Here is a 57,671-nt window from a genome sequence, read left to right on the forward strand (position 1 = left end):
CGTTTACCATGTGTGCCTGCGCACAGCAATACCTGCGCCATAGACGCTGCCATGCCTGTACAAATGGTTGCTACATCGGGCGAGATGAATTGCATGGTATCGTAAATGCCCAACCCGGCATATACCGACCCCCCCGGCGAATTGATATAGATCTGAATATCGCGTTTAGCATCGGTTGATTGCAGAAAGAGCAGTTGCGCCTGGATAATGTTGGCCACGTGATCGTCCACAGCGGTACCCAGGAATATGATGCGGTCCATCATCAGGCGCGAAAAAACATCCATTTGGGTAATGTTCATCTGTCGCTCTTCCATAATGGCGGGTGTTTGACTGGTGATGCGGCTGTTATTTACCTGTGTTATAAACCTATCCACATGTAAACTTTGGACATGGCGATGCCTCACCGCGTATTTGCGGAACTCGTTAGTGTTCATTCTATTAAAATTTAAAAGTTAGCGTTTAAAAAAGCGCAGTATGTTTTGCCTGAAGCTTCGGTGCTCGGGCAGGGTGAAAAGCTTATTGTGTACAACCTCAATATCGGCACGTAACTGTTCGCGGCCATATTGCTGCACCAGGTTAAGGGTCTGTTTATGCCACATCACATTCAATTGCAATTCGGGGTTAATGATCATCTTCGCCTCGAAGAGCAGGTTATCCTGCGGCGCAGAAAGGCCAAGCAAATGGTCGTCCACCTCTTTTATGTTATTCAATGAAGTCCGCATAGGTCAATGATTGTTCTTTAACGGTTTCTCTTACTTTCTCCAGGCATTTATATTTTTGCACGGTTACCGAACGTTCGCCTGCGTAACCAAACAAGCCTGCAATATCTTTCATGGGTAGCTTGTGATAATAGAAAGCGCTCAACAGCTCCATGCATCGTTTACCGGCGGTCTCCAGGTATTGTAGTACTTTGTTGGACGATACCTGTTCACCTGCTTCATCGGCAATGTTTAATAGGTGATCCTGTAAAGGCAGTGTGTTATTATCCTCTCTGAATTTTTTGAACCAAAGATGTTTGGCAATGCCCAGTAGATAAGCTTTGTTATCCTTCGCAACTAAGTTACCGGCAACTGCTTTTTCATAATAGATCACCAGCGCATCCTGAAAAACATCCTTAGCATCATCAAACGAGCCGCCCAGCCTGGCCACATATTTAGCCACCGGCGGGAAGGCGCTTTTGTAAAGCTCCATCAGTAATTGTTCCCTGTTTGCCATTTTTATCATGATACCTGCGTTTTATTATAAGTGCACAGATTGGGTGATATATCACCATGAAATTAGGAAAAAAATTCCATTTGTCATCCTGAGCGATAGCGAAGGATCTATTCGCGAACTTTGCATGTCGGCGGTAGATGCTTCACTACGTTCAGCATGACAGGTTGGTTATATTTGCTTAGGCCACAAAAAAGGCCTGCCGAAGCAAGCCTTTTTTAATCTATAAATCCGTTAAATCGGGTAAATCCCGGTTTATTTCAACAATTCTGCTTTAACGATATCCAGTATGCGGATAGATTCGGCAGTGGTTGGTGCTTCGGCGTAAACACGTAGCACAGGCTCGGTGCCTGAAGGGCGGATCATTACCCAGGTTTCATCTTCAAAGAAGAATTTGAAACCATCCAGGTCTTCGGTTCTGTCAACTTTTAGGTTGCCAAACGTGCTGTAACCGCTTTTGCAGTTGCTGATGATCTGTTGTTTCTTCTCTTCGGTAACATGCAGATCGTAACGCTCTACCGCGAATTTACCTACCACATCATAAATTTCCTGTACAAGGTCTTTTAAGCTGCGGCCGCTTTTTGCCATAAATTCCCATATCATTAACCCAATCCAAACACCATCTCGTTCGGGGATGTGGCCGTTAACCGCAATACCGCCAGATTCTTCGCCGCCCACCATAAATGGTTTGCCGCTGTTAACTATCAGGTCGCAGATGTATTTAAAACCAATTTTGGTAACGGTGTTATTTAGACCATAAGCATCACAAAGTTTTTGAATTTTGCTGGTACACGAGAAGGTAGAGTACACCTCGCCGCTTTCGCCTTTTACTTTGTGCATGTAGTGGATAAGCAACAATAATATGTGGTGCGAATCAACAAAGTTACCTTCGCCATCATACAAACCAATACGGTCGGCATCGCCATCGGTAACTAAACCAGATGCAATTTCGCCTTCAGATAGTTTAATTAATTGCTCAAACTCTTGCAGGTTACGTTGGATAGGCTCAGGAGCCTGGCCATCAAAGCTTGGGTTATAATCGCTGTGTAGAAAAGTAATATCGGGGAACAGGCGGCGCATTACATTTTGCCCTGCACCATACATGGCATCGTAAGCCCACTGTAAACCGCTATCGCGAATGGCAGGGATATCGAAATTGGCTTCGGCATGCTCTACGTACATATCCTCCAGGTCAATATACTCTACCAAGCCTTCGGTTACATAATCGGTAACCGTTTTTAGCTCCAGGTTAATAGTCTCCGGGATCTGCGATTCTACCTTTTCAATATCATCAGGTGTAGCGGGGCCACCATAAAATGCTTTTATCTTATATCCGTTGTATGCAGGCGGGTTATGGCTCGCTGTAATTATTATACCTGCCGATGCTTGTTTGCGCACGGTACCCAATGATATCATTGGGGTAGATATAAACATATTTTCGGCGCGGAAAACCTTAATGCCCTGCGATGCAAGTACCGTTGTGGTAACATCGGCAAACATTGGCCCTGCAAAACGCGGGTCGCAGCCTACGACGGCGCTGGGGTTTTCAAAGTTTTGTTTTAGCCACAATGCAGTTGCATAGGCCACGCGTTTTACGTTTTCAACAGTAAAGTCATCAGCAATGATCGCTCTCCAACCATCTGTTCCAAATTTTATTTTGCTCATCTTAGATATAAGTGGTTTAAAATCCTATTTTTAGCGCCTCAATATTCATACAAGAATATTAATGTTTTATGGTAAACGGAAACAAATAATGAAAGTTTTAAAATTTGGCGGAACATCGGTCGGAAGTGCCGCCCGTATGCAGAAGCTACTGGATATAATAAACCCCCAGGAAAGGCAAATTGTAGTGTTATCAGCCATGTCTGGCACTACCAATAATTTAGTAGAAATTGGCCAGGCCTACCTTACCAATGATAAGGCAAAGGCAACAACTTTAATTGCCACATTAAAGGATAGGTACGAGGCTGTTATAAAGGAACTTTTAAAGAAGCCCGAAACATTAGAACAGGGTAAAGAAGTTATTGATTACCACTTTAGGTTATTAAGCAGTTTTGCTAACGACCTTTTTACCCCCATAGAGGATAAAATTATACTGGCACAGGGCGAATTGCTGTCAACCACGTTATATCATATTTATCTGAAAGAAATTGGCATACCATCGGTATTGCTGCCGGCATTGGAGTTTATGAAAACCGATGAAGACAGTGAGCCTATTGTTGATCATATCACTACCGAGCTTACACCATTACTGGATAAACACCCGGATGTGAACCTTTTTATCACCCAGGGATTTATTTGCCGTAATGCTTTTGGCGAAATTGACAACCTGCGCCGCGGTGGCAGCGATTATACCGCATCATTAATAGGAGCGGGCATCCGCAGCGAAGAAGTACAGATCTGGACTGATATTGACGGGATGCATAATAACGACCCGCGTATTGTGAGTAATACCAAGCCAATTGCCCAGCTTTCATTTGATGAAGCTGCCGAGCTTGCTTACTTTGGTGCCAAGATCCTGCACCCGCAGAGTGTTTTCCCGGCGCAAAAATATAAGATCCCGGTGCGTTTGTTAAACACAATGGACCCGCAGGCTGCCGGTACGCTAATAACTAACACCAGCGAGAAGGATAAAATTAAATCGATAGCCGCTAAGGATGGCATTACCGCTATTAAGATACAAAGCAGCCGTATGCTGCTGGCGCATGGCTTTTTACGCCGTGTGTTTGAAGTATTTGAGCGTTACCGTACATCGATAGATATGATAACCACATCTGAAGTGGCGGTATCTTTAACTATTGATGACACTACTTACTTAGGTGAAATAACTGCCGAACTGGGCGCTTTTGGCTCGGTTGAAATTGATGTGAACCATACCATTATTTGCGTGGTAGGTGATTTTGGCGCCGAAAAGCATGGCTATGCAGCCCGCGTTTTAGAGGCGGTTAAACATATCCCGGTTAGGATGATATCTTACGGTGGCAGCGACCATAATATGTCGTTACTGGTTAAAACAGAAGAAAAAACAGAGGTGCTGAGGAGCTTGCATAGCAGATTATTTTAATTACGATTTTAGAATTGCGATTTTAGATTTCGCTCACACAAATTAATAAAGCGTCATTGCGAGGGATGAAGCAATCTCCCGATAGAAATTCGGATATGCATAGTTCTGAGTCCTGCAATAACGTGATGTAAAGAGTTTAAAAATGTTCAATAACAATACAATACAGCGCTTTAACGATACAGAAACCCCTTTCTATTATTATGATATGGGTGTTTTACGCAATACGCTTGATGCGTGCAGGGATGCATCATCAAAATATGGTTTTCATGTGCATTACGCCATGAAGGCTAACTTTAACCCTAAAGTGGTTGATATGATCCAATCATTTGGTTTTGGTGCCGATTGCGTAAGCGGTAACGAAGTAAAATCGGCTATGGAGCATGGCTTTGATAAGGGCAAGGTGGTATTCGCGGGGGTTGGTAAATCTGATAAAGAAATTAACTTAGCACTTGATGCTGATATTTTCTGCTTCAATGTAGAATCGGTACAGGAACTGGAGATCATTAACGATCTGGCGAAAGCCAAAAATAAGGTTGCCGGTATCGCCATCCGTATTAACCCTAATGTTGATGCGCACACTCACCACTATATCACTACCGGGCTGGACGAGAATAAATTTGGTATAAACACCTGGCAGCTAAATGATGTGGCCGAGACGCTGCGTAAATGCGCTAACCTGAAATTTTTAGGCATTCACTTTCACATTGGTTCGCAAATTACCGATATGGAGGTTTATCGCAGCCTGTGTATCCGTATCAACGAAATGCAGGACTGGTTTGAAAACCATGGTTTTGCCATTAAAATATTAAATACTGGTGGAGGCCTTGGGGTAGATTATTACAACCCGGATACTAACACCATCCCCGATTTTGAAAGTTATTTTAAAGTGTTTAGCAAGTTTTTGAATGTTAAACCGGGGCAAGAGGTGCATTTTGAATTGGGGCGTGCCCTGGTTGCACAATCAGCTTCACTTATTTCAAGGGTACTGTATGTAAAGAACGGACAGAAAAAGAACTTCCTGATACTGGATGCCGGTATGACGGAGCTGATGAGGCCGATGCTTTACCAGGCGTATCATACTATTGAGAACTTGAGTAGGGAGCGTGAAGCGAAGAGTGAAGGAGCGGACGCACCAGACACACCGCACACTGCACCTCAAATTAAATACGATGTTGTAGGCCCTATTTGCGAGAGTACGGATTGTTTTAGAAAAGATGTTGACCTGCCGCAATCATACCGTGGCGACCTGATAGCCATCCGCACAGCGGGTGCTTATGGCGAGGTAATGGCATCTAACTATAACCTGCGCGATCATGTACAATCTGTTTACTCAGAAACCGCAGATTAATAGACTATTGTAATGGCATAAGTATGCATTAAAGGTGTTTTTGCACTAATGTGAATAATAATGCCTACCTTGCGCACTTTAATAAATAAAATAATGCAAAAAGAAGGAACAGTAAAATTTTTCAATGAAACAAAAGGTTTTGGTTTTATTACCCCAGATGGTGGTGGTGCCGACGTATTTGTTCATTCAACAGGTCTGATTGACGAAATTCGTGAAAACGATAAAGTTGAGTTCGAAGTAGAAAACGGAAGAAAAGGCTTAAACGCAGTAAACGTAAAAGTTGTTTAATTATATATTAATCCACTAAATGTTACAGAAAGCATCCGCCCATTAAGGCGGATGTTTTTTTTTGCTCCAATAGCATGATGAGTTTGTCCAATAACTATTACTCATTCCCGCTCATCCAGAACATTACGGACGCCACAGCCATGATAATGAATATCAATGTCACCAAAGTATCTAATATACGCCTTGTAATACGTTGTACTAAATTCTCTTTCCGGTTAATTTGAGGTAATAGTTTATATTTAAGTACAAGGAGTATAGCTGCCAGTACAATGGTTACCAGGTAAAACATTTTCCTGAAGTGTATCGATCGCAGCAGATCTTGTAATGTTTCCAAATTCATAATAGCCAGAACATCAATACCACTTTTTTTGTGTGGCTTGTAAGTTTACATCAATATAGATGGTTTGGCTTAACTATTTGTAAATTATTTAAACAGAGCGGTATGGTATTTGTTACTTAGGTACAAATCATCTACTAAAAAGTAAATAATATGAAAGATCAAGCAAAAATTATAGCAGCACTTTTAGTGGGTGCTGCGGCAGGCGCCGCTTTAGGACTATTATTGGCCCCAGAAAAAGGTGAAGAATTAAGAAGCGATATTGCTGATTATGTAAATGACCTTGTTGACAAAGCAAAGAACAAAGCGCAATCTACTGCAGATAATATTAAAGAATATGGCAGTAATGCGGTTGATTCGGTAAAATCAAAGTTTTCTGGCGCGGCAGGTAATGCTGAAGACGCCATTAATACCGCAAAATCAAGAGCTACGGATTATGCCGAAGGCGGTGTTGACAGTGCAAAATCAAAAGTAAAGGGTACGGCTAACGACTGGAATAATTCTATCCAGAACGCGTAAGGTATTTAGATATATTAAGTAAAGCCCGGCTATTAGCCGGGCTTTACTTGGTTTAACACTTGTCATCCTGATAGCGAAGGGTCTATAACCACCATGCTATATAACCCCTGTCATTTCGAACGAGCATGGGGAGGGCTTGAGCGCAGGAGCGAGGAGAAATCTTTTACAACAGACGGGTGAACTTGCATGACCGGATGCATTGAGTAAAAGATTTCTCCTCGTACCTCGTTCGAAATGACAGGGTGGTGAATGGTAAGGATTAAAACAAAATAACGCCCAACCTTTCGGCGGGCGTTTCAATATTAAAGCAGACTTGCCTTATTTAGCTTTAGGTGCCCAGGTGTTATCGCTGGTATTGGCATCCATGTAAATGCCGTTATCTAAAGTAACCGATTTAAGGCTTTTGCCTCTTTCGGATTTAAAAGTAACCAGTGATTGTTTTTGGTTGGCTTCCCATACCGCAGGCGTTTTATGGATAGTTTTAGTTGTGCCATCGGTATAAGTGATCACCACATCAAACGGGATAGCGAAACCACCAATATTGGCAACGGTTAAAGTATAACCATCTTTACCGGTAACGCCGCTCTTTACAGCCAGGTCGTTATAATAGTTTGTGAAAAACCAGTTATTAAAGAACCAGGTAAGGTTACGGCCCGATACATTGCTCATCGAGTTAAAGTAATCCCATGGGATAGGGTGTTTTCCATGCCATCTGTCCATATAACCGTGCAGTGCTTTTTTGAATAGTTCATCGCCCAGCATATCTTTTAATGCCAAGTAACTTAACGATGGCTTGCCGTAAGCATTATTGCCGTAGCCGGTTGTAAGCTCGCTTGTTTGGGTAATAACAGGAATATCCTGGTTGCTTGAGCGGTTGTTGATCCAACCGTTAATGCGGAACTGTTTATAGAACGCGTCGGCCTTTTCTTTACCTTTTTCAGCAGTGCCTATCAGGTATTCTAAGGTAGTAGCCCAGCCTTCGTCCATAAAGGCATAGCGGGTTTCATTGATACCCATGTAAAAAGGGAACCAGGTATGTGCTATCTCATGATCCTGCACAAGCTGTGCAAAGCTTGGATCGCCCATTTGGCTATCGTTTACCATCATGGGATATTCCATATCCGCAAAGCCCTGAAAAGCCGTCATTTTAGGGAATGGGTACGGTACACCCGGCCAGTTATGGCTAAACCAACCCAATGCGTTACGGCCATATTGTACAGATTGTTTAAAATCGGTACCCTTAACAGAGTAAGCCGCCTGCATGCTCGAACGCCTGCCGGTTTTGCTGTCAACAATAACACTGCCTGCATCCCAAATGTAATGGTTGCTTAGGCCTACCGCTACGTCGCTGATGTTGGTAGCGGTCCATGTCCAGGTGTTCATGGCGTTTTGGGTAGTAACCTTGTTGCCGGTAATCTCTTCAATAGTAGCCACGTGTATGGTGCTATCGCTGGTCATTGATTTTTGCAGGCGATCAGCAAATTCTTTTTGCAGCACCTGTGTTGGGTTTTGTAAAGTACCGGTAGCCCAAACTACAAAGTTTTTAGGTACGGTTACATTAAGGGTGTAATCGTTAAAATCGTTGTAAAACTCTTGGGCATCAACAAATGCTACCCTGTCCCAGCCATTGTAATCGTCGTAAACAGATACACGCGGATAGAAATAAGCCAGATAGTAGCTTGTGGAATCTATCTGCCCTTCACGGCCGCTTTCTTTTGACGCATCAAAATGCCAGGCAATGGTCATCTTAACCGAATCGTGCGGCATTAAAGGTTTTTGCATGGTAACCTGCTGATTAGTTGTAGCTGCCTGCGCGTTATTCCACGCCTTTTTTTGGCCGCTAACTATAAAGCTATCTATCTGAATACCCGATGTTAAATAATCCGGACTGGCATCACCCATCCTGGCAGATCCCGGGCGGTGAATGTTTAGGATCAGTTTCATGTTCAGCCTTTTCAGGGTATCGGGGCTGTTGTTAAAGTAAGTAATGGTTTCGATACCTTTTACAGTGCTAAGCGGAGGTGCGGCAGTTATAGAGATATTGTAACGGGCGTGGTTTTGCCAGTATTTAGCCCCGGGTTTGCCATCGGCGCTGCGGGTGCCGTTATCGTATGCCTTTTTAATATCGCGCGGCATGTAAAGGCTTTGCGCATGTAATTGTAACAGCGCAATGCTACACGCTGCAGTTAACAGAATTTTTTTGAACATAATAAATGATAAGTTTTTGTAAGATCAACGGAACAAATGTAGAATATATATCAGTAAACGTTAGACGGTTTAGGTAAACGAATTGTTACAAGGAATGCTTGCTTGGAGGGCTTAAATTATTTTCCTTTGTATAAGTTATTTTAGTAGGGGTATTAAATAACTATACGAAGCCGGGCTTATGGTCCGGTTTCGTATTTTATAATCCTTTTTAATCCTTCGTAATATATTCCTTAGCTATCAGCGTAAATAGCTTGTCGTTATCGGCAGATTCATCAAAGTTCTCGGTTAGCAGTTGCGTTACCTCAATATACTTTAACAATTTTGCTATCATAATCAGCATTCGGTACGATGTAATGTTAATATGCTCCAATATCTGCAGATAAAGCATAATGTCAAGGTCGTTCAATAAAGGGATATCCTGGCCATCATCTAAACAAAATTCATCTTTAATAATGGTTTTAATAGGGTTACAAACCTCAGGGGATGGTGTTTCACCTATCAGCTTGTAAATAGTTTCCATCCGTTCGATCTGGTTTTTAACATCGCCGCCAAATTCGCCAATTGCTAATTCAAGCGCTTTAAAAGATGCCAGATCAAAAAGGCTGCTTGTACGTTCCTGTAAAAAACGTTTGCCATTATATATGCGGGTTAAATGGTGCAGGAATATTTTCTTTAAATAGGCTTCGTTGGGAGCAGGAGGAGTAATAGGTGCCATAGCATAAAAATTAATGGTGCAAGCAAACACGAAGATCATTCCCCTTACTAATACAAGAGATTGATGATGTAAATGTAAGTTTAATTATTAGTTATGGTATATTAATAAATGCTCCTTATTATTGTAAAATGAGATATAAGTTAGGCGATTTTGTGCGGTTTGTTGATGAAAAGCTGGAAGGTTATGTAACCCGCATTATTGATGAGCAAATGATAGGTGTTACTGTTGAGGATGATTTTGAGATACCCGTATTGGCCAGTAAGGTAACTTATGTACACGGCCATGGTGCCGAAAGCCACGATGAAGAGTATGTTGCCGATGTTAAAGTGCCTGCCGGCGAATTTAAAAGCAAAGGCGTGCATATTGCTGTAGTGGCCGATGCAAAGGCAAACGCGCTGGTGCATTTATATATCGTAAACGAAACATCGTACCAGTTACTTGCAGCTGTTACTACCGAACAGCAAAAGCAGTTTAAAGGCGAATTTGCAGGTGTTGTTGAACCTAACGGAGTTGCAAAAATTTATTCTGCAAAACTATCCGACCTGCAGCTGTGGCCAAAATTTATATTCCAGGTATTGTTTTTTACCAAGCAAAACCAACCATCGGTAAATCCAATAAATATTAGTGAGCAATTTAAAGCTAAAGATTTTTCGGGCGCTAAAAAGCTGGTGCCTTATATAAAACAACAAGGCTGGATGATACAGCTTGATGAACCGGAACTTGTTATTGATGCCGAGAAATTAAAAGAGAGCTTTTTTAAACCAGCCGAAGAAAAAGTACAAACCGTTGCCAAACCCGTAGGCGAGCTTGATTTGCATATAGAAAAATTGCGCGATGACCACCAGTTTTTAAGCAGCAGCGAGATCCTGAACATTCAAACAGATCACTTTAAAAAAGCGTTGGATGCCGCCATTGTACACCAGATGCCTGATATTACTTTTATACACGGTACAGGCAACGGGATCTTAAAACACGAGCTGCATAAGCTGTTAAGTAAACACCCCAAAGTGCAAACCTTTATGGATGCAAGAAAAGAGAAGTTTGGCTATGGCGCTACAAAGGTTATTTTGAAGTAGGTTGTTGTTATGGAAGAGGATACAAAAGCTCATTGGGAGCACGTTTACCGGGAGAAATCGCCCGAGCAAATGAGTTGGACGCAAGAAACACCTCAACTATCTATTAATTTAATTAAAAGCCTAAATCTGCCAAAAACAGCTAATATTATTGACCTAGGTGGGGGCGACAGTAAGTTAGTGGATCATTTATTACAAGAAGGATATACAAACATTACTGTAGTAGATATATCTATTGTTGCACTTGAAAAGGCACAGTTAAGGCTTGGTGAAAAAAGTAAAATAATAAAATGGGTGGTATCTGATATCATCAACTTTGTTCCGCAGGAAAAATATGAACTGTGGCATGATAGGGCGGCTTTCCATTTCTTAACAACTATTGATCAGATTAATAGGTATTTAAGTATAACCGCAAACGCGGTAACCGGGTATATGGTGCTTGGCGTATTCTCTGAAACCGGGCCCGAAAAATGTAGCGGATTGCCGGTTAAGCGATACTCTGAACAATTATTGGAAGAGGTTTTTGCAGGTAATTTTTCAAAAATAGCCTGTGTAAAAGAGCAACACATCACTCCATTCCAAACCAGTCAGGATTTTGTGTTTTGTACCTTCAGAAGACATTGTTAAATATTTGTGCCTAAATAAAAAATAAAAAACTAGGCATTTCAAATATTAATCGTAATATTGCGATAGATAATATGGGCATTACCAAAACAGATATATTTAACGATGAGCAGAACAAGCTGGCCTTGCAATTAAAAGCGATTGCACATCCGGCGCGTATTGCTATTCTGCAACATATTATTAAAGCCAATGCCTGTATTTGCGGCGACCTGGTAGATGAACTGGGGTTGGCACAAGCCACTATTTCTCAGCATTTAAAAGAGCTGAAAAACGCCGGCCTTATACAAGGCACAATAGAAGGGGTGAGCGTTTGTTATTGTATTGAACCTAAAGCCTGGAACAATTTACAAAAGGAGATTAATACCATGTTCGCGTCGTACAAGGATGTGAATAAGTGCTGCTAAAATTTTTTAACCAAATCAATCGTAATATTGCGATAAATATTCAAATTGTATAATTATGGAAAACTTAAAATGGTCATCATTTAAACAACAGCTGCAGGCAAATACAGAGCGTATCCTGCAATTTAAATATGCCGAAAACCAATGGGTGGACGCGGCCTATCATATCACCGAAATTAAACAAGCCCCTATAACATCTGTTGATTGTGGTGGTGTTATGAACGCCTGGACAGAGATAATTGTTCAGCTATGGGAACCACAAGGCCAGCAACAGGATAGGGCTATGCAGGTAAGCAAAGCACTATCAATTGTTGAGCTGGTAGAAAAGGCACTGCCCTTAAACCCTAATGGTATTGTTAAAATTGAGTTTGGCAATTCGCGGTTTGATACCCGCCAAATGCTCCCTAAAGATGTTATTATTGATGGCGATAACCTGATCGTTGACCTGCGGCCTGATGCTGTGCAATGTAAGGCTATTGAACGTGGGGGCAGCTGTGGTACTAATGATAAAGGTGAAGAATGCTGCACTCCTGCTGCGGATGTTAAACCTAAAATACAATTACAAAATCTTGCCGCTACAGCTGCATGCTGTGAACCAGGTTCTGGTTGCTGCTAAAAAAATCACGATGAAAGATATATTAGTATTGTGCACCGGCAACAGTTGCCGCAGCCAATTAGCAGAAGGTTACCTGCGATACTTTGCCGGCGATAAGGCGAACATTTACAGCGCGGGAATAGAAACGCATGGCGTTAACCCTAAAGCCATACAGGTAATGGCTGATGATGGGATAGATATATCGGCACATACATCAAACCATGTAGATGAGTATTTGGCTATTCCGTTTGATTATGTGATAACGGTATGCGATAATGCCAATGAGGCTTGTCCGTATTTCCCGGGGAATGTGCAGCGCTTTCATTATAACTTCCCCGACCCGGCAAAGGCTACCGGCACAACCGAAGAAGTAATGAACGAGTTTAAGCGCGTGCGTGATATGATAAAGACCTATGCCGCCGATTTTGTAAAAGAACATGTTAAATAATATGGCCACCAACAATTGTGCCCCAGTGGTTAACAGAAAAAAACTGAGTTTTTTAGACCGATACCTTACTTTATGGATCTTTCTGGCAATGGGTATTGGGGTTGCCTTAGGCTACCTTGTACCATCGGCCCCGGCATTTATTAACTCTTACTCCAGCGGTACCACTAATATCCCTTTAGCTATCGGGTTGATATTAATGATGTATCCACCATTGGCAAAAGTGAAATATGAAAGCTTAAGTGAGGTGTTCCGTAATACCAAAGTGTTGAGCCTCTCTCTTTTTTTGAATTGGATAGTTGGCCCCATACTGATGTTTATTTTGGCAGTTGTTTTCCTGCACGATAAGCCGGATTATATGGTGGGGTTAATACTGATTGGCCTTGCCCGCTGCATAGCCATGGTTATTGTATGGAACGAACTGGCAGAAGGTAACCGTGAATATGCGGCTGGTTTGGTAGCGCTTAACAGCATTTTCCAGATCTTGCTTTATAGTGTTTATGCTTACGTATTTATAACAGTATTGCTGCCTTTGTTTGGGATGAAAAGCGAGGTAGTTAATATCACTATTGACGAAATAGCAAAATCGGTTGGGATCTATCTGGGGATACCATTCGCGGCAGGCCTTATAAGCAGGTACACGCTTATTAAATTAAAAGGAGAGGAGTGGTTCGGTCAAAAGTTTTTGCCGGTTATATCGCCCATAACACTTATTGCATTGTTGTTTACCATAGTAGTAATGTTTAGCCTAAAAGGGCAGTTAATTGTGCAGATCCCTTTTGATGTAATAAGAATTGCCATACCCCTGGTCATATATTTCGCTATCATGTTTTTGGTGAGTTTTTTCGCGGGTAAATTTATGGGAGCCGATTATTCAAAGAACGCGTCCATAGCTTTTACTGCTGCAGGGAACAACTTTGAACTGGCTATCGCGGTAGCAATCGGGGTTTTCGGCATTAACTCAGGCGAGGCATTTGCCGGAGTTATTGGTCCGCTGGTAGAGGTGCCTGCATTAATAATACTGGTGAAAGTGGCAATGTGGCTGCGCGATAAGTATTATTAATAACATGAACGGCTATCGAAGAAGGTTTTACCTATAATAAGCTATAATTTAGGAAGTTAATATAAGCCCGTACCATCAGGTCCGGGCTTTCTTTTTATGCTAATCGAAACTATTTGCCGATAAAAATGTTATTCAATAGTTAATAAATATAAACCATTAAATAATAAAATATTATGAAAAGGATAAGTTTGATAATGGCGGCGGTAATTACTGCATGCGCCTTTAACTATGCCACGGCAAAAAATAACACCAGCCATAATACAGATAAAGCTTTATTGCTAACAGGTAACTTAACTGTTAACCAGGATACTGTGCCTAAAAAGTCTAAAACAAAAAAGACTACACCAACTACTACTACGCCAACTACACCAACCACGCCTACCACACCTACTACCCCAACAGTACCGAGTTACCCTACAACGCCAACAAACCCAACAGAGCCAACCAGTCCTACTAACCCTACGGTGCCTACAAGCCCAACCAGCCCAACAGTACCAAATCCAACTACACCGACTGTGCCAAGCCCTAACCCAAGTGTACCGCCAACCGGTACACCAACTACGCCGACTGCACCAACAACGCCGCCGACCACACCTACAACACCAACAGGCACTCCTCCGGCTACGCCAAAAACAGTGCCTACAACACCAACTACAACTCCGCCTGCAGCACCAACAGTGCCACGTACAACAGGCAGGTAATAAAGCATAATGTATAATTGCGAGACCAGTGTAAAGTGTGATCTTTCACTGGTCTTTTTTTGTTTAAATTAACAGCAAAGCCCGGCATAACCGGGCTTTGCTGTTAATTCTCTTTTTCTACAAATTCTTTAAGACTAATGCCCAATATATGGTTCCAGCCTTTTGTAAAGCTTGATGTGGCAAAGTCTGGTCCGTGGCCTGCAAAACTCTCCAGCCCGGTATGGGTTATGCGTACAAGTGTTTTATCATCTTCGGGAAAAAGTTCAAAACTAACTTCTGATGCGCCCTCAAAGCCCTCATATACCCAGGTATAACTTAGCTTTTTTTCGGGTTCAACAGCGGTTATGCGGCAATTGTGCTTATAACTTTCACCCTTGCTTCCCTGGCCCGAAAAGCTAAACTCAAAGCCAACGCGTGGCTCAAAGCTTTCCAGCTGAAAATACCATTGTTTCATTTTATCGTTATCAGTAAGGGCTTGCCATACACGGCTAACAGGTGCGTTAAGCGTGCGCTCAACTATCAGTGGTTGTGCTTCCATCGTTATTTATTTTTTGGTTTTTGTTTCTATTGGTTCTTCATTCAGGAAATTTTCAAGGGCATCCAGCTTACTGGTCCAAAATGTGCGGTATTGCTCTGTCCATTTAGCTACTTGCTCCAGTTTTTTAAGGTCGGCACGGCAGTAACGTTCGCGTCCTTGTTGTTTAATAATAACAAGCCCACACTCGGTTAGTATTTTAATATGCTTGGATACAGCAGGCCTGCTTATGTCGAAATTATCGGCCACGGCATTCAAATTCAGTTGCTGCCCTGCAAGTAAATTGATGATCTCGCGACGGGTAGGGTCGGCAATGGCCTGGAATACATCTCTTCTCATATTTATTTGTAACCTATTGGTTACGCAAATATATATGATACCATTTGGTTACGCAAATAAAAAAGAAAAAAAATCCGGACCTGACAGATCCGGATCGATGTGCTTCTGTAAGCAGGTTTTTATTGCTCTATCGGGATCTCAAATTTAAACGTTGAACCTTTGCCCGTTTCGCTATCTACAGAAAGTTTGCCCTGGTGGCGGGTTATAATTTCGTTACTAATATATAAGCCAATGCCCAGGCCAGATATATGTGCAGCTAAATCATCCACTCTGTAAAAGCGCGAAAAAATGCGGTCATGCTGTTCTTTGTTAATGCCTATGCCAAAATCCTGTACTGCTACAATGGCTTTACTGTCTTGTTGGGATACAGATATATTGATGTGATCGGCCTGTGGCGAATACTTTATAGCGTTTGAAATGAGATTGATAACTACCTGTTCAATACGTTGTCTGTCAGCATTAACAAGCAGGTCATCAATATCCGAACAAACAATTATACGGTGCGATTTTGTAGAATATTGCATCAGGTCAACCACCTCATCAATAAGCTGTGGCAGGTTAAATACAGCATAAGTAAATGGTAGTTTGCCTGCCTCTATTTTTGAAACGTCAAGCAGATCTGATATCAAGCCTGATAGTTTATTTATCTGCGCTAAGGCCTTTTGTATAAACAGTTTGTTTTTATCATCATCAGGCAGGCTGCGGTCTATAATTTGCAGGTAGCCGTTAAGGCTGGTCATAGGGGTTTTTAGTTCATGGCTCGCAAGGCCTATAAACTCATCCTTTTTAGAGTTAAGTATCTGTATCTCTTCATACAGCTTTGCATTATCAAGTGCTACGCTTGCCTGCGATATTACACCCGATATTAATATTTCGTGCTCTTTTGTGAATCGCCCGGGTTCGGGGTGCCCCAAAAATAAACCGCCTATAACCTCGCCCGATTTAGAAATAACGGGTACTGCCAGGTAACTCACTACCGGCAAATGCCCTTTCGGCATGCCATAATGTGGATGGTTATGGCCATAACGCGGGTCTTTTGTTATATCATCAACCCGTACTATACCTAAGCCATTAAAAGTATGTGAAAATACATCTGTATTACGTGGCATTCCAAATTTCTCAAACGCTTCCCGCGGTGCGCCGGATAGGGTATAAAGCATATATGATTCACCCTCCTCATCCAACTTGTTATAAAAGAACGCGCCGAATGCCGCGCCCGACAGCATAGTAGTAGCATCGGTAACATTTTGTAATATTTCCTGTACGTCCAGCTTTTCTGATATTACTTTACCTACAGTGTTCAGTATTTCCAGGTTTTCGGCATATTGCTGAAGGGTTTGTTCGGCCAACTGTTGTTTAGAAACGTTGCGGGCAATTTTTGAGGCCCCAATAATATTCCCCTTACTATCCATCATGGGTGATATAGCCAAAGAAACGGGAATCTCCACGCCATTTTTAGTCATCCGTAATGTTTTGTAGTGTTCTACCTTTTCACCTTTTCTTATTTTACTAAGAATCTCTTCTTCCTCCATCAGCCTGTCTTTGGGTATCAGCATGGTAATTGATTTACCTATAGCTTCACTTTCCGTATATCCAAATAGCTGTTCGGCGCCATAGTTCCAACTGGTAACTATCCCTTCAAGGGTTTTGCTGACTATAGCATCGTCTGAGGTTGTTATTATTGAAGCCAGCATGGCCTGTTTTCGCTCGCCGCTTCTTTGCTCGGTAACATCAATAAGTGTATTTACTGCACCCGTAATATTGCCATTAGTATCAAATACCGGCACAGGGTAGGGTAATACATTAACCAGTGCGCCATCGGGCCGTTGTATAATTATTTCTTCACCTTCAATAGCAATGCCCTCTTTTAAAGTACGTGCCATAGGGCATGTATCCAGTGGTAATGGCTGCCCGTTCGTTTTAAATATTTTCCAGGAACCGCACCATAGTTCTTTATTTGTTTCGGGGGTTCTTCCCCATAGTTTTACTGCTGCTTTGTTAAATGAAGTTATATAGCCATCCTTATCGCAGGTATAAATAGCAATGGGTAAGTGATCAAATAGTTCGTAAGGTAGTTTCGTGTTAGCTATCAAATGTGTCATTTCTGCTGCATTGGTAGTTCCGGCATCCATTAATTTATATCGGGAAAAGTGAAAATTCTTAAACAGTAATACTTTACCTTATTAGGGAACTTAAAAACTACAGCACACAAAGGTCCGCAGAAGTAAATGCATGGTTAATAAAGATAAAGTTATGTAAGCTTATAAACTATTACAAAGCCAAAATGTTATGGAAATGTAACAATAATATTTATGGCAGATATAGCAAAACGTTTCCCACAGAACCCACTACTATCCCCAAAAGATTTAAAACCTACCAGCGAAGGCTTACATATTGCCTGTTTATTAAACCCAGGCGTTTTCAGGTTTGATGGCAAAATATGGCTGCTGGTACGCGTTGCCGAGCGGCCGCAACAAAGCCAGGTACATGTGTCGTTTCCTATACTTACTGCTACAGGCGAAACCCAAATAATGGAAATTGCCCTTGATGATGCCGACCTTATTGCTACCGATGCCCGGGTGGTAAGGTATAAAGGTGTTGATTATTTAACCACCTTATCGCACCTGCGTTTAGTTTGCAGCGATGATGGTATACATTTTCATGAACCGGAGGGTTACAACAAACTGTTTGGTATCGGCCCTTTACAAACATTTGGGATTGAAGATTGCCGGGTTACCTGCCTGGAAGGGCAGTACTATCTTACTTTTACCGCCGTAAGCGATAGTGGCGTAGGCGTTGGTATGCGCACCACTACCGATTGGAAAAGCTTTCAATCGCACGGTATGATACTGCCGCCGCATAACAAGGATGTTGCCATTTTTGAGGAAAAAATAAACGGGTTGTATTATGCCCTGCACCGCCCAAGCAGTGTAGATATTGGCGGTAACTATATTTGGATAGCCCAATCGCCGGATGGCGAGCATTGGGGTAACCACAAATGCATTGTTAAAACCCGGGAAGGTATGTGGGATGGCGCCCGGGTAGGCGCTGGCGCAGCACCTATTAAAACTGAAAAGGGCTGGCTGGAAATATATCATGGGGCTACCAAAAATCACCGTTATTGTTTAGGCGCGGTTTTGTTAGATCTTAATGATCCGTCAATTGTGCTGGCCAGGACCATCGACCCGATAATGGAGCCCAGCGAGCCTTATGAAGTAAGCGGCTTTTTTGGCCACGTGGTGTTTACCAACGGGCATATAGTTGAGCCCGATGGCGATACAATAACCATGTATTATGGCGCTGCCGATGAGTTTGTTTGTGGGGCACATTTATCCATTAAAGAGATCTTTAAAGCTTTAGGTGTTTAATTGTAGCTTTCTAATTTTAATTAATAGGATATTTAAAAACAATTATAAATGATGACTGGTTGTTAAGGCAAACAACCTTTAACATCACTTCTATGAACGGAATATCACCCTGGGCAGCAGCGGCCAGTTCTGTTTTTACAGATAACGCGCTACCATGCATCTACACAAAAAACCATAACGATTTTGCATTTAGCATTCATAACACAACCGATTCGCTTTGGGTATTGGCAACATGGCCCAAAGGGGGCAGAATAGCTTTTCGTGTGGCTTATTCGCCTGACGGTGGCTTAGAAGTTAAAAGCAAAAGAGAGAATGATAATGGCATAAAGTTGTTGCTCAACGCTGTTATTGGCGATATAACGGTCAATATCCAATTTCCTGGAGATGGGCAAACTACTTTACGATACACCACAACTTTAAAACCCCATACCGAACTGCTAATACCATTTTGGCCGCGCGATATAATCATTCCAGGCAGGGATGGTGAGCCTGATAACACCGCCGGTAAAATATGGGCAAAACAAATAGGCACACGCTCGGGTATGGTCTATTTTAGTGTAACAAGGCCTAAATCGGGTTCAGTATTTTATTTGCAAAATCTTTCTGCCTTAAATGATTATTGCCAGCAAACCCAAACATCTGCCGGTGAAACAGTTGGCGGCGAATGGCCCGAGTTGGGTTTTGCTTTACCACCCGCTTTAGATAAACCGTTGCAGGCTGATAAAGAGACGATCATATCTGATGCAATTATTGTGTTTGATGACCAGGTGCCTACAAAAGAAGCGGATATGGTTGAGCAATACTTAAATATGCTTGCACAGGCCTATTTGCAACTGCCCAAACCTGATACCAAGTACCAGGATTGGCTCGAAACATTGAAAAAGGGGCTGCATGATCTGATAGAAAGCCCGGGGTGCTGGAGCCAGGTAGCGGGGCATTCTTATTTTAATGCCTACGTAAGTGATTATGTTACCCCGCCAGAAATTATGGTGCAGCTGGCTGTATTGCTCCCCCTGCAGGATTATGTGGACTGGGGCGGTGAAAAAATGGAGGCAATAAAGGTCATTAAAGAAGCCTTGCCAACCTTTTATGATGAAAAGTTAAAAACAATTATGCGCTGGCTACCTGCCGCAGCTGATAAGCTGGAAGGAGAGGAGGAACAGAAAGAGCCAATGACCATGGATTCGTGGTACCTGCATCACCCTTTGCTTAACCTATCGCGATTAGCGTTAAAAGGCGAGAAGATAGCCGAACAGCTCTTTTTAGATTCGCTGGAATTCGCTATAAAAGTAGCCCATCATTTTAAGTATGACTGGCCGGTATTTTACAAAATGGATACGCTGGAAGTTATTAAGGCCGAAACCGCGCCCGGTAAAGGCGGCGAGCACGATGTGCCCGGCCTTTACGCGCATGTTATGCTGCAGGCTTATGAACTAACCGGTAAAAAGCGCTACCTGAACGAAGCCGAAACAGCAGCTAAAAGGTTACAGGGATTAGGCTTCGATCTATTTTATCAGGCAAACAATACTGCTTTTTCTGCAGGCGCATTACTGAGGTTATCAAAAATTACCGGAAACAAAGTATATAAAGAATTAAGTTATTTATGCCTGGCCAATGTGCTTAAAAACGTGAGACTTTGGGATTGCGATTATGGTTATGGAAAAAACTTCCCGTCGTTTTTTTGCCTGTTCCCGCTAAGTGATGCGCCTTATACCGCGGTTTATGAAGAACAGGAAGTTTTTTGTGCCCTGCATGATTATTTAAGGCATGCTGAAGGTGAGGACATCCTGCCATCTGTCTCGATGTTATTGGCCGAGTATATTAAATATTTGTTAAACCGTGCCATATACTATTACCCAACCATGCTGCCAAAAGATATGCTGTCAGACAAGGTAAAAATAGGAGAGGTTGACCCTAAGCTTTGGATAGCGCTGGAAGATATGCATGACGGTTGGGAGAAAAGCGGTGAAGTTGGTCAGGAAGTTTATGGCGCCGGTAATGCCTTTGGGATACTGCCCCGCCACTACCTGCGGGTACCCAACGAAAACTTTATGGTATATGTAGATTATCCCACCTCATCATTTATCGGCCAAAAAAGGAAACCAATTACCTTTAATATTTTAGGGGATAACAGATTGGAATGTCGCCTGGTAATTGTGCGTACCGATGATAAAAAGCTACCAACATTTAAAGTGATGGCTAACGGCCAAAAGCAAGAGGTAAAAGGAAAAACAACCAGGAGTGGTAATATAGAATATGTATTAAACGGAGGGCAATCGGTAAAAATAAGCTGGAGCTAAAACGTTTGCGCAGATTGTGGTTAAAATCTATCGAAACTTTAATACATTGCCTTTTTATTAACCAATTATGAAAAGCTTTTTAGATGAGGATTTTTTGCTGCATTCTGATACTGCCAAAAAACTGTATCATGACCACGCCAAAGCGCTCCCCATTATAGATTACCACTGTCATTTACCGCCTGACCAGATTGCAGGCGATATCAACTTTAACAACATTACCCATGCCTGGCTCAATGGCGACCATTATAAATGGCGTGCCATGCGTGCAAACGGTATCGACGAATCTTATATTACGGGCAGCAAACCCGATAAGGAGAAGTTTGCACAATGGGCAGCCACCGTGCCGTATACCTTGCGTAACCCGCTGTACCATTGGACACATCTGGAGTTGCAGCGTTATTTCAGTATAGATTCACGACTGATGCCAGGCACTGCCGACTTTATTTATGATGATTGCTCGGCCAAACTGCAAAGCCCGGAATTTTCGGTGCAACAGCTCATCAAAAAAATGAACGTGGAAGTGATCTGCACCACAGATGATCCTTTAGATGATTTGAGTCATCATCAACAGATAAAAAAGGATGGGGCAGAGGTGAAGGTTTTTCCCGCATTCAGGCCTGATAAAGCTATGTATATAGAGGATGTAGCTGCACTAAACGCTTACATAAATAAATTAGAGGCGGTATCAAACACCAGCATAACTACTTTTGAAGATTACCTGTATGCCTTAAAAAATCGCCATCACTACTTCGCGGCAAATGGCTGTACTGTATCTGATCACGGCCTTGAGCACATTTACGCGGAGGAATATACCGAGGAAGAACTGCGCGCCATATTTGAAAAAGTACGTACCGAAAAGAGCGTTACCAACTCAGAGAAGGTGAAATTCAAATCGGCTATGCTATATAATTTCGCTATATGGAACCAGGAGAAAGACTGGGTTCAGCAATTCCACCTGGGTGCTTTGCGCAATAATAATAGTCGCCTGCTTAGTCAGCTTGGGCCTGATACAGGCTTTGATTCTATAGGTGATTTTAGCCAGGCCAGGCCGTTATCCAGGTTTTTAAACCGACTGGATAAGGACGACCGCCTTGCAAAAACTATTATCTACAACCTAAACCCTGCCGATAACGAAATGATGGCTGCCATGATAGGCAACTTCAACGATGGCTCTATAGCCGGTAAGGTGCAGTATGGTTCGGCCTGGTGGTTCCAGGATCAAAAGGATGGCATGACCCGGCAAATTAACGCTTTGTCGAACCTGGGTTTGCTGAGTCGTTTTATAGGTATGCTTACCGATTCGCGTAGCTTCCTGTCGTTCCCGCGGCATGAGTATTTCAGGCGTTTGCTTTGTAACCTGTTTGCCGAGGATATTGAGAATGGCGAATTACCAAACGATATAGAATGGACAGGCAAGATCGTTCAGGATATTTGTTATTACAACGCTAAAAACTACTTTAATTTTAAGCAGTAAGATGTAGGTTCTATTGCGCGTAAAGCTAACAGCGAGGCAGACTGTTTGGTAACATCATTAATACAATTGGTTTATATTGAATAATACTTTTTGAAATTATTTAAAAAGTATTCTATATTTAAATAATCTATAAACCATTTGCCGGTGGCCAGTACCGGTTTGTTTTTAATCCTTATTATCATAAACATGACCGCAAAAAATGCTGCCGGCACTGCCGATGATGTTAATACATCCCCCTTTACCTATGAACGCCTTTATTCGTTAGATGCCCTGCGGGGATTTGACATGTTCTGGATCTTAGGGGGCGAAGAGATATTCCATACGCTGGCTAAGGCAACCGGATCGCCATTTTGGGGCAGCATTGCCAATCAGTTCACTCATCCGGACTGGAACGGTTTTCATTTATATGACCTGATATTTCCGTTGTTCTTGTTCCTGGCGGGTGTGGCCACACCATACTCGGTAGGCCGCGAGCTGGAAAAAGGCGCTATCCGCCCACAGTTAGTATTAAGGGTAATAAAACGTGCGGCCATATTGGTGTTGCTTGGCCTGCTGGTAAACAACGGCTTAAAAACCTTAAAATCTATTGATGAGATCCGCTTTGCATCGGTACTTGGTCGTATTGGTATCGCTTACATGTTTGCCAATATTATTTATCTGTATGCTAACCGCAAATGGCAAATTGCCTGGTTTTGGGCATTCATTATAGGTTATTGGCTATTATTAAAGTTCACATCAGCGCCTGGCCACCCTGCAGGTGATTTGACCATGGCGGGCAACTTTGCATCGTATATGGATACGCAAATACTGCCGGGCAAACTTTACTTAGGCATTCATGATCCCGAAGGGTTGTTCTCTACCATCCCGGCAATAAGCACCGGTTTGCTGGGGATACTGGCGGGTACGCTATTAAAAAGCGGCCATCAGCATAAAGCGCGTAAAGCTGGGTTGCTTGCCATTGTTGGCATTGTGTTTTTGGTATTAGCGCAAGTCTGGAACCTTGATTTCCCTATAAATAAAAACCTGTGGACAAGTTCGTTCGTGCTGCATGTTGGCGGTTTAAGCCTGTTGCTGCTCTCGCTGTTTTACTACGTGATAGATGTGCTTGGATATAAGAGTTGGGCATTCTTTTTTAAAGTGATAGGTATGAACTCCATCCTCATCTATATATCAAGCAAATTCATTAACTGGAACTATGCTACCGCAGGTTTTTTTGGCTGGCTGGGGCAATTGGTTGGCGAGCCTTACAATATTGTTGTAATGGCCATTTGCTTTATAATGGTTAAGTGGATGTTCCTGTATTTCCTGTATCGTAAAAAAGCATTTTTAAAAGTGTAATCCATCCGCATGAAAAATATAAAATACCTGCTAAGCGTAATATTAAGCGTTGTTTTACTGCAACCGGCTACAGCGCAAATGTCGATACAAATATTGCCTAAGCTGATGCTAAGGCTGGATGACATCGGCATGAACCACTCCGTAAATATGGCCATGAAAAAAATGACTGATACCAAAATGCCGTTCTCTGCCTCGGTGCAGTTTGCCTGTCCCTGGTACCAGGAAGCGGTGGAGATATTAAAGAAGAACCCGCAGGTAAGTGTAGGCGTACATTTAACGCTTACCTCCGAATGGAAAAACTATAGGTGGGGGCCGGTAACAGGCCGCGAAGCTGTACCGAGTTTAGTTGATAAAGATGGATACTTCCATCAAAGTACCCGCGCCTTTGCCAAAAGCGGTTACAAAATAGAGGAGATAGAGAAAGAACTATCGGCACAAATTGAAAGAGCTTTGGCATCGGGCTTAAAAATATCGTACATAGACCCGCATATGGGCATAGCCCTTTCAACCCCGGCACTTCGTGCCTTAACTGAAAAACTTGCCCGTAAATACAAACTGGGCATATCCACGTTAAGCGAGCAAGTTTACTTTGGCGAAACCTACAAAGAAATGTGGGGTGAACCGGTGGCTACTAAAAAGAAAGCGTTTTTAGCTTATGTAACTAACAAGCTAAGCAAGAACAGGCCAAACCTGGTAGTGATACATGTTGCCCTGCAAGATCCGGAAATGAACGCCCTGTTTGATATGAACAGCAGTATGATGAACACCAAAGCAGGCAAACCATTGACCGCGCTGCACCGCCAAACCGAACTGAATATGCTGCTATCGCCCGAGTTTAAAGCTTTGGTAGGCCGCAAGTTTGAGCTGACCAATTATACCGAACTGATTAAAGAGCGTGGCCTGGATGCCATGAAATTGGAAACCGTAAAAAACTGATATGGAAAGAAGGTCGTTTGTAAAACTGTCTGCATTTACCGCATTGGCGCTTACACTGCCCTTTGCCGAAAGCTGTAGTACCGGTTCAAAGGAAATGGCAGTTGCTCAGCCCTTGCTGTTTTCGCATTTGGTTGATGCAAAAGCCATCAGGGAAGCCGGTTTGGCCTATCGGAAAACACATGCGATAGAAGACAATCAGCAAAAGCTTTCGCAATTATTATTGAGTGAAAAAGAAACGGCATCGCTTAGTAAAAACGAGATCGAATCTATGCTGGATAAGCAGGTTACCAACGATTTTAAAGCCGGCAATACAGTAATGGTAAAAGGCTGGGTAATGTCTGTTACCGAAGCCAGGCAATGTGCGCTATTTTCTATCCTTAAATCATAACCGCTATGCATATCGACGCCAGGAATATTGATAACAACAGCCTGATAGAGGGGGATATTTGTATTGTAGGATCGGGTGCGGCAGGTATCAGCATGGCAATAGAATTGCTGAATACACCCTACAAAGTTATTTTGCTGGAAGGCGGCGGTTTTGAGTATGATTCCCAAATGCAGGACCTTTATAAAGGTAAAACTACCGGCCAGCGATATTTCCCGTTGGAATCGGCAAGGCTGCATTATTTTGGTGGTACAACCGGGCACTGGGCAGGCTTTTGCTCCACCTTCGACCCTATAGATTTTAAAGAACGCGATTGGGTACCCCACAGCGGCTGGCCTATAAAACGCGAGGACCTCGACCCATACTATTCCCGCGCCCAAAAAAATCTGGATCTTGGCCCGTACGAGTACAGTGCCAAATACTGGCAGGATAAAGATCCCGAACTAAAAGGCCTGTCACTTGATGAGAACGTAGTTTTTAATAAAATGTGGCAGTTTAGTACGCCAACACGTTTTGGGACAAAGTATCGGGATGCTATTGTTAAAGCGCCAAATATCCACCTGTACACTTACGCCAACGTAACGGATATTACCGCTAACCAAAATGTATCGGCAATAAAGGAAGTTACAGTGAAAAATTTTGCGGGCAAACAGCACACTGTTAGGGCAAAACAGTTTATAATTGCCTGCTGCTCTATTCAAAACGCACGTTTGCTGTTGGCATCAAATAAACAAGCACCAAAAGGACTGGGTAACCAAAACGATAATGTTGGCCGTTATTTTATGGAGCACCTGGAGATAAAATCGGCAGAAATGTGGCTTACCAAACCCGATGTGCTAAAACTTTACCAGTGGGATTGGGGCGTAAAACACCGCGCAGAATTGGCCATTAGCGAGGATATACAGCGCAAACACCGAATACTAAATGGTACCGCATCATTAATGCCTTTAGAGGTGGCCAAAAACCAAACACCAATGATTGACCTTTGGAGTGCCGATACCGCCAAAACCAATGCGTTTATGAAGGAGGGCGAAAGAAGGGGTAAAACACAAAAAGAGTTAAAAAGCCATAAAGCCTTTGAACTGTTTACCCGGGTAGAGCAGGCGCCTAATCCAAACAGTCGTGTTACTTTAGATGCCCAAAAAGATGCGCTTGGTGTACAAAGGGCTAACCTGCACTGGGAGCTAACCCCACTCGAAAAGCATAGTCTGCGCAAGATCTACCAGATAATTGGCGAACAAATTGGCATAAGTGCTGCGGGAAGAGTGCGTTTAATGGAATATCTGCAGGACGAGAATGATAATACCTGGCCCGAGTTTACCGGCGGTGGCTGGCACCATATGGGTACCACCCGCATGGCCGATGATCCTAAAAAAGGTGTGGTTGATGCCAATTGCAAGGTGCACGGGATAGCAAATCTTTATATGGCAGGTGCATCGTGTTATGCAACAGCCGCCGCACCAAATCCAACCTTAACGTTAGTAGCGCTTACCATTAGGTTAGCCGACCATATTAAGCAAAAGGTTAAAACAACTGTTTAAAGTCCACACTTATGCAATTCGACCCGGAAAACCATATCAATAAATTATGTGCCGAAGGGATGCTTTTGGAAGGCGAAGGTAAACCACAGGAAGCTTTGGTGCTATTTGAACAGGCATGGCACAACGCCACAAACGATTTAGAAAAGCTTACCGCGGCACATTACGTTGCCCGCGGGCAAAAAATTATAGCAGATAAACTTATCTGGGATGAAACTGCTTTAAACTTAGCCCTGAAAATTAATACCGACGATATTAAAGCGATATATCCATCCCTGTATTTAAATGTTGCCAAATGTTATGAAGACCTGCAGGATTTTGCAAAAGCAAATGACAATTACCAAATGGCACTTAGCTTCGTTACCTATTTGCCCAATGATGGTTACGGCGATATGATAAGGGCTGGCATCAACAGCGGTATAAGCCGGGTTAAAAAAGTTTAAGCCAATGCTTTATTACGGGCAGCGTAACGCTGGCTAACCATAACTATGCTGATAGCAATCACACCCCAAAGCAGCATTTGCCAGGTGCTTAAGTCCCAACCGCCCAATTTCCATGATAACAGGCCAAAGTAAGTGCCGATAGAACCGCCTATGAAATAGGTAGTCATATATACAGTATTTAACCGGCTGTGCGAATGTTCGTCAAGGCTGTAAATGCGGGCAAAGTTGGTTATTTGTGTAGCTTGTACGCCGATATCTAAAAAGAATATGCTGATAATTAAAGCGGCTATAGAAAATGGTAAAAGTTTGATCAGGATGATACTGCCAATGATCATTCCAACAGATACCAGCAGCGACCGATAGCTATTGCCCTTGTCTGCCAGCTTGCCAAACCATGGGGCAACCAAAGCACCACCAATTGCTATCAGCCCGAATAAGCCAATAACACTTGCTGAATAATTCAATGGCGCCGCGCTTAAGTGGAAGGTTAGGGTTGTCCAAAAAGAGCAAAAAACACCAAAGGTAAACGCACCTAATAAAGCTGATTGCCTTAAAACGCTGTGCTCTTTAACCAGCGCCAGGGTAGACTTTAACAGGTTTATATAATTCCCCTTAAATTTAGGATGCACATTTGGCAGGTAAAGTTTAAGCAAGATAGCTACAATGAATACCATACCTGCCGATATACCGTAAACATATCGCCACCCCAGCGAACCGGCAATTAATCCACTTAAAACACGTGCGCCTAATATTCCCACTAATATCCCGGCAAATACCTTGCCTACGGTTTTTCCCCTGTTTACGTTATCGAGGGTGGCGGCCATCGGCATAAGAATTTGGGCCGGAGTGCTAAACAAGCCTATAAATAGGCTTAGCGCGTAAACTTCATATAGGTTGGTGGCAAAGGCCAGGGCGGTTAATGTTATTATCAATAAACCTGATAATAACAGAATTAAATTTTTACGATGCACCTTATCACCCAGAGGGATCAAAAAAAACATGCCCAGGCCATAACCCAATTGCGAGAACATGGCAACCTTGCCAATTTCGGCATCGGTAGCATGAATGGAATGACTAATATCTTTCAGAATGGGCTGGTTATAATAGATATTGGCAACCGTTATCCCGGCGGCAACGGCCATTAAGGGAATTATTGCAGGATGCAGTTTGGTATTTGTGGTAGCTGTCATTTGGCGCAAACGTAAGCAAATGAGGTTTGCTATCAAATGTAAACAGGCTTTATATGCGTTACAATGTATATTTGTGAAAGTATATTGACAAACAAGGTAAATTGCTGTCAAATATTTTCATATTTGAAAAACGCTTAAAATGATCAGGATCTGTGTTATAGAAGATGAAGAAAAGGTTTCATCATTTATAAAAAAAGGCCTTAACGAACACGATTATGAAGTAGATATTGCCGATAACGGTGAAACTGCTTTAGAAATGGTGGATAGCCAGGATTATAACCTGGTGATACTGGATGTAATGCTGCCGGATATGAGCGGTATCGAGATCTGTCGCCAGTTGCGTAAACATCAGCCTCAATTACCCGTGTTAATGCTGAGCGCTTTAGGTACTATTGACGATAAAGTGAACGGCCTGCATTCGGGCGCAGATGATTACCTGGTTAAGCCCTTCCATTTTAATGAGCTGCTTGCCCGGATAGAGGCATTGCTTCGGCGCAAAAAACTGGCTGATGGTGATAGCCACATACTAACCTTTGGCGGCTTAAAACTAAACACATGGGACAAGACAGCCGAGCGCGAGGGTAAACAAATAAACCTCACCGCTAAAGAATATAGCCTGCTGGAGCTTTTTATAAAAAATCCGGGTAAGCTGCTATCGCGCGAGTATATTATGGAAAGGGTATGGGGCATAAACTTTGATACCGGCACCAATATGGTTGATGTCTACGTGAATTACCTACGTAATAAAATTCAGAAAGATTTTGATAAAAAGCTGATTCATACGGTTATTGGAATGGGCTATATCCTTAAAGATTAATTAAATGGAATTAGAAGATTTACATTTTAAACTTAAAGGATTAGGTATACCCGAAACGGATTATTACTTGCATGGCCTGTATGGTTCGACAGATGATAATGACAAGGTGTCTTTAACAATACGGCGGGGAAAGAATGGTTTAGAATACGAAGTGTATTTTAAAGAAAGAGGTTCAGTGCATTCCCAGAAGAGGTTTTTTGATAAAGATGAGGCTTTTTTGTACATCTATCAGGAGTTTGTTAAATCGATAGAAATAAAAGATAAATACTCTTTAAATTGAAAATAAAAACCCGGTTATCGTTATACTTTACACTCATTAGCTCGGGGGCCTTGCTGCTGGTATTGGTGGCTGTGTATGTAGCCGTATTTTCATTTTTTACTGCCGATTTTTATAATCGCTTAACCGATCGCACCAACCTGGCGTCGCAGCTTTATTTAAAGGCCGATGAACTGGCGGCCGATACTATAATACAGTTACAGCAAAAGTATTTAGATAAACTGCCCGAAGAGGTGATACGCATATATGACCGTAATAATCTTTCGGCCTTTAAAATGAACCATAATATTTATTGGACTAAGGCTATCATAGAACAGGTACGTAGGGAAGGCTACTTAGAGTACGAAGAAGGCAACCGTAAGGTGGTTGGTAAATCTTATAAAGATAACCAGGGCGAATTTGTGATATTGGCCTCGGCGGTGGATGAAAACTCGCAAAGACGTATGCTGATGCTGAGTAAGATCACCGTTGTGCTGTTCGTTATATTTGGTACTGGGTTGTTTTTCGCGGGGCGGATGTTTGCCCAAAAAGCATTATCGCCGGTTGATAAGATCATAACGCAGATAAGGAGTATCCGATCCAGCAACCTGCATTTGCGGGTAAGCCAGGTAAAAAGTAAAGACGAAATAGCCGAACTGATAGATAATTTTAACCGCCTGCTGGCGCATTTGCAAAACGCCTTCGAGCTGCAGCAAACCTTTGTGGCCAATGCATCGCACGAGTTGCGCACCCCGCTTACCAGTATTATGGGCGAAGTTGAAGTGGCCTTAGAAAAGAATCGTGACTCTGCCGAGTATAAACGTATTTTATCATCCATAGCTAATGATGGCGCCCGCCTGCAGGAAACCATTACCAGTTTAATGGAACTGGCGCAGGTAGATCTGAACTACACCCAGGCAAAACTCACATCGGTGAGGGTAGATGAACTAATTTGGGAACTTGAAGAGCAGTGGTCGAGCAGGAAAGGGCCGGGGATGCTCAAAATACAACTGGCCAGTTTGCCCGAGGATGAAGAACTGCTTACCATCCCGGCTAACAAGCAAATGCTTTATATCGCCCTTAACAATATTATAGATAACGCTTTTAAGTATTCGGAACCCTACCCGGTTACCTTGAGTTTTGAAGCGACAGCGGCTCACATTAAAATTTCTGTTAGTGACAAAGGTCCGGGTATTAGTAAAGAAAATGCCGGGAAGATCTTTCAGCCATTCTTCAGGGCAAATAAGGATAGGTCGATTGCGGGCAGCGGTATTGGGTTATATATTACCAGTAAGATAATTGAACTCTTCAAAGGAACGATCAGCGTAGAATCTGAGGGTAAGGGCAGTGCCTTTGTAGTCGAGTTTATAAAAACAATAACTCTTCCTAAATTCTAATGCAAATCTAATTTCGTTCTAATGTGTCTCTAATACACGTGCAATAGTTTTGGTACCATCAAACAATTGCACTCATGTTACGCAGATATTATAGTTTTTTAGTCCTGGTTGCCCCATTCCTTTTATTGGGGCGCAATGCACATGCACAAACAGACACCCTTAAGGTAACTTTTAAGGATGCCGAAAAAAGCTTCCTGACCAATAACTTAAGTCTTCTTGCTCAAAAGTACAATGTAGATGCCGCACAGGCATTGGTTAAGCAAGCCAAGCTTTGGGATAATCCCGTTTTAAGTACCGACCAAAACATTACCGATGCCAATAAAAAGTTTTTCGACCATAGCAATGGCAACGGACAAATACTTGTTCAGTTAAGCCAGGTTTTTAAAACAGCAGGTAAACGTGGCAAACAAGTACAGGTAGCAAGCGATGATGTAAAAATACAGCAAGCGCAGTTCAATGACCTGTTGCGCAACTTACATTACAACCTGTTACTTGATTTTTCGCAGGTGGCTAATCTGATAGACCAACGTAAGGTTTACCAAACCGAAATTGCAGCGGCAACTAATATGGTTAACGCTATTGATAAATCTTACCAGGCCGGTAACAATTCGCTGAAAGACCTTATCCGTTTAAAGGCCTTGTTATTTGGCTTGCAGAATGATATGGTAGAGATTGACCGCCAGATAAACGATCTACAAAGCGAGCTGAAAACTTTGTTGGTTGCTAACGCGAATCAATTTATAGCACCACAAATAACTTTTAACAACAACGATACAACACTTAATGCAGCTACGCTATCCGAACTGGCAAAAGCAAACCGGGGCGATTATTTGGCTAACCAATATTTGTTAGATCAGAATAACCACAACCTGTCCCTGCAAAAAGCCATGGCTGTGCCCGATATTACCATTGGGAGCACTTACGACCAGAACAGCAGTTACGCCCGCAATTTTGTAGGGTTAGAGATAAGCCTGCCGCTACCTATTTTTAACCGCAACCAGGGCAATATTAAAAATGCTAAACTGGCCGCCCAAAGCCAGGAGTATACTCTTAAAAACAGCGAACTGCAATTGCAGAACGATGTGTATTCGGCTATACAGCAGTATAGCTTAAGTCAGCAATTATTAGGCACCCGCGAAAACGACTTTTATAATAAGTATGATCAGTTGTTTAAGGGGATGTCTAAAGCATACCAGCAAAAGCAAATAAACCTGCAGGAGTTTGTAGACTTTTTTGACTCGTACCGCGAAACCAAACTGAAAATATTACAGCAGCAGTTGAACCTTCAAAAAGCCATTGCCGATTTAAATTACGCGGTAGGCACCACAGTTGTAAACCCATCATAATAAGCACTACATCAGCATAAAAGAACGATGAAAAAACACATAATATACGTTGGCCTGGCTTTAATAAGCCTTACCGCTTGCCAGGAGAAAAAAACCGGCACTATGGAAACCAAACAGGTTTGTATAAGCGATTCGCTGCAAAAAATGGTTAAGATAGATACCGCCAAAAGCACGCCAATGCAGGATGAGCTTACCCTATCAGGCGAGGTATCTTTTGATGAGAATAAGGTAGTAAAGGTATTTCCTTTTACCAGTGGGCAGGTAATAGAGGTGAAAGTTTCCCTGGGTGATAAGGTAACCAAAGGCCAAACCCTTGCCGTAATACGCAGTGCCGACGTTGCAGGTAGCTATACCGATCTGAGCGCTACCAAATCTGACCTGTCTATAAGCAAACGACAGTTAGAACAAGCTGAATACCTATATAAGAACGGTATATCAAGCGAACGCGATTATACCGAGGCTAAAGAAAATTACAACAAGGCAGTAGCTGCAAATAGCAAAGTCCGCGACCAAATTGCTATTAATGGCGGCGGTAATACCAACGCCAGCGGCTCACTTGTTATTAAAGCACCGGGCAGCGGTTACATTGTAGAAAAGAATATCTCTGCTGGTAACTTCATTCGCCCCGATAATAGCAGCAGTTTGTTCACTATATCAGATATGAAGGATGTATGGATCTGGGCGAATGTGTTTGAAACAGATATAGCTAAAGTTAAAAAAGGCTATGATGCAAAGATAACAACACTGGCCTATCCGGATAAAACCTTTAATGGTAAAATAGACGAGATAAGCTCGGTACTTGACCCCGATAATAAGGTAATGAAAGTACGTGTGGCTTTAGATAATAAAGATATGCTGCTGAAACCCGAGATGTTTACCAATGTGCTTATCTCAAATAAAGAGGGTTCAAGTTCGGTAGCCATCCCTGCGTCGGCGGTGATATTTGATAGCAGCAAAAACTTTGTAGTGGTTTACAACAGCAAGTGCGACTTGCAGGTGCGTGCGGTAAACGTAATTAAAACGGTTGACGATATCACTTACATATCATCGGGCTTAAAGCCGGGCGATAAGGTGATCTCGAAAAGCCAGCTGCTGCTTTATAATGCTTTAACGGAAGACTAAACCGGACATTATTTATCTATTACACATTCCTCTAAGCATTTCTATTTTCTTTCAAACAAATGAACAAGCTAATTAAAAATATAATATACTTTTCGCTCAGGCACCGGGCGATGGTATTCTTTTTGACTGCGGTGCTAGCTGTATTGGGCGTCTGGAGCTATCTTAACACCCCGATTGAGACGTTCCCAGACGTTACCAATACGCAAATCATCGTTATTGCCCAATGGCCGGGCCGTAGTGCCGAAGAGGTGGAGAAAATGATCACCATCCCAATGGAAACCGTGCTTAACTCGGTACAGAAAAAGGTTAACCTGCGTACTACATCTTCGTTCGGCCTTTCGTACCTGCGTATCATATTTGATGATGATGTAGATGATGCCTTTGCCCGCCAGCAGGTGCTTAGCCGCCTGCAAAACGCAGACCTGCCCGATGGTGTAAAACCGGAAGTAGAACCGCCATACGGCCCAACAGGCGAGATCTATCGTTACACGCTGAAAAGTAAGACAGAATCTATCCACGACTTAACCGCCATACAAGATTGGGTACTGGACCGTCAGTTTAAATCCATACAGGGCGTTGCCGACGTAAACAGCTTTGGCGGTGAAGAGAAAACTTACGAGGTGAGTGTAAATCCATCGTTGTTGCAAAAATATGGCTTAACATCACTTGATGTATACAACGCCATAAATCGCAGTAATATTAACGTGGGTGGCGATGTAATTGAGAAGAACGACCAGGCATTTGTGGTGCGTGGTATAGGTTTGATCAATAACATCAGCGAAATACAGAACATCATTATTAAAAATGTAAATAACGTACCCATACTGGCCCGCAATGTTGCCGATATAAAGGAAAGCGGATTGCCGCGCCTGGGGCAGGTAAGTCGCGACAGGCAGAAGGATGTTATTGAAGGTATCATAGTAATGCGCAAAGGGGAGAATCCGGCGCTGGTGCTGGATAAGATCCGTGAGAAGGTACAAGACCTGAATGAAAATATCCTGCCGAAAGATGTAAAGATAGATACCTTCTATGACCGTACCAACCTGATGGATTTTTGTACCGAAACGGTTATTCATAACCTGTTGGAAGGTATAGTGCTGGTGACGGTTATCGTATTCCTGTTCATGGCCGATTGGAGGACAACCTTAACGGTGGCCATCATCATCCCGCTGGCGCTGCTCTTCGCCTTTATATGTATGCGGATTAAGGGGATGACTGCTAACCTGCTATCGATGGGGGCGGTAGATTTTGGGATCATCATAGATGGTGCCGTGGTAATGGTGGAGGGGATCTTCGTAGCGCTCGACCACCGTGCCAAAGAGTTAGGCATGGAGAAATTTAATAAGATCGCCAAGCTTGGCTTGTTTAAAAATGTGGGCGCCGAGATGGGTAAAGCTATCTTCTTTTCCAAGCTGATTATTATCACATGCTTAATCCCAATCTTCGCCTTCCAAAAGGTAGAGGGTAAAATGTTTTCGCCATTGGCTTATACATTAGGTTTTGCCTTATTGGGCGCATTAATATTTACACTTACGCTGGTACCTGCTTTATCAAGTATCCTGCTCAGAAAAAATGTTAGGGAAAAACATAACCCGGTAGTACTGTTCTTCGAGAACGGCATCCGTAAGATGTTTGGCTTTACTTACAAAAATCAAAAGCTAAGCCTCATCATCGCGTTTAGCTTTATGGCGATAACTTTTTTCTCGGCCAAATTTTTGGGGACAGAGTTCTTGCCTGACCTGAATGAGGGGGCCCTGTGGGTAGAAGCTGAACTGCCAATGAGTGTATCATTGAACCAGGCCGAAAATATCAACCAAAAGATGATGCAGATACTGGAGAAATTCCCCGAGGTGAAGCAAACGCTTGCACAGGTAGGCCGCACCAATGATGGTACCGACCCTAAGGGTTTCTTTAACGTACAGATCCAGGTCGACCTGAAAAATAAAAAACAATGGCCAAGTGGCGTAAGCGAGGAAGAATTGATTGACCAGATGGATCAGCAGTTGCGTAAGCTGCCGGGCATCGTGTTCAACTACTCGCAACCTATCCGAGATAATGTGGATGAGGCAGTAGCCGGTGTAAATGCCAGCATGGCTGTAAAAATATTCGGGCCTGATTTTGAAACATTGGATAAAAAAGCAGATGCAGTACTTAAAGTGCTGAAGAATGTGAAAGGTGTAGACGATTTAGGCGTACTGCGTAACCTTGGTCAACCCGAATTTAGGATAGAGCTTGATCAGCAAAAAATGGCGCTGTATGGTGTTGCTACTGCCGATGCAAACTCGGTAATTGAGATGGCCATAGGTGGTAAAGCCGCCACGCAATTATATGAAGGCGAGCGTAAGTTCGATATCCGCTTGCGTTACCAGAAACAGTACCGCGATACCGAAGAAAAAATTGAGAACCTGATGGTACCCACCATGAATGGTTCAAAAATATCCATCAAGGAGATCTCAACAATTAAACAACTGACCGGTCCGGCATTTATCTTCAGGGATAATAACACGCGCTATATAGCAGTCAAATTTAGTGTGCGTGGCCGCGACCTGGGCAGTACCATTGCCGAGGCACAGCAAAAAGTAAATGCCGCTGTTAAACTGGACAAAGGTTACGCCTTTACCTGGAACGGCGAGTTTGAGAACCAGATCCGTGCTTCAAATACATTAGCACACGTAGTGCCTATTTGTTTATTGGTTATTTTCCTGATACTATACATCACCTTTGGGAATGCCAAAGATGCTATGCTTACCATTATGAACGTACCGTTCGCCTTAATTGGCGGGATACTGGCACTACATATTACCCATACCAACTTTAGCATATCTGCCGGTATTGGTTTTATTGCCTTGTTTGGTGTATGTATTCAAAATGGTGTGATATTAATATCCGTGTTCCGCAAGAACCTGGAGGCCCATATGCCGCTTGATATCGCCATACTGGAAGGTGTGGTATCACGTGTGCGCCCGGTGGTTATGACCGCCCTGATGGCCGCTATTGGCCTTATGCCTGCCGCTTTATCAACCGGCATAGGCAGCGAAACCCAAAAACCCTTAGCCATTGTGGTTATAGGGGGCTTGGTTACCTCAACTATTCTTACCCTCTTAATATTACCTGTTATTTATGCAATGGTTTATCGATTGATCCATAGACGTGAAAACCGGAAACTATTAAAAAGGATAGGTGTAGTTAGTGCTTAGTTTATTGTTTGAAACATTGTATCGCCCTAAGGTGAACCGCGAGGGTTTACTTTAGGGACTGCAATGTTACCGAGGCAATATCTTTTAATGTTTTTTCATCAGCGCCTGAACGGGCTGTTACCCTTAAGCCACTAATGGTACTAAATATGAACCTTGCAACAGCAAGGGGAGCACTATCCTGATTTATCTGGCCACTTTTTTGACCTTTTTCTATAGCCCTTTTTAAGGCATCTACAACACTTTGGTTGTTCAGGTTTACCAGATCTTTTACTTCGGGGTCGTGGCTGGAAAGCTCAACGGCGGTATTCACCATAAAACAGCCCTTGGTTAAGTTATCCTCAACACTTTCCTGTATTATCCTGTCAAAAATTTCTTTTATCACTTCGTAGATATTATCTGCATTGTTGAGCAGTGATAATACGGCGCTGGTTTGTTTATCCTGGTAATGTTTAAGTGATTTGGTAAACAGCGTGCGCTTATCTGTATAGGTATTATACAGGCTGGAGCGGTTGATGCCCAGGCCATCTACCAGGTCTTGTGCCGATGTTGCACAATAACCCTTGTCCCAAAATATATTTACCGCTTTCTCCAGCAGTTCATCCTCGTCAAAATCCTTCTTGCGTGCCATGATATATTAGTTAAAACAAAATTACCGATCTGAAACAACGTTCCAAATCGGTATAATAATAGGGGGTAAGTAATTAATAAATTACAGCGTTAACAGTAAGGCCGCCATCAACAGTAAGTTCGGTACCGGTTATAAATGATGCATCGTCTGAAGCCAAGAACCTAACTGCATTGGCAATTTCTTCTGATCTGGCAAATCGTTTCAATAATATACGTTCACCTAACACAGTGCCAAAGCCATTCACTTCTGCTTCAGTTAACCCCAATTTGTCATATAAAGGGGTAGCAACAGGGCCGGGAGATACCGCGTTTACACGGATCTTACGTGATGCTAATTCGCGGGCTAATACCCTGTTTAAAGATATAATAGCCGCTTTACTGGCAGAATATACGCCACTATCTGGCATTCCTAAAACTGCATTTATAGATGTATTGAATACAATAGCAGCACCATCATTTAATATAGGGATGAATTTTTGAACGGTAAAGTAAACGCCTTTTACGTTAGCGTTCATAATGCCATCAAAGTGCGCTTCAGTCGCGGTTTCAACCGGGCTAAAATTGGCTACACCTGCGTTAAGGAACAAAATATCTACTTTGCCAAATTGGGCTTTTACTTGGGCCACCAGGTCATCTATCTGGCCTAAATGGCTTTGGTCAGATACAATGCCCGTAACACCAAGTTCCTGGGCTGCTTTGGCAACGGAATCTTTATTACGGCCGGTGATAATAACTTGCGCGCCTTTATCAACAAATTCTTTTGCTGTCGCGTAACCAATACCGCTGTTACCACCTGTAATTACGGCTACTTTGTTTGCTAAAATTTTCATTGTTTATGAGTTTGAATTTTGTTTTTGTGATTTGATAGAACAAATATAATCATATTGAAACGTTCATTCCAAATTGAATCAAAAAATAATGAAACGATTGTTCCATTATTTACAGTCCTGTTACAAACCTGATCGGAATATCATCCTAAACGACTGATCGCGACTGATATATGACACCGCCCAGTTGTACAATGTCTGCAGTTTATTACGATAGTTTACCAATGATATTAAGTGGATAAACAACCACATAAACAAGGCAATGATGCCACCGAAGTGTAGTTTATGCTTAAACAGATCTGCTACCGCATGGTTCCGGCCAATAATAGCCATATCGCCTTTATCAAAGTATTTAAAGGCTTTTAAGGGGTTGCCCTTGGCCATAGCTATAAAGTTATTGGCAAGCGTTTTCCCTTGTTGTATGGCTACCTGTGCTATTTGTGGATGGCCAATAGGATAGGCCGCATCAGTTGTTAGGATGGCGGCATCACCAATGGCGTATATGTTATCTAAACCCTGTACTTTGTTATACTGGTCTGTTATCATACGTTTACCTGCGCCCAGGCTGCTTACCGGTATCCCGTCAAAAGTGTTGGCTGTGATACCCGCCGCCCATATCAGGGTTTTTGACTCAATAACTTCTCCGTCTGATAAGGTTACTTTATCATCAACGTAATCGCTTACACGGGTGTTTAGCTTTACCTTAACGCCAAGATTAGTGAGTACTTTATAAGCTTCTTTGTGTGTTTTTTCGCTCATGGCGCCTAACAGGTTAGGGCTGCCATCAACAATATAGATACCGCCTGGCTGATTGATAAGTTCGGGATAATCTTTTTTGAAGATATAATTTTTCATTTCGGCTAACATGCCCGATACCTCAACACCTGTAGGGCCGCCACCGGCCACTACTATGGTAAGCATTTTTTTACGCTCGGCAGTATCAGGGGTAATGGTTGCCTGTTCCAGTGTTTTTAATAAAGCGTTACGCATGCGCAAGCCATCGTCAATGGTTTTCATGGGGATGGCATTCTTTTCAATGTTTTCGTTCCCGAAAAAATTTGTTTTAGCACCTGATGCAAACACCAGGTAATCGTAGCTTATTTCGCCGTCTTTTAAATAAACGGTTTGGGTAGCCGGATCAATTTTTACCGGTTCGCCCATACGGAAGCTGATGTGATCCTTACGGAATAATTTACGAAAAGGATAGCTGATGCTTGATGGTTCCAGGAAACTGGTTGATACCTGATAAAGCAGGGGAGGGAAGTAATTGTAGTTGTTTTTATCTACCAGTGTAACCTGATAATTTTTGCTTTTTGCCACGGTTTGTGCAAAGTTTACACCGGCAAACCCTCCCCCAATAACCACAATTTTTTTAGCAGTGCCGGGCTTATCGCCTGTTGCATCTGCCGGGTTAGAAAGATCGCTCATTTCTTTATTGTTATGTTCGTCACCGTTATAAATGACAGTGTAAATATACGCATTGTGTACATTGTACACTATTGAATATGTCTAATTTTACACAGTAGTGATGGTGTGAAAACAAGCAAAATACCGGCCACAAAAAAACCGCTTTTAAACAAGTTAAAAGCGGTTTTTTTATTTTCGGAGCGGTATCGGCTACAAATAAGATTGCAGCGCACCACTGCGCGATGATTGTTTTATACGTTGCAGCGCTTTGTCTTTTATCTGACGAACCCTTTCACGGGTTAGCACAAATTTCTCGCCTATCTCTTCTAATGTATGGGTATTGTTATTACCTAAACCGTAGAATAATACAAGCACTTCGCGGTCGCGTTCGCCTAATTTAGATAGGGAACGTGCCAGCTCGGTAGCAAGCGAATCATGTATCAGCATGCTATCGGTAGTAGGGTCATCGTTATGCATTACATCCAGCAAAGTGCCTTCTTCACCTTGTTGAAAAGGCGCATCGATAGATACCTGGCGGCCAGAGTTACGTAACGAGTCGGCGATTTTTTCAACAGTAGTTTCCAGGCATTCTGCCAGTTCTTCGGGTGTAGCTTCGCGTTCAAGTTCCTGCTCAAGCGATGATTGTGTTTTGCGGATCTTGCTCAGTGTACCTATCTGGTTCAATGGCAACCTAACCGAGCGTGATTGATCTGAAATGGCCGAAATGATAGATTGACGGATCCACCATACCGCGTACGATATAAATTTAAAACCTTTAGTTTCATCAAAACGTCGGGCGGCTTTTATCAGGCCAAGGTTTCCTTCGTTTATTAGATCGCCAAGGGTAATGCCCTGGTTTTGATATTGTTTTGCTACCGATACCACAAAACGAAGGTTAGCTTTTGTAAGGCGCTCTAATGCTGCCTGGTCGCCTTCGCGTATTTTTTGTGCCAGGATAACTTCTTCCTGAGCAGTGATGAGGTCTACTTTACCGATCTCTGTTAAGTATTTATCAAGCGATTGGGTCTCGCGGTTGGTAATGGATTGACTTATCTTAAGTTGTCTCATTTAATGGGGAATAATGCGGCTATAATGCCGTCAATTAAACAATTTACTAAACTTTAAAAGAGCGGGGAACGGGCGTTTTTAATAGCCCTGAAAGAAAAATAAAAGCATTCTCCGATTAAAGAGAATGCTTCACGATCATTAATTATAGTGTATTAAGCTACTTTAACTTTTACCGCGTTAGGGCCTTTTTTGCCTTCTTCTACTTCATACTGTACAGTATCATTCTCGCGTATGCGATCAACTAAACCTGATGAGTGAACAAACACTTCTTTGCCACCGTTACTTGGGGTGATGAATCCAAAACCCTTTTCTTCGTTAAAAAATTTTACTGTTCCTTGTTGCATTATATTGATTTAAATAGTGACAAATATACCTTAAATTATTCATTAATTAGTATAAATATGTAATTGATACACTTTTAGTTATAGTTAAGCTTACGTTTATAGGTAAAATGACAATGAATTGTTTTTTGGGCCGACCAAAACATATTGTATTTGTCAACCAATCATCACAATATTATGTTTGCATTAATCTGCAAATACCAGCGGCGCTTTTTTACGTTTATAGTGCAACGATGCTAAACAGGCATCATTTTCAAAAAATTATATGAAGAAAATAACCTTTCAAATACTCTTATTACTAACTACGTGTTTTGCTGCTTTTGGAGGTACAACTCCAGATCACTTAACCAATGCTAAAGCTAAAGTTGACACCGCCACATTTGCCACGGGCTGCTTTTGGTGTACCGAAGCAAAGTTTCAGCAATTAAAAGGCGTTAAAAAAGTAGTTTCGGGTTTTAGCGGCGGCAAAGTTGCCAACCCTACTTACGAGCAGGTTTGCACCGGTACTACCGGCCATGCCGAAGCTTGTAATATCATTTATGATCCTTTGCAAATAACATACGACGAACTGCTGGCCGCATTTTTTGTAGCGCATGACCCTACACAGCTTAACCGCCAGGGTAATGATGTGGGCACACAATATCGGTCGGCTATATTCTACCATAATGCGGCCCAAAAGCAAAAAGCCGAATACTACATTGGTAAACTAAATACAGAAAAGGCTTATAAAAGTAAAATAGTTACCCAGGTAAGTCCATATACTGCTTTTTACAAAGCCGAAGATTATCACCAGAATTATTTTAACCAAAATAAAGGAAGCAACCCATACTGCAAATATGTGATACAGCCCGAACTTGATAAGTTTAAAAAGGTATTCAAAAACAAACTGAAGAACTAAAAATGAAACCGATATATATCACAGCCATACTATTACTGTGCTTTACCTGCACTTTTGCCCAGCATTTAAAAAGCGCGAAAGGCCATGAGAATAATCCATACTATTCCAATACGAATACCCGCCCCATAAAAGTATCAGATGCGGAGTGGAAGAAGATTTTACCGCCTGCATTGTACGCAACCGCCCGTGAACAGGCCACAGAACGCCCTTTTACGGGCCAATTTTGGAACAAAAGCGCTAAGGGAACTTACTATTGTGCTGTTTGCGGCAATAAACTGTTTAGGTCTGATGCTAAGTTTGCAAGCAATTGCGGCTGGCCAAGTTTTTACGAACCAGTAAGGAAGAACAGCGTAATTTATAAGGAAGATAATTCGGTTGGGATGGAACGTACCGAGGTGATCTGCGCGCGATGTGATTCGCACCTGGGGCATATATTTGATGATGGCCCGGCACCCACCTATAAAAGGTTTTGCATGAACTCCGTTTCTTTAGATTTTCAGCCCGACTTATAACGAGTATATTTTAGCTTTTAAGGCAGGCAACTATACATCAACCGGTACCGTAATGCTTATAGCAAACTACCGGTTGATGATATTTACTAACGATAATCTATTAGAATTTAAAAAGGGTTACGGCCAGCCATATATTGACAATTCCTGTCAGGGGATACCTATAAATCATACAAAAAACCTTCATCATTTCTCCGATTCTCCGCTTGTAAAAAAGCACAATATTATACTTAAACGGGCGATAGATATTACTATGTCTGCCACGGTAATTGTATTTCTGCTTTCCTGGCTATTACCCATATTAGCCCTATTGATAAAGCTGGACTCGCCCGGCCCGGTGTTTTTTATACAAAAACGGAACAAAAAAAATGGTGGCATTTTTAACTGCATTAAGCTGCGTACCATGCTTATTACAGCCAATGCTGATAGTTTATCGCCTTTAACAGATGCCGGGCGCATTACCACATTAGGCAGGTTTTTACGCAAAAGCCATTTAGACGAATTGCCGCAATTTATTAATGTGCTCATCGGCGATATGTCTGTTGTAGGGCCAAGGCCACATATGCTGTCCGAAAATGTAAAGTTTAGCGAGTTGTTAGAAACCTATAATAACCGCCATCATGTAAAACCGGGCATAACCGGACTGGCACAATCTTATGGCTTTTACGGCCCTATTATAGATATAGAACACCTGAACGGGAAGACTGAATATGATATTTTTTACATCAAAAACTGGTCGGCCCTGATGGATGCGAAAATAGTGTTCCGGACTATTGGCCATACTTTGAAAAAACTACAATCCTGATCCAAAAGCTTTGAAATATCTTGCCACAGCCATTTTAGGCATACTTAATAAACAGGAAAAGCAAAAGATAGTCAGCCTGATCATACTTGATCTGGTTATAGGCATACTTGATATTACTTTTTTAGGGGGAATGTTATTGGTTATAAACTTTTACACCAACGGCGGCGCTTCTACTCCACAGGTTATCACACATTATTTTGATAAGGATTCTTTACTGCTTATCAGCGGATTTTTTCTGCTGTTTGGGTTGAAGAACTGGTTGGGTTACCGCATAACCAGGTCGCAAAACTTTTTCTTTTACAGGGTGGCCTCGCGCTTATCCGACAGGAATATCAGGCAGTATTTAAAGGATAGTTACATCCGGTTCATCAATGTAGATTCATCGGTGCTGATCCGTAAAATAAGCCAGCAGCCTATCGAATTCAGTAATTATATCCTCACCAATGTGCAGCAGGTAGTATCGCAAAGCATCCTGATATTTTTTACTATTGTTGCCATCCTGTTTTATCATCCATCGTTGTTTTTGCTACTTTTTGTGTTGCTGTTGCCACCTGTAGTTTCACTGGCCTGGTTTATCAGGAAACGGTTGAAAAACATACGTGCCGATAATAAAATTACCGGCGAAAAAACGATCCAGCATCTGCAGGAATCGTTAGCCGGATATGTAGAAAGCAACGTTTTTGGAAAAGATGATTTCTTTGTAAACCGATACTACAGCTATCAAAACAGACTAAACGAAAACATTGCCACCCAGCAAACTTTACAGGGGCTTCCATCACGATTGATAGAAGTATTCGCCATCCTCGGTTTTTTTATACTGGTTGCTATTAACAAGTGGAGCGCCAACGCCCCCGGTATCGATCTGCTGAACATTGGAGTTTTTATGGCCGCGTCGTACAAGATCATTCCCGGAATAGTTAAAATACTGAACAGCACGGGACAGATAAAAGCCTATGAGTTTACCCTGAAGGATCTGCAGCCATTAGCAGAAATTTCATCCGGCAGAGCCATAAAAGTCCCGGTGCCTATCACCTCAATAAAGTTTGATAAAGTAGCGTTTCAATTTAAAAACAGGCAGATTTTGGACAATTGCAGTTTTGAAATAAGCGCGGGTGATATGGCGGGTATCTCAGGCCATTCTGGTTTGGGCAAAACTACTATTGTTAACCTGTTGCTTGGCTTTTTAACGCAGGATGCGGGCGATATCCTCATCAATAATACTATAACCGATAGGGCTGACAGGCAAAATTACTGGCCGCGCATATCCTACGTTAAACAGCAGGGCTTTTTTATAAATGATACCATTCTCAAAAATATAGTTTTAACGGATGGTGCATATAATGCCGGTAAACTGGCCGAAACAATGAGTATTTGCGGTATTGATAATATGCTGATGGAACATCCTGAAGGCATAAACAAAGTAATTACCGAGAACGGAAAAAACATAAGTGGCGGTCAACGGCAAAGGATTGTGCTTGCCCGTGCCTTATATCACAATTTTGATATGCTGATATTGGATGAGCCTTTTAATGAGATGGATGCCGCTGCGGAAAATATTATCCTAAACAGGTTAAAGCAATTTACACAACAGGGTAAGATAATACTCTTTATTACCCATAATCAGGAAAGCCTGACTTTCTGCAACAAAATTATTCTACCCAATGGCAACTAATACCCCCCAGGCTCTCATCATACTCACACCCGGTTTCCCCGCCAATGAAGCTGATAGCACCTGTATTACGCCGCTGCAAATATTTGTAAAAGCCCTTCAGCAAAATTATCCGGGCGTTAAAATTATTGTACTTGCTTTTCAATATCCATTTGTTGCAAAAAAATATGTGTGGAATAATGTAAATGTGATTGCCTTTGGTGGCAAAGGGAGGGGTAAGCTGTTCCGGCTGATGGTATGGTTTAGGGTTTGGCAACGTTTAAAAAAGTTAAACACGCAATACAAGGTAATGGGATTGTTAAGTCTTTGGCTAAACGAATGCGCTTTTATAGGCAACAAGTTTGCCCGGTTTAAAGGCTTAAAACATTATTGCTGGCTGCTTGGGCAGGATGCAAAAGCGGGCAATGGTTACGTGCCCCGGTTAAACATGAAAGGTGATAAGTTGATTGCCATATCAGATTTTATTGTAAAGGAATACCACAGAAACTACAATGTAAAGTCACAGCATGTTATTCCAATAGGCTTGGATACTTCCTTATTTAGCAAGTCTGAAATTAAAAAGGATATCGACATTATAGGCGTTGGCTCGCTGATACCCCTTAAACAGTACCAGATTTTTGTAGAAATGGTTAGCTTGTTGAAAATGTATTATCCTGATATAAAAGCCATTATATGTGGCGATGGGCCAAAAATGGCGCGCTTAACGGCAATGATAAAATCTTTCGGACTGGAGAAAAATTTAATATTAAAGGGCGAATTGCCCTATCCGGAAATATTAAAATTAATGCAGCGTTCAAAAATATTGCTCCATACTTCTGCCTATGAGGGCTTTGGTTATGTAAACCTTGAAGCGCTGTATGCCGGGGCCAGTGTGGTAAGTTTTGTAAAGCCCATGGATAAACCCATACTCAACTGGCATATTGTGGATAATGAACAGCATATGCTACGAAAAGTAAAGGCCATTTTATCTGATACTAAACACAGTCCCCGGGCAATATTACCATATAATGTAACTGATACTGCCAAGGCTATGATGAAACTTTTCGGTTTATAGCGATGCTGCTATTTTACTGATCTTGCCGGCTATAGCTTCAAAAGAAAGCGTGCTTTTGAAATGAGTCAGTGTTAATTTTCGCTTTTCTTCTATATCGATATACAAGGTTTGGTTTAAGGCAGATAGCAGGGCTTGTTCATTACCTGGTGGATATAAAATGCCACAGCTGCCATTATCTGTTATCATCCTGAAAGAAAGGATATCGGTAACTACAGGGATGCAGCCGCATGACATTGCTTCGCAAACAGCCGCGCCACTACCCTCATAATGCGACCCCGAAACAATAAAATCGACACTATTGAACCAATACAGGAGATCGTTGTGCGGTACCCTGCCAACCAGCGTAATTGCATCAGTCTGTAAGGCTGTGATATCGTTTAAAAGCTCATCAGTATGGTATATCATATACAGCCGGGCTTCAGGATTGCTCTCTGCGAATGCTAAAAAAGCTTTTACCACGGTTAACGGGTCTTTATTATCATTAAGGCGGCTCACCCACAAAAATGCCTTGTTGCCGCTAATGCCTGTCTTTTCGCGTGCAAGTTTTTGATCTATCGGGTAAAAAACAGACGATACCTCCATCACCTCGTGTATTTTTGATGCATTAGCCAGGTTGCCGTTAGCAACCCATTCTACGCCCATATCGTATGATGCAAACAAGTAGGCATCAATACAGCGATCGGCCAATTTTTGCAGGATCTTTTTTAAGCCGGAGAAAGGTTTTTCCGCATGATTCTGAACAATTATTTTTACACGCGGCCCCAACAACAAACGCAATTGAATAACCTGTAAAGGGAAGTGCAACCCTTGAATAAACACCACATCAGGTTTTAACCGTTTGATGTACCGGTGCAGTTTTAAAGGGAAAAAGCGCAACGAGTTACGACCGAAGCGTAAAAAGCGGTAATCAGCGCCATTGTTATAAAATTGCCCTTCGTAGTTTACCTGCTCAATACTTATTACCTCATCGGTTTTGCTCAGTGCCTCTAAAATGCCACTGTACATATTAATGCGTTTAAGCCACGCCTGTGGTTGGTTAAACTCTTTGGTATACACATAACTGGCAAAAACAAACCTCATGATTTAATATTATGCTGCGGGTTCTGATGATAAGTACACGGGTAATTCAACATCGGGTTTGTATTGCTTTATCTGGTCTATTAAACCGGTAATATCTCCCTGCACGTATTTAATACCGTTACCTATATATACCTTAGTGAAATTGCTTGTGGCTATACCATTTAACTGGTGATAAAGCGATTCATCAAACAAACGGATATTGCCTTTATGCATAACCAGCAATATATCATCGGGTTGCAGCTCAAAAAACGAGGTTAAGCCGCCCTGTGCAGGTCCGGCTTTAGCAATAACCAGGTCGGCATCTAAGCCTTCCTGTATGCTGCCGCTATTTAATTGCCAGGTTGCAGCAGCTTTTGCAGTGAGCGACTGGTATAGCTCATTATCGCTAAGTAGTTTGGCTTTATGAGCTGTGCGGATATGCTCCCAAATATCCCAGCTGCCGGTAAGGGTAGAATCGGTACCGAATAAAATTTCCGTATATTTTTTCAAGTGATTAACCGGGGCGGTTGCACCCAGCAAAAAGTAGTTTGATGCCGGGCACCATACTATCGCTTTAAATGATTTTGCCTGTGTTGGGGTAAGCGCTACACCATGTATGCCTATCAGTTTGCGGGCAAGCAAGTTCCAATGAATCAGTTCGGTGATCTCGTGTCGGGTGGCTTCGTTTGTGCCCTCGCCAATATGTATTACTACGGGTTTGTTAATTTTAAGCGGGTTGTTCAGTTTCTTCTTCCACTTTTTTTCAAACCGAACGGAGTGGATGCTTTGGACTTTTTCGTAAATGTTGATGAGTGAATCGGTAACGCCAGACCTTTTACCATGATTAACAACCGTGGTAACGCCACACAGCAGGTTTTTATACATGCCCCAGCGCTCGCGCAATGCAATGGGGATGCTTAAAACAGATGCAATTTCGGTAGGATAAGTTTCATGGATGTATTTGCCCCATTCAGTATAGCTGTTATACGTTTTGGTGCCTAAACGCGGAAAAAGGTTAAAATCAAGATGATCATGTGAATTAATAAGGCCCGGGAACACAATGGCATTTGTGAATATAAGCTGCTGGACATTATTGCCCGCAAAGGGAGCATTCAGGATCTGCACTATCTTTCCGTCGCTAACTTTGATGCTCATCGGCTTATCACTATCTGCTATGCGTACGTTATTCAGTATCATCTCCCTCTTCTTAAATGCATCCCATATATAATGGGGAAGCCCTGGTAGCTTTCGTATACATGCAGGGCGTTTTGGCGGGCATAATAATGCTTTACCGTTTCGTCTATCTTTATCTCTTCCTTAGCAACAATAGTGAAATTGTTTTTTAGCAATATCTCTTTAATGGTATCTATTAAATGAACGTAATTTTGTACCGCAATGTGTGTGTTGTGATGCTTAAAGGTCCGTTTGCCGCCAAAAGCCAGTGTATTAGGGTGAAAGTCGGTGATGATAATATCACTATCGGCTTTTAGTATCCGGCACCAGGCTTCCAAAGCCTCTTCAATATATTTGATATGAGCAACGGTAAGGGTTGATACTATGGCATCGTAGCTTTGCGATGGCACATCGGTAAAAAGGTTATCTGTTATCTGGTAAGTTTTAGCCTCCGGGAATTTCTGCTCTAAACGTTTAAGCATCCCGGCAGATACATCAAAACCGGTTAGGGATTTGGGCTGCTGTTTAAAAAGTTTAGCCCAATGCCGGCCGGTACCACAGCCAATATCAGCTACATCTTTACTGGATAGATCAATACCCTGCAATAATTTAGTGAACAGGGTTTCATCCAGGTCGAGCATTAAATTACCCGGCTGTTCATCATAATTCACCGACCAGATATCATAGGCTTCTACTGAGCCCTTTTCTTTTACCGGCGACGAAAAAAAATGCCGTTTAACATAATTTTTAAGCGTATGTATCACAATGTGCCGGGGTTTAAATATGCTTGTTTATAAAAGATTACGGCGGGCTAAGTGCAAAGGTTGCCAATGCGGTTTTTATTTATACCGGCAGGCAACTGATGCACATTTGACGGCGTATTTATAGTGTGACGATGATAATTGAAAGGGTAGAATACATTTTAGTAATATGGGTTATCCCCCTATGCAGGTTCAAATGGTGATGGATTCATTTCCATCACCAGGGGGATATTTTTGAATAAAACGAACACTTAAGTGCATGAATAAAATACTGTTATTTAACCCTAAAAGCGCCGTAGCTAAACACCGTATCCCCAATTCTATTTTAAATATAGCTGCCTCGGTAGAGGGTAGATACGAATGGGTAATTGTTGATGGCAACTGTGAGGAAGACCCCTTAAGTAAGATTGAAGAATACCTCAACACAGGCGAATATAAATACCTGGGCTTTACAGTTATGCCCGGCCCGCAGCTAAGGCAATCCATCCCGTTTTCTAAGGCTATAAAAGAAAAGTTCCCGCATACTAAAATGATCTGGGGCGGATATTTTCCATCGAGCCACCCAAAGGTGATACTGGAATCGGGCTATATAGATTTTATTATTAACGGGCCTGGCGACCACGCATTTCCGCAGTTAATAGATGCACTGGAGTATGGTACACCCTACGAGTTTATCAAAAACCTGATATACCTGGCCGGTAATGAGGTGGTTAAAACCGCCAAGGAAGACCTGATGGATCAGGATTCGTTGCCGACCTTGCCTTATAACAAGCTGGATACTTTCTACTCCATAGTAAATAGATACCTGGGCAAAACCTATTTGGGCAATAAAACAGTGGCCTATCATTCCAGCATTGGCTGTCCGTTCACCTGCTCTTTTTGCGCGGTAGTGCCAATTTATGAAGCACGGTGGAAGGCCAAATCGGCCCAAACGGTTTATAATGATATCAAGTACATTAAAGATAAATGGGGCGCCGACGCGATAGAATTTCATGATAACAACTTCTTTGTATCCGAAAAACGTACGGTGGAATTTGCCAAATTGATAAAGCCCGAAAATATGTCGTGGTGGGGCATGGCCCGTATCGATACCATGGATAAATTCAGCGATGCATCGTTGGCCATTATACGCGAGGCTGGTTGCAAGATCATATTTTTTGGCGCGGAAAGCGGCAACAACCTTATTCTCGAACAATTAGACAAAGGCGGTACCCAAACTGGTGAGCAGATCATCAGGTTTGCCGAACGGTTAAAGAAATTTGACATCATCCCCGAATATTCGTTTGTACTGGGCACACCGGCGCCAACCGCCGAACAGGTACAGGCGCAGATAGATTTTGAGATAGATTTCATCAAAAAAATAAAACACGTTAACCCACGTACCGAAATTGTGCTGTACACCTACAGCCCCGTACCAACCGAGGGGTCAACTTTATATAAGCAGGTGCAATCGCTTGGCTTTAAATACCCGCAGGTACTGGAAGACTGGATAAGCCCCGCATGGGAAAGCTTTGATATGCGGAAAAACCCGCTTACCCCATGGCTTACGCCCGAGATGATAGATAAGATAAGGAATTTTGAAATAGTGCTGAACGGCGTTTATCCAACGGTTACCGATATAAGGCTGAATACTTTAAAACGCAGGGCTATTAAGTTGATATCAAGCTTCCGCTACAAAATTGATCTGTACAAATATCCGTATGAAATTAAGTTACTGCAAAGGGTTTGGCGTTATAGGCAACCCGAAATACAAGGCTTTTAATGAATACACACGCAGATGATACCGCAATAATACCGGCCCAAACTACTGAAAAAGAGTTTGGGCATTTGTACATTAAGGTAAGGGAGAAGGAGCAAAGGCTTTATACCGATGACGAGTTAAGGCAACTGCCGGATATTGATCCGTCGCACATTCATTATAAAGAGTGGAAGATAAGGACGCGATCTGCAGGGCGATTGGTGAATTACCTAAGAAAAAAGCAAACGCCTTTAAATATACTGGAAATTGGCTGTGGAAACGGCTGGCTTTCGTCAAAATTAGCTGGGATAAAGGGTGCTATTGTGACAGGGTTTGATGTTAATGAGTTGGAAATAAATCAGGCTAAAAGAGTGTTCAACAAAATTAACCTGCAGTTTTTTTGTGATGAGTTTGATGCCGAAAAGTTTAAAGCGTTAAGTTTTGATGTTGTTGTATTCGCGGCATCACTGCAATATTTTAGCCCGGTGAAGGATATACTGGATAGGGTTTATTCCCACCTTAGCCCACAGGGTGAGGTGCATATAATCGACACTAACTTTTATACACCGCAAAGTATAAAAGGCGCTGCGCAAAGCACGCTGGAACATTACACTAAAATGGGCTGCCCGGAACTGGCCAAATATTATTTTCATCATAGGTTGGATGATCTGCAGGGGTATAAGTACAAAGTATTATCCAATCCAAACAGCATTATAAACCGGTTGCGAAAGGATAGTCCGTTTTATTGGATCTGCATTAATAAACAATAACATCATGGCCGGGCAATCATTATATCATACTTATCAGCGGTATCGCACCCTGCAAACGCATAAAATATCGGCGCTGCCTATTGTTATTTTAATGCCCCACAGCGCCTGTAATTGCCGCTGCGTAATGTGCGATATATGGAAGGATAACAAAAACCTGAAACAGCTTACCGAGCATGATATCAACGGCCTGTTAACCGCCCTGAAAAAGTTTGGCACCAGGCAGGTGCTCATGTCGGGAGGAGAGGCGCTGCTGAATATCAATTTTTTTGGCCTGTGCAGTATCCTTAAGAAACATAATATAAAGATCACCCTCCTTTCTACCGGCTTATCTATAAAGAGGAATGCAAACCAGATCCTGGAATATATAGATGATCTCATCGTATCCTTAGACGGCGACCAACCCTTGCATGATGCTATCCGTGATATTCCCGGCGCGTTTAATAAGCTGAAAGAAGGGGTAGAGCATATCCGCTCCATTAACCCAAATTATCGGATAACGGCACGCACCGTTATCCATCGCTTAAATTTCAGGAACTGGCAGGCTATTATTGCGGCTGCAAAGGCAATGGGTATTAACCAGGTGAGCTTTTTACCTGCCGATGTAAGCAGCCACGCCTTTAACCGCCAAACCGCCTGGGCCGAACCTAAACAGCACGAGATCCTGCCATCAGAAAATGAGTTGGGCGAACTGCAGCAGGTAATAGACCAGGTAACTGCGAATGAAAGTGATTTTACGAGCCATTTTATAGCAGAATCTAAATCGAAAATTCAGGATATATACCGCTATTATGCAGCCTTTTATGGATTGAATGAGTTTCCGTTTAAAAAGTGTAATGCCCCATGGGTATCGGCAGTTATTGAGGCGGATGGCAGTGTGCGGCCATGCTTTTTCCACGAGGCTATAGGTAATATAAGGGATAATGCGTTTGCCGATATTTTGAACAGCAAGGAAGCCATTGATTTCCGCAGATCGTTAAACATGGGCACTAATGCTACCTGTGTTAAATGTGTGTGCTCGCTTAATTTATCGCCATTGACGAGGCTTAATTGATAAAACGTATGAACAATATCCTGTTTACCCATTCATACTTTTTACGATTCGACCCCAAGCAATGGTCGCAGGGGCAACCTTATGCGCCATTGGGAACCATGTATGCAGCGGCGCTGATGCGGCAACAAGGGTACAACGTGGCTTTGTTTGATACTATGTTCGTGAGTAACCCGGCTGAGGTGATCCCCGCTATTGAAAACCATCGGCCCGATTTTTTTGTGATATATGACGATGGCTTTAACTACCTTACAAAAATGTGCCTCACCAACATGCGCGAGGCTGCTTTTAAAATGTGCAAACTGGCCAAAGCGCGAGGCTGCACAGTAATTGTTTCCAGTTCAGATTCAACAGATCGTTACGCCGAATACCTTGCCGAGGGCGCTGATTTTGTTATCCTCGGCGAAGCCGAACAAACCCTGCTGGAGTTAACTGATCATATTAAAGGCGGTAACACTGATTATATGGGCATTATGGGTTTAGCCTATGTTGATAATGCACAGATCACAAAAACACCCGCACGCCCGGTAATGAAAGATCTGGATAGCTTACCCTTGCCCGCCTGGGATCTGGTAGATCTGGATGCATACCGCCAAACCTGGTTAAAGCATGCCGGGTATTTTTCTATCAACATGGGGACTACCCGTGGTTGTCCTTATAAATGCAACTGGTGCGCCAAGCCTATTTATGGTAACCGGTATAACTCGCGCAGTCCGCAAAATGTGGTGAGCGAAATAAAGCTGCTCAAACAAAATTACAACATAGACCATATATGGTTTTGCGATGATATATTTGGTTTGAAACCTGGCTGGGTGCTGGAATTTGCAAAGTTTTTACAGCAGGAAGGGATTAAGATTCGTTTCAAAATACAATCTCGGGCCGATCTGCTGGCCGAGGAAGAATTGGTTATTGCCCTGGCACAATCGGGCTGTGAGAATGTATGGATAGGCGCCGAAAGCGGCTCGCAGAAAATACTGGATGCAATGGATAAGGGCACCACCATCGCGCAGATCCATACCGCTACCGGGTTGATGAAGAAACACGGCATCAAACCATCGTTTTTTATCCAGTTTGGTTACCCCGGCGAAACACGGGAAGATATAGGGCTCACCATTGATATGATAAACGCCTTGCTGCCCTTTGAAATTGGCATCTCGGTTTCGTACCCATTACCCGGCACCAGGTTTTATGAAAAGGTAAAAGCCGAGCTAAAAAAGAAAACCAACTGGACAGACTCCGACGAGATGGCCCTGATGTTTACCAACACTTTCCCGGCACCATATTATAAACAGTTGCATAGCTACGTACATCAGAATTATCATAAGCACCTGGCCAAAAATAGTTTGCTAAAGCTGGTGAAAAACCCATTGGCTATTACAGGCCGTGGACTTAAAAAAGCGCTATCAGTGTTTTACTATACCCCGCTTACTTATATCGAAAAATTAAAGCTGAACAGTTTAAAAAAAACGGTGTAATGGAAACAACAGTAAACATCAACGAGCAATTGGCGGGCGCGGCTTTCAGCAACCAATCGGGTGTATTTGATGCCTTGTATTCGGGCAATACTATAATCAATTACAAACGCGAGCGCGTGCGCAGGCATGTGCTGCAATACCTTAAACCCGACAGCAGTATCTTAGAATTAAACAGCGGCACGGGCGAAGATGCTCTGTTTTTCGCGCAGCAAGGTTTTAGAGTACATGCTACCGATATTGCTGTAGGCATGCAGGCAGAGTTGACAGATAAAGCCGCGCGCAATAATATGCAGCAACTCATTAGTGCCGAGATCTGCTCGTATACCCGGCTCCAACAGCTGAAAAACCAAGGTCATTACGACCTCATATTTTCCAATTTCGCGGGGTTAAATTGTACCAATGAATTGGATAAAGTACTAAATTCGTTTTCGGCCTTACTAAATTCCGAAGGAGTAGTTACACTAGTGATATTGCCCAAGTTTTGCCTTTGGGAGACCATAATGTTGTTTAAGGGGAAGTTTAAAACAGCGTTCCGCAGGTTTTTTAGCAGCAAGGGCAGGGTAGCGCATGTGGAAGGCGTACGTTTTAAATGCTGGTATTATAATCCATCTTTCATCAAAAAGTATTTAAGAAACGATTTTGATGTTTTGAGTATAGAGGGGTTGTGTACAATTGTGCCACCTTCGTATATCGAAGGTTTCGCTGAAAAGTATCCTGCCGCATACAAATTTTTGACTTGTGCCGAAGATAAGTTAAAAACCACCTGGCCATGGCGAAGCATAGGCGATTACTACATCATCAGCCTAAAAAAGAAGGTTTAATTATTGGGCTACCCTGTTTTCGGTTTCCTGTAAAAGGGAAACCAATTTATGTTGATATCTGGTTATCAGTTTGGCTTGAAAATTAACCGGGTCTGGTTTGGCGCAATGTTTACTGGCAGCCATACCCATTACCGTGCCTCGCATATTCAGCTTTTTCATTTGGGTTTTCTTATTCCATCTGCCGGCGGTAAATTTCATCAGCATATTATCTAACCATTCCCCTGCGCGATTATTGAGTAAAGTTTCAACCAGCGATTTTAAAAAATACTTTCTTAATGGCTTGGCGCTCGCAAGGCGCAGGTTTTTGTTAGGAAGCAGGTCTCGTGTCCAGGAGTTGGCTGCATAAAATCTTTCAAAAACGGTATCGCCCTCTAAGGGGATGAGCGTGCCCACTTCAATGGCCGTATAAATGTTCTTTTCAACTATTTGCAATTGCTCTTCATCTACATAATAGTTCATGCAGTAGTGATGCTGCTTGTTTACCAAAAAGGTAAGTTTTTTAAAGCAATGCATAAAGCTGCGCGCTATCCATAAACGTTTTTTTTCGGTGATGATGAACAGGTCGATGTCTGACTTATTATCCGCGAAATTTTTTGATAGCGAGCCCGAGATCCCCACGCCGCGCACATAGGGGAATTTTATAAGCAAACGGCCAACCTCTTTCGCTTTCTTTATAAGCTCGGCGGCCTTTTCATTCCCTGTGTTACGCCGCGCAATTAATCCGTAATCGTTTTTAAGCGAATAGTATTTATCAAACTGAAAAATCATTTTATTAAGAACCAGTGAATTCAGCGCTTCGCTAAATTCGCTTTGCCGGTATTTATTCTCCAGAAATAGAAAGATCTCGCTGTATGTTAAAGGATAATCAAACATATCAAAATAAGCGAGAGCGGCTAAAATGTTTCTTTTGATGGCTAACAAGGCTGTAAAATTTTGATACGTTTTTTAATTGGGGTATTTACATCAGCTTATACAATTATGACGTAACAAAATCCTTTTTGGTTGCCTGTAATTCAATTATATCTGCATCATTATCAGGTGGGTTAACCTTGCTTGTTTCAAATCCGGCAAAAACAAATAAGGAAAAGAAAATTGCATAAAAAAAGGTGCCCTTATCCACATCCAGCACATTCTCTGAAAACGATACTATGACTACGATAGTTAAAAAACTAAACAGCAGAAGGTCTTTCCTGCTGATGGCCAGCCTAAAAGCGAAGAATAAGGTTGCCAGGTAAATCATCAATCCCCATATGCCGGTTTTTATTAAAAAGCTGATGTATTGATTATGTGCGTTTAACCCATGCAGGTACGATCGGTAAAATTTGTTTTCAAAGTAGCGTTCTTTCAGAAGTTGTATTTCTGACCCGGAACCATGCCCGATAACGGGCGACTGCGCGACGAGTTTCATAGCCAAACCCCAGCGTGCCAGGCGGGGATCGGTAAGTTCATTATCAGAGGCTTTGCTCAGGTCTTTTTTAAGATCGTACACGTAATGATCTTTAAAAGTATCGATGCTAAAAATACCCGCGATAACCAGTACAGAAAGTGATGCAGCCACCGAAATATACTTTACTCGAAATTTCTCGCTTAAAAGGAAATAGGGTATGGCTATGTTGATGATAAACAACAGGCTTATAAATACCGATTTTGAACTGAGTTGAATAATACCTGCAGCCAGTATCGCGCAGCAAAAAATATAAAATATTTTGATGTTAAAGCTAAGCGATTGTTTAATTAAAGCATACAGCAAATAAACCAGCGCGATAGCTATCTGCATCGAAAAAAAGGTGGCATGAATATCAAACGGGGCCGAAAAATTATGATTGGTAAAAGCAGGAGATAGCATTGCCGAAATAGGGAAATGGTAATACCCTATTGTAAGCAAAACCTGTGTATATAAGTAAATTATGGACGCTGTGCACCCTAATGCAAATACGGTTAAAAAGTTATCCCGATATTTTTTAAGGCTAATGGGGTTAAGGCAAAATATAATTGGCAAAAGTAGAATTACAATTTGCCTTGCCCATTCATTAAAAGCCTGTGTTTTGTTAACGGTATACAAAGTGCCGGCCACCGTTACAAAAAACACCGATTGCAGTATTAAATTATTAAAAGTGAATACAGGCTTGATGTACTGTTTTTTTAGCTGGATAAGGGTATGCAGAGCAAGGCTTATCAGTATTAAATGGCTGTAAAACCTGTCGAAAGGCAGGCTGAGCAGCAACAGCATAATATGATAATAACTTACCTTATTCGCTACACTATCGGTTACCGGGAATAACTTTTTCATGAATATTCTTTTTATGGCATTCCAGTATAAATTCCTCGTATTCGTTTATCACCTTTTCCCAGTTAAACTGATATTGTATCTTCTGCAGGTTATTTTGCACCATCGTTTTTTCGGTGTCGTGCCGTTGTACATTTTCAACCAGGTGGCGCACTTCTGCGGCGTTATTAAAATAAAAGGCATCGGCATTCAGTACCGATTTATTGAAAGGATTATCATGCGCGGCTATCAGCGCCTCGCTGGCCATGGCCTCCAAAAGCGAAGGATTAGTACCGCCAACGCTATGCCCGTGGAAATACAGGTAAGAGTTGTTTTGCAACGACCGTACAGCGGCATTGTCAAAAATTGGCCCTTTGAACTGGATGCGGTCGTCTTTTTTAAATTTATGGGTAATGAATTTGCCAAAGCGGTTGCCGGTATCGCCCAAAACTTTAAATTTTTTGTGTGACGTACTGCTGCTAAAACCCTCCAGTATGGTTTCTATATTATTTTCGGGTTCCATCCGGGCCATTAGTAAAAAGTAGTCCTCTTTTAGCAATGCGCTTTGATCAAACTGCTCCCGTTCAAAATCGGTAAAAAGGTCGGCCCCATACGGGATGTACCTGCTGTCGATAGCATACTTATCTTTCAGGTACGTTTTTATCACCCGCGAATCGGAGATATAAGAACCGCTGTATTTTACGGCAAGTTTTTCGGCATACTTTAAAAAACGCTGTACGGGTTTCGAATATTTAGAGCGTTTCCATTCCAGGCCATCCAT

Annotated in this window: 57 protein-coding genes (2 of these 57 only partly in view); 35 read left to right on the plus strand and 22 right to left on the minus strand. The window is 42.3% G+C overall.

Going from position 1 to position 57,671, the window contains the following annotated elements; translation table 11 throughout:
• The 4 genes from NPE20_RS13630 to NPE20_RS13645 all read right to left on the minus strand — a co-directional run.
• Window positions 1–434: the 5' portion of a ClpP family protease gene (locus NPE20_RS13630; protein ID WP_256539215.1), read on the minus strand. It extends 256 nt beyond the left edge of the window; 434 of the gene's 690 nt are visible here — the first part of the coding sequence; the start codon lies at window positions 432–434; its stop codon lies beyond the left edge, outside the window.
• Window positions 435–452: 18 nt separating this feature from the next.
• A complete protein-coding gene (locus NPE20_RS13635) occupies window positions 453–710 on the minus strand; it encodes a hypothetical protein (RefSeq protein ID WP_256539216.1) in 258 nt (85 codons plus the stop codon).
• A complete protein-coding gene (locus NPE20_RS13640; RefSeq protein WP_256539217.1) occupies window positions 703–1,215 on the minus strand; it encodes an RNA polymerase sigma factor in 513 nt (170 codons plus the stop codon). Before NPE20_RS13640 ends, NPE20_RS13635 begins: the two co-directional genes overlap by 8 nt.
• A gap of 252 nt (window positions 1,216–1,467) precedes the next feature.
• Window positions 1,468–2,877 (minus strand): phosphohexomutase domain-containing protein, encoded by a 1,410-nt coding sequence (locus NPE20_RS13645; protein WP_256539218.1) that lies wholly within the window; start codon window positions 2,875–2,877, stop codon window positions 1,468–1,470.
• A gap of 88 nt (window positions 2,878–2,965) precedes the next feature.
• On the opposite strand from NPE20_RS13645, the gene NPE20_RS13650 reads away from it, so the two are divergent.
• The 3 genes from NPE20_RS13650 to NPE20_RS13660 all read left to right on the plus strand — a co-directional run bounded on the left by NPE20_RS13650 (window position 2,966) and on the right by NPE20_RS13660 (window position 5,912).
• Window positions 2,966–4,276: an aspartate kinase gene (locus tag NPE20_RS13650; RefSeq protein WP_256539219.1), complete on the plus strand. Its 1,311-nt coding sequence runs from the start codon at window positions 2,966–2,968 to the stop codon at window positions 4,274–4,276.
• A gap of 142 nt (window positions 4,277–4,418) precedes the next feature.
• A complete protein-coding gene (gene lysA / locus NPE20_RS13655; RefSeq protein WP_256539220.1) occupies window positions 4,419–5,624 on the plus strand; it encodes a diaminopimelate decarboxylase in 1,206 nt (401 codons plus the stop codon).
• 93 nt (window positions 5,625–5,717) lie between these two features.
• Window positions 5,718–5,912 (plus strand): cold-shock protein, encoded by a 195-nt coding sequence (locus tag NPE20_RS13660; protein WP_067057762.1) that lies wholly within the window; start codon window positions 5,718–5,720, stop codon window positions 5,910–5,912.
• A gap of 97 nt (window positions 5,913–6,009) precedes the next feature.
• On the opposite strand, the gene NPE20_RS13665 is transcribed toward NPE20_RS13660, so the two are convergent.
• Window positions 6,010–6,246: a hypothetical protein gene (locus NPE20_RS13665; RefSeq protein ID WP_256539221.1), complete on the minus strand. Its 237-nt coding sequence runs from the start codon at window positions 6,244–6,246 to the stop codon at window positions 6,010–6,012.
• A 156-nt stretch (window positions 6,247–6,402) separates the two neighbouring features.
• On the opposite strand from NPE20_RS13665, the gene NPE20_RS13670 reads away from it, so the two are divergent.
• A complete protein-coding gene (locus NPE20_RS13670; protein ID WP_256539222.1) occupies window positions 6,403–6,768 on the plus strand; it encodes a YtxH domain-containing protein in 366 nt (121 codons plus the stop codon).
• Window positions 6,769–7,086: 318 nt separating this feature from the next.
• On the opposite strand, the gene NPE20_RS13675 is transcribed toward NPE20_RS13670, so the two are convergent.
• Both NPE20_RS13675 and NPE20_RS13680 read right to left on the minus strand, forming a co-directional pair.
• Window positions 7,087–8,976: a M1 family metallopeptidase gene (locus tag NPE20_RS13675; protein WP_256539223.1), complete on the minus strand. Its 1,890-nt coding sequence runs from the start codon at window positions 8,974–8,976 to the stop codon at window positions 7,087–7,089.
• Between the two features lie 208 nt (window positions 8,977–9,184).
• Complete coding sequence (locus NPE20_RS13680; RefSeq protein ID WP_256539224.1) at window positions 9,185–9,691, minus strand: DUF892 family protein; 507 nt, start codon at window positions 9,689–9,691, stop codon at window positions 9,185–9,187.
• A 128-nt stretch (window positions 9,692–9,819) separates the two neighbouring features.
• Here NPE20_RS13680 and NPE20_RS13685 point away from each other — a divergent pair, with 128 nt between their 5' ends.
• The 7 genes from NPE20_RS13685 (at window position 9,820) to NPE20_RS13715 (ending at window position 14,593) form a co-directional block, all read left to right on the plus strand.
• On the plus strand, window positions 9,820–10,767 hold the full coding sequence (locus NPE20_RS13685) for a Smr/MutS family protein (RefSeq protein ID WP_256539225.1): 948 nt from the start codon (window positions 9,820–9,822) through the stop codon (window positions 10,765–10,767).
• Between the two features lie 9 nt (window positions 10,768–10,776).
• The gene (locus NPE20_RS13690; protein ID WP_256539226.1) at window positions 10,777–11,391 is read left to right on the plus strand and encodes a class I SAM-dependent methyltransferase; all 615 of its coding nucleotides are present in this window, start codon (window positions 10,777–10,779) and stop codon (window positions 11,389–11,391) included.
• Between the two features lie 71 nt (window positions 11,392–11,462).
• A complete protein-coding gene (locus NPE20_RS13695) occupies window positions 11,463–11,792 on the plus strand; it encodes an ArsR/SmtB family transcription factor (RefSeq protein ID WP_256539227.1) in 330 nt (109 codons plus the stop codon).
• A 55-nt stretch (window positions 11,793–11,847) separates the two neighbouring features.
• Complete coding sequence (locus NPE20_RS13700; RefSeq protein ID WP_256539228.1) at window positions 11,848–12,405, plus strand: DUF6428 family protein; 558 nt, start codon at window positions 11,848–11,850, stop codon at window positions 12,403–12,405.
• Between the two features lie 10 nt (window positions 12,406–12,415).
• Window positions 12,416–12,832, plus strand: a complete 417-nt coding sequence (locus tag NPE20_RS13705) for an arsenate reductase ArsC (RefSeq protein WP_256539229.1) — start codon at window positions 12,416–12,418, stop codon at window positions 12,830–12,832.
• Between the two features lies 1 nt (window position 12,833).
• Window positions 12,834–13,892, plus strand: a complete 1,059-nt coding sequence (gene arsB, locus NPE20_RS13710; RefSeq protein WP_256539230.1) for an ACR3 family arsenite efflux transporter — start codon at window positions 12,834–12,836, stop codon at window positions 13,890–13,892.
• 173 nt (window positions 13,893–14,065) lie between these two features.
• The gene (locus NPE20_RS13715; RefSeq protein ID WP_256539231.1) at window positions 14,066–14,593 is read left to right on the plus strand and encodes a hypothetical protein; all 528 of its coding nucleotides are present in this window, start codon (window positions 14,066–14,068) and stop codon (window positions 14,591–14,593) included.
• A 103-nt stretch (window positions 14,594–14,696) separates the two neighbouring features.
• Here the strand turns inward: NPE20_RS13715 and NPE20_RS13720 are convergent, their stop codons facing one another.
• The 3 genes from NPE20_RS13720 to NPE20_RS13730 all read right to left on the minus strand — a co-directional run bounded on the left by NPE20_RS13720 (window position 14,697) and on the right by NPE20_RS13730 (window position 17,599).
• Window positions 14,697–15,131 carry an SRPBCC family protein gene (locus NPE20_RS13720; RefSeq protein ID WP_256539232.1) on the minus strand — a complete coding sequence of 145 codons (435 nt, stop codon included), beginning with the start codon at window positions 15,129–15,131 and terminating at the stop codon, window positions 14,697–14,699.
• A gap of 6 nt (window positions 15,132–15,137) precedes the next feature.
• A complete protein-coding gene (locus NPE20_RS13725) occupies window positions 15,138–15,467 on the minus strand; it encodes an ArsR/SmtB family transcription factor (RefSeq protein WP_256539233.1) in 330 nt (109 codons plus the stop codon).
• Window positions 15,468–15,586: 119 nt separating this feature from the next.
• Window positions 15,587–17,599, minus strand: a complete 2,013-nt coding sequence (locus NPE20_RS13730; protein ID WP_256539234.1) for a PAS domain S-box protein — start codon at window positions 17,597–17,599, stop codon at window positions 15,587–15,589.
• Between the two features lie 180 nt (window positions 17,600–17,779).
• Here NPE20_RS13730 and NPE20_RS13735 point away from each other — a divergent pair, with 180 nt between their 5' ends.
• From NPE20_RS13735 to NPE20_RS13770, 8 genes are all read left to right on the plus strand, one after another.
• The gene (locus tag NPE20_RS13735) at window positions 17,780–18,835 is read left to right on the plus strand and encodes a glycoside hydrolase family 130 protein (RefSeq protein WP_256539235.1); all 1,056 of its coding nucleotides are present in this window, start codon (window positions 17,780–17,782) and stop codon (window positions 18,833–18,835) included.
• Between the two features lie 92 nt (window positions 18,836–18,927).
• Complete coding sequence (locus NPE20_RS13740) at window positions 18,928–21,135, plus strand: hypothetical protein (protein ID WP_256539236.1); 2,208 nt, start codon at window positions 18,928–18,930, stop codon at window positions 21,133–21,135.
• Between the two features lie 67 nt (window positions 21,136–21,202).
• Window positions 21,203–22,609: a glucuronate isomerase gene (gene uxaC, locus NPE20_RS13745; RefSeq protein ID WP_256539237.1), complete on the plus strand. Its 1,407-nt coding sequence runs from the start codon at window positions 21,203–21,205 to the stop codon at window positions 22,607–22,609.
• 186 nt (window positions 22,610–22,795) lie between these two features.
• Window positions 22,796–23,947, plus strand: a complete 1,152-nt coding sequence (locus NPE20_RS13750; protein WP_256539238.1) for an acyltransferase family protein — start codon at window positions 22,796–22,798, stop codon at window positions 23,945–23,947.
• Window positions 23,948–23,956: 9 nt separating this feature from the next.
• A complete protein-coding gene (locus NPE20_RS13755) occupies window positions 23,957–24,883 on the plus strand; it encodes a ChbG/HpnK family deacetylase (RefSeq protein ID WP_256539239.1) in 927 nt (308 codons plus the stop codon).
• Between the two features lies 1 nt (window position 24,884).
• Complete coding sequence (locus tag NPE20_RS13760) at window positions 24,885–25,271, plus strand: hypothetical protein (protein WP_256539240.1); 387 nt, start codon at window positions 24,885–24,887, stop codon at window positions 25,269–25,271.
• A gap of 5 nt (window positions 25,272–25,276) precedes the next feature.
• Window positions 25,277–26,809, plus strand: a complete 1,533-nt coding sequence (locus tag NPE20_RS13765; protein WP_256539241.1) for an FAD-dependent oxidoreductase — start codon at window positions 25,277–25,279, stop codon at window positions 26,807–26,809.
• Window positions 26,810–26,820: 11 nt separating this feature from the next.
• Window positions 26,821–27,249, plus strand: coding sequence for a hypothetical protein (locus NPE20_RS13770; protein WP_256539242.1), 429 nt, complete (start codon window positions 26,821–26,823; stop codon window positions 27,247–27,249).
• Here NPE20_RS13770 and NPE20_RS13775 read toward each other — a convergent pair.
• Window positions 27,246–28,439: an MFS transporter gene (locus NPE20_RS13775; protein WP_256539243.1), complete on the minus strand. Its 1,194-nt coding sequence runs from the start codon at window positions 28,437–28,439 to the stop codon at window positions 27,246–27,248. The two genes, NPE20_RS13770 and NPE20_RS13775, sit on opposite strands and share 4 nt — an antisense overlap.
• 139 nt (window positions 28,440–28,578) lie before the next feature.
• Here NPE20_RS13775 and NPE20_RS13780 point away from each other — a divergent pair, with 139 nt between their 5' ends.
• The 6 genes from NPE20_RS13780 to NPE20_RS13805 all read left to right on the plus strand — a co-directional run bounded on the left by NPE20_RS13780 (window position 28,579) and on the right by NPE20_RS13805 (window position 36,574).
• Complete coding sequence (locus NPE20_RS13780; protein WP_256539244.1) at window positions 28,579–29,256, plus strand: response regulator transcription factor; 678 nt, start codon at window positions 28,579–28,581, stop codon at window positions 29,254–29,256.
• 4 nt (window positions 29,257–29,260) lie between these two features.
• Window positions 29,261–29,536 (plus strand): hypothetical protein, encoded by a 276-nt coding sequence (locus NPE20_RS13785; RefSeq protein WP_256539245.1) that lies wholly within the window; start codon window positions 29,261–29,263, stop codon window positions 29,534–29,536.
• On the plus strand, window positions 29,533–30,909 hold the full coding sequence (locus tag NPE20_RS13790) for a sensor histidine kinase (RefSeq protein WP_256539246.1): 1,377 nt from the start codon (window positions 29,533–29,535) through the stop codon (window positions 30,907–30,909). Before NPE20_RS13785 ends, NPE20_RS13790 begins: the two co-directional genes overlap by 4 nt.
• A gap of 74 nt (window positions 30,910–30,983) precedes the next feature.
• A complete protein-coding gene (locus tag NPE20_RS13795; protein ID WP_256539247.1) occupies window positions 30,984–32,255 on the plus strand; it encodes a TolC family protein in 1,272 nt (423 codons plus the stop codon).
• Window positions 32,256–32,282: 27 nt separating this feature from the next.
• On the plus strand, window positions 32,283–33,377 hold the full coding sequence (locus NPE20_RS13800; protein WP_256539248.1) for an efflux RND transporter periplasmic adaptor subunit: 1,095 nt from the start codon (window positions 32,283–32,285) through the stop codon (window positions 33,375–33,377).
• A gap of 59 nt (window positions 33,378–33,436) precedes the next feature.
• Window positions 33,437–36,574, plus strand: coding sequence for an efflux RND transporter permease subunit (locus NPE20_RS13805; RefSeq protein WP_256539249.1), 3,138 nt, complete (start codon window positions 33,437–33,439; stop codon window positions 36,572–36,574).
• Window positions 36,575–36,620: 46 nt separating this feature from the next.
• Here the strand turns inward: NPE20_RS13805 and NPE20_RS13810 are convergent, their stop codons facing one another.
• The 5 genes from NPE20_RS13810 to NPE20_RS13830 form a co-directional block, all read right to left on the minus strand.
• Window positions 36,621–37,202, minus strand: coding sequence for a TetR/AcrR family transcriptional regulator (locus tag NPE20_RS13810; protein ID WP_256539250.1), 582 nt, complete (start codon window positions 37,200–37,202; stop codon window positions 36,621–36,623).
• A 73-nt stretch (window positions 37,203–37,275) separates the two neighbouring features.
• Entirely contained in the window at window positions 37,276–38,031 is a 756-nt protein-coding gene (locus NPE20_RS13815) for an SDR family oxidoreductase (protein WP_256539251.1), read from the minus strand.
• Window positions 38,032–38,151: 120 nt separating this feature from the next.
• The gene (locus NPE20_RS13820) at window positions 38,152–39,456 is read right to left on the minus strand and encodes an NAD(P)/FAD-dependent oxidoreductase (protein WP_256539252.1); all 1,305 of its coding nucleotides are present in this window, start codon (window positions 39,454–39,456) and stop codon (window positions 38,152–38,154) included.
• Between the two features lie 189 nt (window positions 39,457–39,645).
• On the minus strand, window positions 39,646–40,503 hold the full coding sequence (locus NPE20_RS13825) for a sigma-70 family RNA polymerase sigma factor (protein ID WP_256539253.1): 858 nt from the start codon (window positions 40,501–40,503) through the stop codon (window positions 39,646–39,648).
• A gap of 152 nt (window positions 40,504–40,655) precedes the next feature.
• Window positions 40,656–40,847, minus strand: coding sequence for a cold-shock protein (locus NPE20_RS13830; RefSeq protein WP_129875592.1), 192 nt, complete (start codon window positions 40,845–40,847; stop codon window positions 40,656–40,658).
• Between the two features lie 262 nt (window positions 40,848–41,109).
• On the opposite strand from NPE20_RS13830, the gene msrA reads away from it, so the two are divergent.
• The 5 genes from msrA (at window position 41,110) to NPE20_RS13855 (ending at window position 45,779) form a co-directional block, all read left to right on the plus strand.
• Window positions 41,110–41,742, plus strand: a complete 633-nt coding sequence (gene msrA / locus NPE20_RS13835; RefSeq protein WP_256539254.1) for a peptide-methionine (S)-S-oxide reductase MsrA — start codon at window positions 41,110–41,112, stop codon at window positions 41,740–41,742.
• 2 nt (window positions 41,743–41,744) lie between these two features.
• On the plus strand, window positions 41,745–42,254 hold the full coding sequence (msrB, locus tag NPE20_RS13840; protein WP_256539255.1) for a peptide-methionine (R)-S-oxide reductase MsrB: 510 nt from the start codon (window positions 41,745–41,747) through the stop codon (window positions 42,252–42,254).
• 76 nt (window positions 42,255–42,330) lie between these two features.
• Window positions 42,331–43,056, plus strand: coding sequence for a sugar transferase (locus tag NPE20_RS13845; RefSeq protein WP_256539256.1), 726 nt, complete (start codon window positions 42,331–42,333; stop codon window positions 43,054–43,056).
• Window positions 43,057–43,066: 10 nt separating this feature from the next.
• Window positions 43,067–44,728 carry an ATP-binding cassette domain-containing protein gene (locus NPE20_RS13850; RefSeq protein WP_256539257.1) on the plus strand — a complete coding sequence of 554 codons (1,662 nt, stop codon included), beginning with the start codon at window positions 43,067–43,069 and terminating at the stop codon, window positions 44,726–44,728.
• Entirely contained in the window at window positions 44,718–45,779 is a 1,062-nt protein-coding gene (locus tag NPE20_RS13855; RefSeq protein WP_256539258.1) for a glycosyltransferase, read from the plus strand. Before NPE20_RS13850 ends, NPE20_RS13855 begins: the two co-directional genes overlap by 11 nt.
• On the opposite strand, the gene NPE20_RS13860 is transcribed toward NPE20_RS13855, so the two are convergent.
• Genes NPE20_RS13860 through NPE20_RS13870 form a run of 3 tightly spaced genes read right to left on the minus strand, consistent with a single transcriptional unit; the run spans window position 45,774 to window position 48,775 of the window.
• Complete coding sequence (locus tag NPE20_RS13860; protein ID WP_256539259.1) at window positions 45,774–46,859, minus strand: glycosyltransferase family 4 protein; 1,086 nt, start codon at window positions 46,857–46,859, stop codon at window positions 45,774–45,776. The genes NPE20_RS13855 and NPE20_RS13860 overlap by 6 nt on opposite strands.
• A gap of 9 nt (window positions 46,860–46,868) precedes the next feature.
• Window positions 46,869–48,035: an amidohydrolase family protein gene (locus NPE20_RS13865; protein ID WP_256539260.1), complete on the minus strand. Its 1,167-nt coding sequence runs from the start codon at window positions 48,033–48,035 to the stop codon at window positions 46,869–46,871.
• Window positions 48,032–48,775: a class I SAM-dependent methyltransferase gene (locus NPE20_RS13870; protein WP_256539261.1), complete on the minus strand. Its 744-nt coding sequence runs from the start codon at window positions 48,773–48,775 to the stop codon at window positions 48,032–48,034. The genes NPE20_RS13865 and NPE20_RS13870 overlap by 4 nt, the downstream gene beginning before the upstream one ends.
• A 256-nt stretch (window positions 48,776–49,031) precedes the next feature.
• Here NPE20_RS13870 and NPE20_RS13875 point away from each other — a divergent pair, with 256 nt between their 5' ends.
• From NPE20_RS13875 to NPE20_RS13895, 5 genes are read left to right on the plus strand one after another with little or no spacing between them, the layout of a single operon-like run.
• The gene (locus tag NPE20_RS13875; RefSeq protein WP_256539262.1) at window positions 49,032–50,534 is read left to right on the plus strand and encodes a B12-binding domain-containing radical SAM protein; all 1,503 of its coding nucleotides are present in this window, start codon (window positions 49,032–49,034) and stop codon (window positions 50,532–50,534) included.
• A complete protein-coding gene (locus NPE20_RS13880) occupies window positions 50,534–51,280 on the plus strand; it encodes a class I SAM-dependent methyltransferase (RefSeq protein WP_256539263.1) in 747 nt (248 codons plus the stop codon). The genes NPE20_RS13875 and NPE20_RS13880 overlap by 1 nt, the downstream gene beginning before the upstream one ends.
• A 4-nt stretch (window positions 51,281–51,284) precedes the next feature.
• A complete protein-coding gene (locus NPE20_RS13885) occupies window positions 51,285–52,331 on the plus strand; it encodes a radical SAM protein (RefSeq protein ID WP_256539264.1) in 1,047 nt (348 codons plus the stop codon).
• Window positions 52,332–52,339: 8 nt separating this feature from the next.
• Window positions 52,340–53,803, plus strand: coding sequence for a B12-binding domain-containing radical SAM protein (locus NPE20_RS13890; RefSeq protein ID WP_256539265.1), 1,464 nt, complete (start codon window positions 52,340–52,342; stop codon window positions 53,801–53,803).
• A complete protein-coding gene (locus NPE20_RS13895) occupies window positions 53,803–54,624 on the plus strand; it encodes a class I SAM-dependent methyltransferase (RefSeq protein ID WP_256539266.1) in 822 nt (273 codons plus the stop codon). Before NPE20_RS13890 ends, NPE20_RS13895 begins: the two co-directional genes overlap by 1 nt.
• Here the strand turns inward: NPE20_RS13895 and NPE20_RS13900 are convergent, their stop codons facing one another.
• The 3 genes in view from NPE20_RS13900 to NPE20_RS13910 are tightly spaced (at most 55 nt apart) and all read right to left on the minus strand, a layout consistent with a single transcriptional unit that may run on beyond the window.
• Complete coding sequence (locus NPE20_RS13900; protein ID WP_256539267.1) at window positions 54,625–55,545, minus strand: hypothetical protein; 921 nt, start codon at window positions 55,543–55,545, stop codon at window positions 54,625–54,627.
• A 55-nt stretch (window positions 55,546–55,600) separates the two neighbouring features.
• Window positions 55,601–56,914, minus strand: a complete 1,314-nt coding sequence (locus NPE20_RS13905; RefSeq protein WP_256539268.1) for an O-antigen ligase family protein — start codon at window positions 56,912–56,914, stop codon at window positions 55,601–55,603.
• A protein-coding gene (locus tag NPE20_RS13910; protein ID WP_256539269.1) for a DUF1972 domain-containing protein crosses the window boundary here: on the minus strand, window positions 56,886–57,671 show its 3' portion. The gene runs 348 nt beyond the window's last position; the window shows 786 of its 1,134 coding nt (coding positions 349–1,134); its start codon lies beyond the right edge, outside the window; it ends in the stop codon at window positions 56,886–56,888. Before NPE20_RS13910 ends, NPE20_RS13905 begins: the two co-directional genes overlap by 29 nt.

Origin of the sequence: Mucilaginibacter aquariorum (assembly GCF_024498135.1) — a bacterium.
Taxonomy (GTDB): domain Bacteria; phylum Bacteroidota; class Bacteroidia; order Sphingobacteriales; family Sphingobacteriaceae; genus Mucilaginibacter; species Mucilaginibacter aquariorum.

Bases quoted from the DNA above. Each gene is read 5' to 3' on its own strand.
- NPE20_RS13875 (WP_256539262.1), top strand. From the start codon at position 49,032: ATGAATAAAATACTGTTATTTAACCCTAAAAGCGCCGTAGCTAAACAC.
- NPE20_RS13865 (WP_256539260.1), bottom strand. From the start codon at position 48,035: ATGATACTGAATAACGTACGCATAGCAGATAGTGATAAGCCGATGAGC.
- msrA (WP_256539254.1), top strand. From the start codon at position 41,110: ATGAAGAAAATAACCTTTCAAATACTCTTATTACTAACTACGTGTTTT.
- NPE20_RS13885 (WP_256539264.1), top strand. From the start codon at position 51,285: ATGGCCGGGCAATCATTATATCATACTTATCAGCGGTATCGCACCCTG.
- NPE20_RS13690 (WP_256539226.1), top strand. From the start codon at position 10,777: ATGGAAGAGGATACAAAAGCTCATTGGGAGCACGTTTACCGGGAGAAA.
- NPE20_RS13755 (WP_256539239.1), top strand. From the start codon at position 23,957: ATGAAAAATATAAAATACCTGCTAAGCGTAATATTAAGCGTTGTTTTA.
- msrB (WP_256539255.1), top strand. From the start codon at position 41,745: ATGAAACCGATATATATCACAGCCATACTATTACTGTGCTTTACCTGC.
- NPE20_RS13695 (WP_256539227.1), top strand. From the start codon at position 11,463: ATGGGCATTACCAAAACAGATATATTTAACGATGAGCAGAACAAGCTG.
- NPE20_RS13740 (WP_256539236.1), top strand. From the start codon at position 18,928: ATGAACGGAATATCACCCTGGGCAGCAGCGGCCAGTTCTGTTTTTACA.
- NPE20_RS13725 (WP_256539233.1), bottom strand. From the start codon at position 15,467: ATGAGAAGAGATGTATTCCAGGCCATTGCCGACCCTACCCGTCGCGAG.
- NPE20_RS13855 (WP_256539258.1), top strand. From the start codon at position 44,718: ATGGCAACTAATACCCCCCAGGCTCTCATCATACTCACACCCGGTTTC.
- NPE20_RS13645 (WP_256539218.1), bottom strand. From the start codon at position 2,877: ATGAGCAAAATAAAATTTGGAACAGATGGTTGGAGAGCGATCATTGCT.
- NPE20_RS13810 (WP_256539250.1), bottom strand. From the start codon at position 37,202: ATGGCACGCAAGAAGGATTTTGACGAGGATGAACTGCTGGAGAAAGCG.
- NPE20_RS13685 (WP_256539225.1), top strand. From the start codon at position 9,820: ATGAGATATAAGTTAGGCGATTTTGTGCGGTTTGTTGATGAAAAGCTG.
- lysA (WP_256539220.1), top strand. From the start codon at position 4,419: ATGTTCAATAACAATACAATACAGCGCTTTAACGATACAGAAACCCCT.
- NPE20_RS13780 (WP_256539244.1), top strand. From the start codon at position 28,579: ATGATCAGGATCTGTGTTATAGAAGATGAAGAAAAGGTTTCATCATTT.
- NPE20_RS13650 (WP_256539219.1), top strand. From the start codon at position 2,966: ATGAAAGTTTTAAAATTTGGCGGAACATCGGTCGGAAGTGCCGCCCGT.
- NPE20_RS13895 (WP_256539266.1), top strand. From the start codon at position 53,803: ATGGAAACAACAGTAAACATCAACGAGCAATTGGCGGGCGCGGCTTTC.
- NPE20_RS13760 (WP_256539240.1), top strand. From the start codon at position 24,885: ATGGAAAGAAGGTCGTTTGTAAAACTGTCTGCATTTACCGCATTGGCG.
- NPE20_RS13820 (WP_256539252.1), bottom strand. From the start codon at position 39,456: ATGAGCGATCTTTCTAACCCGGCAGATGCAACAGGCGATAAGCCCGGC.
- NPE20_RS13705 (WP_256539229.1), top strand. From the start codon at position 12,416: ATGAAAGATATATTAGTATTGTGCACCGGCAACAGTTGCCGCAGCCAA.
- NPE20_RS13830 (WP_129875592.1), bottom strand. From the start codon at position 40,847: ATGCAACAAGGAACAGTAAAATTTTTTAACGAAGAAAAGGGTTTTGGA.
- NPE20_RS13680 (WP_256539224.1), bottom strand. From the start codon at position 9,691: ATGGCACCTATTACTCCTCCTGCTCCCAACGAAGCCTATTTAAAGAAA.
- NPE20_RS13640 (WP_256539217.1), bottom strand. From the start codon at position 1,215: ATGGCAAACAGGGAACAATTACTGATGGAGCTTTACAAAAGCGCCTTC.
- NPE20_RS13795 (WP_256539247.1), top strand. From the start codon at position 30,984: ATGTTACGCAGATATTATAGTTTTTTAGTCCTGGTTGCCCCATTCCTT.
- NPE20_RS13660 (WP_067057762.1), top strand. From the start codon at position 5,718: ATGCAAAAAGAAGGAACAGTAAAATTTTTCAATGAAACAAAAGGTTTT.
- NPE20_RS13860 (WP_256539259.1), bottom strand. From the start codon at position 46,859: ATGAGGTTTGTTTTTGCCAGTTATGTGTATACCAAAGAGTTTAACCAA.
- NPE20_RS13880 (WP_256539263.1), top strand. From the start codon at position 50,534: ATGAATACACACGCAGATGATACCGCAATAATACCGGCCCAAACTACT.
- NPE20_RS13735 (WP_256539235.1), top strand. From the start codon at position 17,780: ATGGCAGATATAGCAAAACGTTTCCCACAGAACCCACTACTATCCCCA.
- NPE20_RS13800 (WP_256539248.1), top strand. From the start codon at position 32,283: ATGAAAAAACACATAATATACGTTGGCCTGGCTTTAATAAGCCTTACC.
- NPE20_RS13845 (WP_256539256.1), top strand. From the start codon at position 42,331: ATGATATTTACTAACGATAATCTATTAGAATTTAAAAAGGGTTACGGC.
- NPE20_RS13715 (WP_256539231.1), top strand. From the start codon at position 14,066: ATGAAAAGGATAAGTTTGATAATGGCGGCGGTAATTACTGCATGCGCC.
- NPE20_RS13890 (WP_256539265.1), top strand. From the start codon at position 52,340: ATGAACAATATCCTGTTTACCCATTCATACTTTTTACGATTCGACCCC.
- NPE20_RS13785 (WP_256539245.1), top strand. From the start codon at position 29,261: ATGGAATTAGAAGATTTACATTTTAAACTTAAAGGATTAGGTATACCC.
- NPE20_RS13670 (WP_256539222.1), top strand. From the start codon at position 6,403: ATGAAAGATCAAGCAAAAATTATAGCAGCACTTTTAGTGGGTGCTGCG.
- NPE20_RS13905 (WP_256539268.1), bottom strand. From the start codon at position 56,914: ATGAAAAAGTTATTCCCGGTAACCGATAGTGTAGCGAATAAGGTAAGT.
- NPE20_RS13765 (WP_256539241.1), top strand. From the start codon at position 25,277: ATGCATATCGACGCCAGGAATATTGATAACAACAGCCTGATAGAGGGG.
- uxaC (WP_256539237.1), top strand. From the start codon at position 21,203: ATGAAAAGCTTTTTAGATGAGGATTTTTTGCTGCATTCTGATACTGCC.
- NPE20_RS13730 (WP_256539234.1), bottom strand. From the start codon at position 17,599: ATGGATGCCGGAACTACCAATGCAGCAGAAATGACACATTTGATAGCT.
- arsB (WP_256539230.1), top strand. From the start codon at position 12,834: ATGGCCACCAACAATTGTGCCCCAGTGGTTAACAGAAAAAAACTGAGT.
- NPE20_RS13825 (WP_256539253.1), bottom strand. From the start codon at position 40,503: ATGAGACAACTTAAGATAAGTCAATCCATTACCAACCGCGAGACCCAA.
- NPE20_RS13720 (WP_256539232.1), bottom strand. From the start codon at position 15,131: ATGGAAGCACAACCACTGATAGTTGAGCGCACGCTTAACGCACCTGTT.
- NPE20_RS13805 (WP_256539249.1), top strand. From the start codon at position 33,437: ATGAACAAGCTAATTAAAAATATAATATACTTTTCGCTCAGGCACCGG.
- NPE20_RS13775 (WP_256539243.1), bottom strand. From the start codon at position 28,439: ATGACAGCTACCACAAATACCAAACTGCATCCTGCAATAATTCCCTTA.
- NPE20_RS13770 (WP_256539242.1), top strand. From the start codon at position 26,821: ATGCAATTCGACCCGGAAAACCATATCAATAAATTATGTGCCGAAGGG.
- NPE20_RS13675 (WP_256539223.1), bottom strand. From the start codon at position 8,976: ATGTTCAAAAAAATTCTGTTAACTGCAGCGTGTAGCATTGCGCTGTTA.
- NPE20_RS13815 (WP_256539251.1), bottom strand. From the start codon at position 38,031: ATGAAAATTTTAGCAAACAAAGTAGCCGTAATTACAGGTGGTAACAGC.
- NPE20_RS13700 (WP_256539228.1), top strand. From the start codon at position 11,848: ATGGAAAACTTAAAATGGTCATCATTTAAACAACAGCTGCAGGCAAAT.
- NPE20_RS13750 (WP_256539238.1), top strand. From the start codon at position 22,796: ATGACCGCAAAAAATGCTGCCGGCACTGCCGATGATGTTAATACATCC.